Raw genomic sequence first — 45,138 nt, 5'->3', positions numbered from 1 at the left:
GCGGTCTGGGTGTTGTAGGCGGTGGATTTCGGGTCGAGGGTGTGCAGGAACCACAGGCGTTGTTGCGCGAACGACAACACCCGACCCGGCGACGAAGGGTCGCCGCCCGGCGCGACGGCCGGGTCGGGTCCGCTTGGGACGCCCTCCTCCCGGTCCGCCGGCGACGCCAGCTCGGCCCGTAGCCGGTCGGCCATCGCGGCCACGGTCTGCGCCTCGAACACGATCGCCGCCGACACCGGCAGCGCGAACCGGTCGCGCAGCCGGACGGCGACCATCGTGGCCCGCAGCGAGTGCCCGCCCAGGGAGAAGAAGTTGTCGTTCCGGCCCGGTGGCTGGCCGAGCACCTCCGCCCAGACCTGCGCCACCTGCCGTTCCAAGTCGTCGCGGGGCGGCTCGCCGACCTGCTCGGCCGGTGCGGGCAGCGCGGCCCGGTCCAGCTTGCCGTGCGGGGTGAGCGGCAGCTCGGCGAGCCGGACCCACACGGCGGGCACCATGGTCGCCGGCAGGTACCGGGCGGCGTGCGCGGCCAGCGTCGCGTCGTCCGGGCCGACCTCGGGCACGACGTATCCGACGAGCCGGGGGCCGGCCGTGCCCTGGTGCAGACCGACCGCGGCGGCCCGCACGCCCGGATGACGCAGCAGCACGCTCTCGATCTCGCCCAGCTCGATCCGGTGACCGTGCAGCTTCACCTGGTCGTCGACCCGGCCGGCGAAGTGGTAGGTGCCGTCCGGAAGCTGACGCGCCAGGTCGCCGGTGCGGTAGAGGCGGCTGCCGGGCGGCCCGTACGGGTCGGGCGGGAAACGCTCGGCGGTCAGGGCGGGACGGTCGTGGTACCCGCGGGCCACGCCCGGCCCGCCGATGAACACCTCGCCGAGGCTGCCGGTGGGCACCGGACGCAGGTCGTCGGTGAGCAGCCGGATGGCGGCGCCCGCGGCCGGATGCCCGAGCGCGGGCGGGCCGTCGCCCTCGACCGCCACCTCCCCGCTCATGGCCAGCACCGTGGCCTCGGTGGGTCCGTACAGGTTGACGGTGGTGAACGTGTGTTCGGGGCGAGGGCGGGCCAGCAACTGCTGGCCGCCCGCGCCCAGGATGCGCAGCGCCCAGTCGGGCGGCGCCGGCCGGGCCAGCACGGCCTCGGCGAGCGGGGTGGGCATGGTCGCCGAGGTGACCGCGTGCGCGGCGAGCCAGTCCACCAGCCGGTCGGGATCGACCCGGGTCTCGTCGTCGGGCAGCCAGAGGCTGGCGCCGGCCAGCAGCGGCGCCCAGATGTCCCACACCGACGCGTCGAAGCCGGGGGAGAACAGGTGCAGGCAGCGGTCGTCGGGCCCGAGACGCTCCGCGTCGGCCCGCCACCGGGCCAGCCCGCGCAGCGAGCCGTGCTCCACCATGACCCCCTTCGGGAGGCCGGTGGAGCCGGAGGTGTAGATCACGTAGGCGAGGTCGCCCGGGCCGATCGACACGGCGGGCGGGCTGTCGGGGTACGCGGCGAGCGTCGCCTGGTCCTCGTCGAGCAGGACGACCGGCGTGCCGGGCGCCACCAGGTCGGCCCGGACCAGCGACCGTACGGTGACGAGCACCCGCGCCCGGGAGTCGGCGAGCATGTGCCGGACCCGCTCGGCGGGGTAGCCGGCGTCGATGGGCAGGTACGCCGCGCCGGCGGTGAGCGCCGCCAGCACGCTGACGATCCCGTCGACGCCGCGGGGCAGCAGGACGGCGACCAGGTCGCCCCGGCGTACCCCGGTGGCCCGCAGGTGCCGGGCGAGCCGGTTGCTGCGGGCGCGCAGCTCCCCGTAGGTGACCCGGGCGTCGTCCGTGCCCAGCGCCAGGGCGTCGCCGGGATGCCGGGCGATCGCCTCATGGACGAGGTCCGCGTGGCGTGGCTCGACCTCGACGGACGGCCGGGCCGGGACGGGGTACGCTGACCAACCGCTTTCCTTGATCATGATGCGCCGGATGCTGCCAGCGCGGCAGGCCGCCGTCAATGGAAACGGGCCGGGCTAGGGGCCGCCCGGGCCGTTGTTTGGGGCTCTCCGGCCTGCCGCCGGGCGGGCCCCGGAGCGGCCGTTCGGGGCCGTCGCCGGGCGACGGGTCGACGGCCCCCGGCTCACCTCGACAGGCGGTCGACGACCTCGGCGGCGGTCATCACCTCGCCGAGCTGACCCAGCGTCTCCAGGCTCGCCCGGTGCGTCTCGTCGGTCGCGGCGGTGCAGGCGTCGGAGACGACCACCGGTCGGTAGCCGTGGTTGACCGCCTCGAACAGGGTGCCGGTGACGGAGAGGTTGGTGGCCACGCCGGTGAACAGGACGGTGTCCACGCCCCTGCCCCGCAGCACCGTGTCGAGCTCGCTGCCGAAGAAGCCGGTGAGCCGGACGTGGGTGATGACGACGTCGCCGCCCTCGGGCGCGAGCTCGTCGATGATCCGGGACTTCGGCGCGCCTTCGAGGAGGGCCTGCCGCTCCCGGACCATGGCGAAGCTGGGCGTGTTGGGGATGAGGTCCGGGTAGCCGGGCCGGTGGGCGACCCGCGTGTAGACGACGAGGCCGCCACTGGCGCGCACCGCCGTGGCGACCTGCGCCGCGTACGAGGCGACGCGGTGTCGGGAGACCTGCTCGGCGAAGAACGGGCCGAACACCCCGTCGGGGCTGACGATGTCGTGCTGCCAGTGGACGCCGATGACGGCGGTGCGCACCGGGTCGAGTTCTCGCATCGTCCCTCCCGTCACGGGGCGGAGAGTTGCTGCGGCGCCGGCTGGTGGCCGCGCCCGCCCGCGCCGGCCGGCCCTCGGCCGTACGCGTCGAGGCGCCCCCACCGCCCGGGAATGTCGAGCAGCGCCACGAAGTCGAGACTAGCGGGCAGAGCGGGCCTGATCACGAGATCCTCGCCGACCGGGTTGAGTCCGAGCATCGTGCGCAACAGCAGCAGGGTGGCGCCGGCGGACCACGCCTGCGGGCTGCACGCGGTGGGATAGTTGACCGGGTACTTGGTCTCGGCCCGGCTGTAGCCGGCGAACGCCTCGGGCAGCCGGCCGTCGTAGAAGACCGCCGCGTCCAGGATCCCGGCGGCGATCCGGGCCGCCTCGTCGGCGTACCCGTAACGGCGCAGCCCCCAGGCGATGAACGAGTTGTCGAACGGCCAGATCGTCCCCACATGGTACCCGATCGGGTTGTAGCGGCCCGCGCCCTCGGCCAGCGTGCGCACCCCCCAGCCGCTGAACAGCGCGGGCGACATCAGGTGCCGCACCAGGGCGGGCGCCTTCGACTCGTCGACGATGCCGCTCCACAGCAGGTGGCCGATGTTGGACGACAGGGCGTCCACCTGGCGGCCGTCCCCGTCGAGCGCGAGGGCCATGTACTCCCCGTCGGCGACCCAGAAGTCGCGGTTGAAGCGCCGCTTGAGCTCGGCGGCCTCCCGCTCCAGCCGGTCCGCGTACTCCGGGTCGTGCCAGATTGTCCGGGCCAGCCGGGCCGTGCGCATCTTCGCGTCGTAGGCGTACCCCTGCAGCTCGCAGGTCGCCCGGGGGAAGCCGGGCAGCCGCCCGTCCTGGTACGAGATGCCGTCCCAGGAGTCCTTCCAACACTGGTTCTCCAGGCCGTTGCGGGTGTTGCGCCGCTCGTAGGAGATGTAGCCGCTGCCCGTCAGGTCGGCGTAGTCGTCGATCCAGTCGATCGCCGCCCGCGCCTCCTGCTCGACCGAGCGGACGAGCCCCACGTCGCCGGTCCAGCGCTCGTACTCGTCGAGCAGCACCAGGAACAGGGGAGTGGCGTCGGCGCTGCCGAAGTAGGGGGTGTGCGGCGTGTCCTCGAACACGCTCATCTCCCCGTACCGCATCTCGTGCAGGATCCGGCCCGGCTCCTCCTCCCGGAAGTCGTCGACCCGGCTGCCCTGCCGGAACGCCAGCACCTTGAGCGTGGTGGCGGCGAGGTCGGGCGCGAACGGCAGCGCCTGGAGGCTGGTGAGGATGCTGTCGCGGCCGAACAGGCTCATGAACCAGGGCAGGCCGGCGGCCGGCACGCTCCTGTCCTCGGCGAGGAAGGGGCTGAACCGCAGCGCGGCCAGGTCGATGAGGCTGCGCCGGTACGCGCCGCGCAGGGGCTCCCACCCGGTCTCCAGCCGGGGCGCCTCCGCCAGCCAGTTCCTGAGCCGGCGCTCCTTGTCCCGGGTGCCGCTGACCCGCCCCGGGATCGCGAGCCGCTCCAGCCCTCTCGGCATCGGCAGGTCCGGCTCGGCGGTCAGCCTGGTCCGCCACGTGCTGTGCGGTTCGAGGTGGACCGTGAGCGTCAGCCCGTCCTCGTCCAGCTCGGCCGGCGTCGTCGCGGAGACGATCGTCTCCCGCCTGAACCGCTCCCGCTCGTAGCCGAGGACGAGGCGTCCGTCCTCGACCCGCCGGTAGTGCCGGCCCTTCTTGCGCGCCGTCGCGTCCTTGACCTCGAAGACGTCCGCGAAGTCGGCGTCCACCTCGACCCTGATGGTCAGGTCGACCGGTCGGCCGTCGTGGTTGATGATGCTCAGTTCCTCGTGCAGGCCGGCGTTGAGCGTGTGCACCCGACGCACCGAGATCGTGCTGTTGACGTAGACGTCCTGGTGGCCGGGGACCAGGTAGAACCGGTTCTCGAAGTAGTGGATGTCGTCGATGGCGAGGGTGCTCAACCGCTCCCCGTCGATCGTCAGCACCCACTTCGACAGCAGGCGCGTGTCGTGGGCGAACAGGCCGAGCGGGGTGTCGGGTGACGGCAGGATGTCGCCGGCCCGGTCACAGACCATGAAGGTCGTGCCGTCCAGGATGCCCACCTGGTCGTCAGTCATGGCCGCCTCCCCGGCGTCGCGGCCCCCCGGACGAGGGCGGCGGCGGGAACAGCCTCCGGACCGTCGCGAAGAGCCGGGGGCTGCCCGCCACGGACGCCTCGCCGCGCAGCACGGTGGTCAGGAAGTACGCCTCCCCGCTGGCGATCCGGTCGAACACCGCCCGGTCCGCCTGGACGACCGCGTCCCCGCCGGTCGCCTCCTCGGTGACCCTGATGTCGCCCTTGTCGATGGAGACCAGCCAGTGGTCGGTCCGGCCTTCGCGGCTGATGTCGAAGCGCACGCTGCCCTCGTCGATCGCCCTCAGCCGGCGGTCGTGCCCACGGCGCGCGAGGCCGTGGAAGAAATCCTGGGTGGCATCCGCCATCGCGACCCCTCCTCACCGGCCACCATTCCCCCGAATGGCCGCGGTCGCCTCACCCGGAAGAGGTGAACTTCGCCGCCGCCGCCCGCCGGGGCCGCCGCCGCCGGCGGCCGTGGCCGCACCCGCTGTGGCCGGGCCGCACCCGCTGCCGGCCGGGGCCGGACCGGCCCCCGCCGTGCGGTCCCGGGCGGCCCGGCGGACACCGCCCGGCCACCCGGCATCGCCACTAGCCTGAGACTCGATGGATCCCATCCAGGCAACGCTGCTCGTCGCCGCCGGTGTCGCCACGGGCGCCTTCAACGCGGTCGCGGGCGGCGGTTCCCTGATCGCCTTCTCGGCGCTGATCGCTGCCGGGATACCGCCGCTCAACGCCAAGCTGACCAGCACCGTCGCCGTCTTCCCCGGCAACGTGGCGAGCGTCGCGGGAGGATACCGGGACCTGCCGCCCCGCAGGGAGATCCGGCGCATCCTGCCCGCGGCGGTCGTCGGCGGCGTCGTCGGGTCGGTGCTGCTGCTGGTGACGCCCAGCCACGTCTTCGACGCGATCGTGCCGTTCCTGGTGCTCGCCGCGTCGGCGGTCCTCGGTCTGCGGGACCGACTGGACGGGCTGGTCCGGCGCTCCGTCCTGCGGCACGGGCGGAAACACCCGGCGGCCCTGCAGGCGTCCGTCGCCCTGGGCGGCGTCTACGGCGGCTACATCGGCGCCGGCTTCGGCATCGTCCTGGTCGCCGGCCTGGCTCTCCTGCAGCGCGAACCGCTCACCCGGACGGTCGCCCTGAAGAACCTGCTGTCGGCCGTTATCTCGTTCACGGCGGTGGTGCTCTTCGTTCTCTTCGGGACCGTCAACTGGGCGGGCGTGGCGATCCTGGCCCCGGCGACCGTCGTCGGCGGCTATGTCGGGGCACGGCTGCTCCGCAGGCTCCCCGTCGGCCTGCTCAGGGCGGTGGTCGTCGCGTTCGGGGTGGCCTTCGGGCTGTTGCTGCTGGGGCGCAACGTCCTGTAGACGGCGCGCCGCCGCCACGGCGAGCGCCTGGGAGGATCGGCCCCGGCAACGGGACGGGCCCCCGCCATCCGGTCGGATGACAGGGGCCCGTGCCGTGCCGGTCAGGTCAGCGGGACCTGGCGGGCGAGCGCGGCACCGTCGGCCTCGAAGGCGGCCAGGACGGAGGTGGGCGTGCCACCGGCGACCGGCACCAGGACGGTCACCGGGTGGCCGGAGCGCACCTGCACCGAGCGCTCACCGAGCGACCGGTCGCCGTCGGCGGCGTACAGGTACACCGTGCCGGCGCGGTCGGCCCGGACGGTCACCTGCACGCCGCCGGTGACCTGCCGCTGGCCGGTCAGCCGCAGCGCCCCCTCGGGCAGCCGGGCGACGGCGGCCGGGGCCACCCCGTCCACCGCCGACTGCGCGATGGTCTGCGGGCTGTGCACGCTGCGGGCGGCGGTGTCCGGGAACACCGGGGCGCTGGGCTGCCGCGCCGCCGGGGTCAGGCCGGGCAGGGTGACCAGGCCGTACCGGTACGGGTCGGCCCGGACGCCGGTGAAGGTGGACCAGCCCAGCCGGGACTGGGAGCTGAGGTCCTGGGTGTCCGAGTCGTAGACCAGCACGTTGAAGCCCATCCGGGCCGGGTCGATCGCGTCGGGCAGCACCGCGAACGGGATGCGCGCCTCGATCGTGTAGCCGGTGTACGGCGCGGTCACCTTGCTGACCACGGTCATCCCCGGGGCGGTCGTGGCGCCCGGTCCCTGCCGGTTGTCGGCGTCGCGCTGCCAGCACGGCGGGTCGCCGTTGGCGGGGTCGTCGGTGACCGGGAAGATGCCCGCCTTGAACACGGTGGAGGTGTCCGTCGAGTTCCCCTTCGGGTCGACGATGATCTCCACGCTGTCGGTGCGCCGCTGCCGCTTGCAGTCCTGCGGCACCACCTTCTTGCCGAGCACGTCGTCGGTGACCTGCACGAACACGACGAGCGCGTCCTCGGTGAAGGCGATCCGGCCGGTGGCCGAGGCGTCCTGCGGCGTGGTGGCCTGCCCCTCCCAGATGCGGGACAGGTCCAGCTCCTCGCCGGGGTACTCGCCGGGGGAGGCCACCCCGTCGACGGCGTGGTCGTGCCCGGCGTGCGGCACCTCGCTGGTCGGCACGATCTCCAGGGCGCCGGTCTCCACGGTGCTGCCGGCGGCGCTGGTGGTGGTGATGGTGATGCCGTAGTCGCCGCCGTCGCCGCCCTCGTTGGCGGTCGGCAGGCTGGCATCGCTGGTGACCGTGAAGGTGACCGCCCCGGTCGCGCCCGGGGCCAGGTCGGCGTAGCTCTTCGTCGCCGCGTCGGCGGCGAAGCCGGCCGGCAGGCCGAGGGCGACCGTGCCGCTCTGGGCGGTCTCGCCGTGGTTGCGCAGGTCGACCCGGACCGTCCGGCTCTTGCCGGAGCCGATGGTCAGCACCGGCTTGATCAGGGTGTCCAGCTGCGGGTAGCCGCTGTCGCCGGCCCAGGTGCGGAACAGCCCCACCTCGGGCAGCGGCTCCAGGGTGCCGCGCACGTCGGCGACCACCCGGACCGCGCGGTCCGTGCGGCCGGCGCCCTGGCCGGTGGTCAGGGACGCGCCGACGAGGTGCTGGGCGTTGGTGTCGGCGCCGGCGGGGACGGTCACGGTGAAGGTGACGGTCCGCTCCTTGCCGGCCGGTACGGCGCCGCGCAGCTCGCCGGAACCGACGGCGGTCCAGCCCTGCGGCAGCCGCAGGGAGACCCGGGGCGCGGTGAGCGCCCGGTTGCCCGGCGCCCGCACGTGCGCGGTGACCTCGACGCTCTGCCCGGGGGCGAGGTCGAACCGGTCGGCGGTCAGGTAGAGCTCGGTGCCGCGGGGCAGCCCGCCGGCCGCCGGGGGCAGCACCGAGCCGCGCAGGATCGCCTCGGGGGAGGTGTCCGCCGGGTCGTACGGGACGCGGCTGTCGACCAGGGTGTAGAAGTCGCAGCGGATCTTCGCGGGGTCGGTGGGGGCGGCGGCGGTGTTGGCCCAGCCCTGGGTGACGTAGTCCCGGCGGGCGTCGACCTCGACCTCGGCCCAGGTCTTGCCGCCGGCGCTGCGGGCGCCCTCCCAGACGCCGAACACCTGGTCGGTCGGGACGGCCGACACGAAGCCGGTGGCGCACTGCGGCCCGGTCGACGAGCTGCCGGTGCCGCCGGTACGCAGGAACTTCGCCGCCCGGAACGGCGTGAGTCCCTCCTTGGTGAGCTGCTCCGGGAAGGCCTTGGGGTCGGCGGCGGCGTGGAACGCCTCGGCGGCGAACCGGGCGGCCTGCTGGTGGTTGCCGTGGTTGCCGGGCGTGGGCGACGGGTTCATCGTCATGACGATCTCGGGCCGGGTCTGCCGGATCACCCGGACGATCTGGGCGAGGGTGTCGTCGTGCCCCCAGATCTGCTCGGACAGGGGCGCGGACGCGGTGTACCAGAAGTCGACGCGGTCGAGGTTGTACAGGTTCTCCACCCCGGCGCGGCCGATCGCGGTGCGCTCCTCGCGCTCCCGGATGATGCCCAGCGGCGGGCCCTCCTCCAGGCCGACGGCGTTGCCGCCGCCCTCGCCACGGGTGATGGTGACGACGCCGGCCTTGGCGCCGTGCTTCTCCTTCCACTGGCCGAGGGTGGCGAGGCTGCCGGCCTCGTCGTCGGGGTGGGCGCTGACGAAGAGGACGTCCAGGTCGACGGCGTCGGTCGGCCGGGCGTCGGTGGGGGCGGCGAGGGCCACGGCCGGTGTCCCGGACAGGGCCAGGGCGAGCGCCGTGGGTAGCAGGAACGCCTTGAGACGCATGCAGATCCTTTCGCGTGACGCGATGTCCGCGCAGCGGCCGGCGACGTCGGACGCGCGGGCGTCGACGTGGGGTCGCGGTCGGACGGTGAGGGGACGGGCGGGGGCGCCGGGCACGAGGGAGCACCGGCGTCACCGGGGTGCGCAGCGGTACGGAGATCCGTACACACTGGAAGGCCTTCGCCCGGTGACGCTAGGGACCGGCGCGGCGGCCCGTCAATGCTTTGCAAGGTCTTTCTTCATTTGCGAAAGAAACTAACTCCCCGCCAGGCGTGGTGTTGCCGGCGGTGAACTCACCCGTCCGCAAGCTCCGCGAGGGCGCGCAGGAAGGGCGTTTCTGCTGCTCACGGAGGGGTCTGCAAGGTAACGAGACGGTTTCGTTACTTGACTCGATAGTTCGTTCGCCGTAGGAAGGAAGTGTGACAGACGTGGTGACGCCACCAACGAGCCCCGTGAGCCGGGAGCGGTCGAAGGAGATCAAGCGGTTGTCCGTGATCTCCACCGCCCGCCAGGTGCGGGTGCTCTCCCGCGCTGAGCTGACCGAGCTCACCGGGCTGAGCCCCGCCACGCTCACCCCGCTCGTGCGCGAGCTGATCGCCGAGGGGTACCTCATCGAGCGCGGCCCCGGGACCTCCCGCACCGGCCGGCCACGGGCGATGCTGGAGTTCAACCCCCGGGCCGAACTGGTCGCCGCGGTCTCCCTGGAGCCGTCGCGGATCAGCTGCGAGATCGCCGACAGTGACGGCGCCGTCATCGCCCACCGCGCGGTCCGGCTCGCCGGCGACATCGTCGACACCATCTGCCGCTCGGTGCCCGAGCTCGCCGGCGACGGGCTGCCGGCGCTGCGCGGGGTCGCCATCGCCGCGCCCGGCGTCTCCACCGGCGGCGCCGTCCGCCTGGCTCCCTCGGTCGGCCTCGTCGAGGGCCGGCCGGTGGGGGAGTCGGTGCAGCGGCGGCTCGGGGTGCCCGTGGTGGTGGACAACGACGTGAACCTGATGGCGGCCGGCGAGCACGCCGTCGGCGCGGGCAGCGACGTCGCCGACCTGCTGCTGCTGCACGTGGCCGACGGCATCGGCGCCGGTCTGGTGCTCGACGGGCAGGTCCGCCGGGGCGCCGGCGGGGCCGCCGGCGAGGTCGGCTTCCTGCCGCTGGACCCGACCGACCGCGGCCACGACGGGATCGGCCCGTTCGAGGCCCGCTGGTCGGAGAACGCCATCGCCGAGCGGATGGTGGCGCTGGCCCCCGGGCGGCGGCCGGACTCGCCCGTGGCCGACCTGGTGGCGCTGGCCGCCATCGACGACCGGGCCGCCGCCTACCTCGACGACGTGCTCGCGGCCTGGTCGCGGCTGATCGTCTCCTGCGTCTGCGTCGTCGATCCCGGGCGGGTGCTGCTCAGCGGCGCGGCCGCCCACCTCGACGACGCCGCCGTCGACCGGCTCCAGGCGCTGGTCGCCGCCGCCGCGCCGAGCACCACCGAGGTGCGCCGGGCGGTGCTCGGCGACCGGGCGGTGCTGCACGGGGCGGTCAGCTACGCCCTCTCCGCGGCCGCCGCCGGAATGCCCACCCTGCTGCCGACTCCCTGACCACACACCACGCACACCGCAGTTCCCCCCACACCCCTCGGAGGTACCCCATGAGACGTCGACTTCTCCTCGCCGGTGCGCTCGCCACCGTGCTCGCCGCCGGCACCGCCTGTGGCGGCGGCGGTGGCGACGACGCGGCCGGCGGCGCGAGCGCCGAGAAGCTGACCATCTACACGGCCCGCGACAAGAAGGTCTCCACCTACGTCGTGGACCAGTTCACCGCCAAGTACCCCGAGTACAAGGGCAAGGTCGAGATCCTCAACCTGGGCGCCCAGGAGATCCTGGAGCGGGTCCGGGCCGAGAAGGCCAACCCGCAGGCCGACGTCTGGTGGGGCGGCACCCAGCAGGGGCTCTCCGCCGGCGCCGGCGAGGACCTGCTGACCTCCTGGCAGCCGGCGTTCGCCGGCAAGATGGACCCGAAGTACAAGGACGCCGAGGGCCGCTGGTTCGGGGAGATCCTGCTCCCCGAGGTCATCATGTACAACAACAAGGCGCTCACCCCGGAGCAGGCCCCGAAGGACTGGGACGACCTGCTGAAGCCGGAGTGGAAGGACAAGATCATCATCCGGGACGTGGCCGCGTCCGGCACGATGCGGTCGATCTACGCGTCGATGATCATGCGGCAGTCCCCGGACGGCAGCAACCCGCAGCCCGGCTACGACTGGCTGAAGAAGCTCGACGCCAACACCGGCGCGTACGCGGCCAACCCGACCGACCTCTACCTGAAGCTCTCCCGCCAGCAGGGCGTGCTCAGCGCCTGGAACCTGCAGGACATCCTGCTGCAGGCCAACCAGTCGAACATGCCGTTCGGCTACGTGATGCCGGCCTCCGGCGCCCCGGTGCTGGTCGACGGCATCGCCGCGGTCAAGGGCGGCAACACCACCGGCGCGCAGAAGTTCATGGAGTTCCTCTTCGACGACAAGCTCCGCGGCGACCTGGCCAAGGACTACTACCAGATCCCGGCCGTGGACATCGCCGAGAAGCCGGAGTGGCTGGCCCAGCTCGACCTCAAGCCGCTGGACGTCAACTGGGACGTGATCGGCAAGAACGAGACCGAGTGGATTAACCACTGGAACGGCCAGATCAAGAACAAGGGCTGACGCCCGGGCGTCTCGGGGGCGGGCCCGTCCCGCCCCCGCGCCCCCATCTGACGACCGACCAGGTCCGGTACCGCACGAAGGAGAGGACCTCATGATCGATGTCACGCTGGAGTCGGTGAGCAAGCGCTTCGCGCGCGGCGGCGACACCGCGGCCGTGGACGACGTCGACATCACCATCGCCGCCGGGGAGTTCTTCACGCTGCTCGGCCCGAGCGGCTGCGGCAAGACCACCACCCTGCGCATGGTGGCGGGGTTCTACTTTCCCACCTCCGGCCGGATCCGGTTCGGCACCGAGGACGTCACCCGCCGGCCGCCGAACAAGCGCGACACCGGCATGGTGTTCCAGAACTACGCGCTCTTCCCACACATGAGCGTCGCGCAGAACGTCGCGTACGGCCTGAAGATCCGCAAGGTCGGACGGGCCGATTCGCGGCGGCGGGTCGAGGAGGCGCTCGGCCAGGTGCACCTCGCCGGCTACGGCGACCGGCGCATCGACGAGCTCTCCGGCGGCCAGCAGCAGCGTGTCGCCCTGGCCCGGGCGCTGGTGATCCGGCCCCGCACCCTGCTGCTCGACGAACCGTTGTCGAACCTCGACGCCAAGCTGCGCGAGGAGACCCGGGTCGAGATCCGCCGCATCCAGCGCGAGGCCGGCACGACCTCCATCTACGTCACCCACGACCAGGCCGAGGCGATGGCCATGTCGGACCGCATCGCGGTGATGCAGTCCGGGCGGGTGCAGCAGATCGGCGCCCCGCAGGAGATCTACCACCGCCCGGCGACCAGCTTCGTGGCCCGCTTCATCGGCCGCAGCAACGTGCTCAGCCTCCCGGTGGTCGCCGCCGCCGAGCAGACCGTCACCGTGGGGCTGCCCGCCGGCGGCGAGGTCACCGCGCTCGCCCCGACGGGCCACGGCCTGCGCCAGGGCGACACCGCGCTGGTGTCGGTCCGTCCCGAGCACCTCGGGCTGACCTCGGCCACCGAGGCGGGCGCGCTGCCCGGCCGGGTCACCGAGGTGGAGTTCACCGGCATGGCCACCAACCTCGTGGTCGACGTGGCCGGCGAGCCGGTGCAGGTGGCCGCGATCGACGTGCCGGCCGGGATCGCCGCCGGCGACCAGGTCGGCCTGCGGCTGAACCGGGAGCGGATGTGGGTGGTGCGGCCGTGAGCACCATCCCCGCCACCCCCAGCCCGGCCACCGTCGCCCCGATCACCCAGGAGCCGCCGCAGCGCGGCCCGCGCCGCCGCCTCGCCGACCGGTTCGCCGGCGGCACCGGCTCCCGCTGGTTCCCGTACGTCCTGGTCTTCCCGCTCGCCCTGATCCTCTTCGGGTACGTGGTGCAGCCGATGTTCGCCACCTTCGCCGAGAGCGTCGGCGTGGACGGGGTGGAGAACTACGGCAGCTTCGTCACCGGCGGCGGGGTCGCCCGCTCCTCCCTGGTCACCTCGCTGATCATCTCCGCGGCCAGCGTGCTGCTCTGCGGCGTCGTCGGCGTGGCGATGGCCTTCCTGCTCAAGCGCTTCTCGTTCCCCGGCCGCAAGCTGATCGAGGCGATCATCCTGGTGCCGGCGGCGCTGCCGCCGCTGATCGGGGCGATCTCGTTCCAGCTGCTCTACAGCGAGACCGGCATCCTGCCGCGCGGCCTCCAGCAGCTCCTCGGCGCCGAGAACCCGGTGCTGCCGTTCAGCGGCATCGCCGGCGTGCTGGTCGTGCACACCTTCACCATGTACCCGTACTTCTACCTGTCCGCCTCGGCCGCGCTGTCGGGGATGGACCCGTCGGTGGAGGAGGCGGCGTACAACCTGGGCGCCGGCCGGGTCCGGGTGTGGCGCACGGTGCTGCTGCCGATGCTCACCCCGGCGCTGGTCTCCGCCTCGCTGCTGGTGTTCATGACCTCGCTGGCGTCGTACACCGCCCCGCTGCTGTTCGGGGTGGACCAGACGATGACCATGCAGATCTACATCAACCGCACCAACGGCGACCTGCCGATGGCCTCCACGTACGCCTCGGTGCTCGGCGTGGTCTCCGTGCTGTTCCTGCTCGGCATGCGCTGGTACGAGGGGCGGCGCAGCTACCGCTCCCAGTCCAAGGGCGTCGCCGCGCACCGGCGCGAGATCACCAACCCGCTCGGCAAGTGGCTCGCCCTGACCGCCTCGGTCCTGGCCACCGCGGTCCTGCTCGCGCCGGTGGCGACCATCGCCCTGGTCGCGTTCTCCCAGGACGGCTCCTGGACCACCGAGGTCATCCCGGCGTCGTACACCACGCAGAACTTCGTCACGATCTTCTCCGACCCGGCGGCGTTCCAGCCGATCCTCAACTCGCTGCAGATGAGCCTCATCGCGACCGTCGCCTGCGTCGTCGTCGGCGTGCTCATCGCGTACGCGGTGCGGCGGCTGGACTTCCGCGGCCGGGGCCTGCTGGACGTGGCGGTCATGCTGGCCTGGGCGCTGCCCGGCACGGTGGTGGCGATCAACCTGATCTCCGCGTTCAGCACGGGCAACGCGTTCAGCTTCGGACAGGTGCTGATCGGGACCTTCTGGATCATGCCGTTGGCGTACTTCGTGCGGTTCCTGCCGCTGGTCTTCCGCTCCAGCTCGGCGACCCTGGCGCAGATCGACCCGTCGCTGGAGGAGGCCGCGCGCAACCTGGGCGCGTCCTGGTGGCGGGCGTTCGGCACGGTCACCCTGCGGCTGATGCTGCCCGGTGTGGTGGCCGGCGCGCTGCTCGCCTTCGTGCACGGCGTCGGCGAGTTCGTCGCCTCGGTGCTCATCTACACCTCCGAGACCGCGCCCATCTCCGTGGAGATCAACAACCGGATGTACTCGTTCGAGGTCGGCACCGCCGCCGCGTACGGCATGCTCCAGGTGGTCCTGATCTTCGTGGTGATGGTGGTCTCCGGCCGGCTCGAAGGCGGCCGGCGCTCCAGTCGGGAGGCGGCCCGGTGGACGGCGTGAGCGCGGCCTGGCCGGCGGGCGGCGGGCTGGTCCCCGCCGCCCGGATCCCCGGCGGGGAACTCGCGGCGGTCGCCGCGGCGGCGGACTTCGCGGTGCTCCCGGTCGGCGCCGTCGAGTGGCACGGCCCGCACCTGCCGCTCGGCACCGACCTGATCCTCGCCGAGGGCTTCGCCGCCGAGAGCGCGATCCCCGGCGACGGCGCGGTGCCGTCCGGCGGCGGCACCCCGGACGGCACCGCGACCCCGGCCGGCGGGCGCGCGACGGCGGCGGGCCCGCGCGGGGTGCTCTTCCCCGCCGTGCCGTACGCCGCCTGCCCCGGCCAGACCCGGCCGTGGCCCGGCACCGTCGCGATCCGACCCGAGATCGCGGTCGGCTACCTCGCCGACGTGATCGAGGGGATCGTGGCCGCCGGGTTCACCCGGCTGCTGATCGTCAACGGACACGACGCCAACATGTCGACCGTCCGGGCCGCCATGGAGTGGGTCTCCGGGCGGCGCACGGCGAGCCTGCTGCTGGTCAACTGGTTCCAGCTGGTCACCCCGGCCGAGACCGCCGAGCTGTACGGGCCGCTGCCGGCGCGCGGGCACGGCGGCGCGTACGAGACCTCCGGGGTGCTCGGCTTCGACCCCGACGCGGTCCGCCTCGACGCCGTCGCCGACCTGCCGCCCCGGCCGAAGCTGCCGGTGACCCACCCGTACGTGCTGGTGGAGTCCCGGCCGGACCCGTGGCAGGGCTGGTCCGGGCACATCTCGCTGGCCGACGAGGCGGCCGGTCGGCGGGTCCGGCACCTGGCCGCCACCCGGCTGCGCGAGGTCGTGGCCGCCTGGGTGGCCGCCCCGCCGCCCGCCCCGCCCACCGACGCCCCGCTGACCACCGACGGGCCGGTCCGGGCGGCCGGCGGGCCCGATCCCGAGGAGGCGCCGTGACCGTCGACCGTGGACTGGACGTCGTCGACTTCCACCTGCACTTCCGCATCGGCGCCGACGAGACCATCCGGGCCTGCGAGCACGCCGCCGACATGCACCCCGGCGGCGAGCACGAACGCGCCGTCCGGGCCGCCGGCTCCGCCCCGTACGCGCGGCAGTGGCGGCAGGCGTGGGGCTTCCCGGAGCCGGAGTCGCCCGCCCCGCGCTGGCAGGACGAGGCGGACCGGTGGGCCGAGGAACTGCGCGCGGTCGACATCCGCCGGGCGGTCTTCGTCACCGGCGGCGGCAACGACACCGTCGCCGACGTGGTGGACCGCCACCCCGACCTGCTGCTCGGCTTCGCCCACCACGACCCGTACGGCGCGGACGCCGCCGCCGAGCTGGAACGCGCGGTGGTCGAGCGCGGCCTGCGCGGGCTGAAGCTTTTCGCCCCGCTGCTGCGCGGCCCGCTCGACGACGAGGCCCTCGACCCGCTCTGGGGCACCGCCCAGCGCCTCGGCGTGCCGGTGCTGATCCACATCGGTCACTACGGCAGCGCCGGCGGCCTGTCCCACGGCCGGTACGGCGGCCCGGACGAGCTGGCCCGGATGGCCCGCCGCTTCCCCGAGCTGGCCGTGGTGGTGCCGCACTTCGGCGTCCAGCACGTGCAGGACCTGCTCTTCGCCGCCTGGGGCTGCCCGAACATCCACGTCGACACCTCGGGGTCGAACCAGTGGGTGCGCTGGATGCCGTACAAGCTGACACTGGACGAGCTGTTCCGGCGGTGCTACGAGACCATCGGCCCGCACCGGATCGTGTTCGGCAGCGACTCGTCGTGGTTCCCGCGCGGTTACGTCACCCGCTACCTCGACGACCAGCTGCGGATCTGCCGCGAGCTGGGGCTGCCCGACGAGCACCTACGCGCGATCTTCGCCGGGAACGCCGAGCGCCTGCTCGGCCTGGACGCCTGACCGGCTGACGCCCGGGCGCGGCGCGCGACGCCGCGCCCGGCACGGAAGGAAGTAGAGACCGTCATGAGCACACCCGCGCTGACCACCTACCAGCGGCACCACCTGCGGCCGACCTACGACCACCACGTCGGGTACCTCTTCCCGGCCATGGTCCGGGCGAGCCAGGCCCACGTGGTGATGCTGACCGAGCAGGGGCTGGTCCCCGCCGAGCGGGGCGCCCGGCTGCTGCGCGGGCTGGCCGAACTGCGCGCCGACACCGCCGGTGCGCCGGAGTTCGACGGCACCTTCGAGGACACCTACTACCTGATGGAGAAGCGGCTGGCGCAGGCGTGCGGCATCCCCACCTCCGAGCTCGACGTGCAGATGGCCCGCAGCCGCAACGACCTCGACGCCGGGGTGTTCCGGATGCTGCTGCGCGACCAGCTGCTCGGGGTCCTCGACCGGGTGCTCGCGACCGGCGCGACCGCCCTGGACTCCGCGCACCGGTACGCCGACGTGGTGATCACCGGCTACACCCACCGCCGGCCGGCGCAGCCCACCACCATCGGGCACGCGCTCGCCGGCTACGCCGAGGCCCTCGCCGGGGAGGCCGTCGCCTACGCCGAGCTGATCGACCAGCTCAACACCTCGCCGCTGGGCTCCTGCGCCTTCGCGGGCACCGACCTGGACATCGCCCCCGCCCGGGTGGCCGAGCTGCTCGGCTTCGACGGCCTGGTCACCAACTCGTACGAGGCGGTGGCCGGCGCCGACCACCTCGTCCGGGTCGGCACCCTCAACGCCCAGGCCCTCGCGACCGGCGCCCGGCTGGCCCGCACCCTGATGGACTGGCTGAGCTGGCGCTGGGTGACCACGCCCGGGGACTTCACCCAGGGCAGCAGCATCATGCCGCAGAAGCGCAACCCGGTGGTGCTGGAGCACCTCGTCTCGATGGCCGGTGCCACCGCCGCCGACGCCGCCAGCGTGCTCAACAACGTCGGCGCCGCCTGGTGGGAGGACTCCAACAACGCCACCACCGACGTGCAGGTGCGGCTCTGGGAGAGCAACGACCGCACCGACCGGTTCTTCGCGCTGCTCGGCGGCTTCCTCGCCGAGATCGAGCCGCTGGAGCCGCCGTCGGCCGAGGAGATCGTCGCCTCCGGCGCCACCACCACCGCCGCGGCCGACGCGCTGACCCGGCACGGGGTGCCGTTCCGGGCCGCCCACTCGGTGGTCGGCCGGCTGGTCCGCGGCGGGTCCCCGGGCACCTGGACCGCGCAGACCGTCCGGGCGGCGGCCGAGGGGATCGCCGGCGGGCTCGACGACGCCGCCGTCGCCGACCTGATCGCCGCCGCCGTACGCCCGGAGCTGGTGCTCGACCGCGCCCAGGTCGACGGCCCCGGCGCGGACGCGGTGCGCGCCCAGGTGGCGGTGCTGCGCGGCACCTTCGACACCGTCGCCGGCCGGCTGGCCGCCGTCCGCGCCCGACTCGCCGCCGCCGACGAGGCGCTGGACGCGGTCGCCGCGCAGAGGGCGGCCGAATGAGCGCGCGGAACGCGCCGGTCGGGGGCCAGGAGGTGGCCCGGTGAGCATGCGACTGGCCGGCCGGGCCGCGCAGCCCGCGCCGCCGGCCGGCGACGTGGGCGTGCTGCTCGGCATCGACTTCGGCGGCACCAAGATGGCGGTCGGGGTGGCCGACGCGCAGGGCCGGCTGCTGGCCCGCGAGCGGGTCCCGACGTACGCCGAGCGGGGCGCCCCGCAGGCCCTGGACCGCGCCCTGGAGCTGGCCGCGAAGCTGGTGGGGGAGGTCGGCGCGCCGGTCGCGGCGGCCGGGATCGCCTCGCCCGGCGTGGTCCGCTCCGACGGCATCGACCTGGCCCCGAACGTGCCCGGCTGGGACGGGCTGCGCCTCGCCGACGCGGTCCGGGACCGGCTGGCGGTGCCGGCGGTGGCGGTCGACAACGACCTCAACGCCGCCGCCCTGGCCGAGCTGCGCCTCGGCGCGCTCCGCGACGCCGACCCCGGCCTGGTGGTGGGCCTGGGCACCGGCGTGGCGGCGGCGGTCACGGTCCGCGGGTCGGTGCTGGCCGGGCACCACGGGGCGGCCGGCGAGATCGGGTACGCGGTCGCCGGCGGCCCGTGGCCGGGCACCATGCTGGAGCTGGGCTTCTCCGGCCGGGCGCTGGACCGGCTCGCCGACTCGCTCGGCGTGCCGGGCGGGGCGCGGGGGCTGGCCGCCGCCGCCGAGCGGCCCGGCCCGGCCCGCGACGCGCTGTCCGCCCGGGCGGACGAGCTGGCCCGGCACCTGGTCACCTGCTGCCTGCTGCTCGACCCGCAGCGGGTGGTGCTGGTCGGCGGGGTGGCCGGCAACGCGCTGATCCGCGGCCTGCTGGGGGAGCGGATGGCGGCGGTCCTGCCGTACCCGCCGGAGGTGGTGCTGTCGCGGTTCGCCGACGACGCCGCGCTGCTCGGCGCGGTCATCCTCGCCCGCGAGGCGGTCCCGACCCCCCGCTGACCGGGCCGCCCGGTCCTTGCAAGTGTTTGCAGTCCGCGAAGCCGACGGTCCATCACGGACCGCCGGCTTCGCGGCTTTTGAGGGCTATGGCCAGGCCTTACCCGGGGTGGCCGGCATTGTTGCCATGAAATTTCGAGAAGTTTGCTGCAAGGCATTGCAGAGACTGCCAGCAATCGAGCATTGTCGTTGCTACGCGGACGGCCGTCCCCTTCTCGCCAGTGCCTCTTCGTCCCCGGAAGAAGGTCTCCCTGTCATGGCACGATCGAAACCGCCCCTGCGCGTCCGCATCCCCCGCCTGCTCCTCGCCGCCCTCGTCGTCGCGTCCGGCGCCACCCCGGCCGTGCTGACCGCCCCCGCGCCCGCCCACGCCGCCGTCGCGCTCAACGACAGCGAGGTGACGGCCAACCTGTGGGAGTGGAACTGGAACTCGGTCGCCGCGGCCTGCACCGACCACCTCGGCCCGGCGGGCTACGGCGCGGTCCAGGTCGCGCCGCCCCAGGAGTCGGTCAGCCTGCCCGCCAGCGCCGACGGCGTGCACCCCTGGTACGAGGTGTACCAGCCGGTGTCCTACAAGCTGGAGAGCCGGTTCGGCAGCCGCCAGCAGTTCGCCGCCATGGTCACCGCGTGCCACGCCGCCGGCGTACGCGTCTACGTCGACGCGGTCGTCAACCACATGGCCGGCGTCAACAACCCCGCCGGCACGGTCGGCTACGCCGGCACCACCTTCACCGGCTACGACTACCCGGCGGTGCCGTACGGCCACGGCGACTTCCACCACCCGGGCGACAACTGCCCGACCTCGGGCGGCATCACCGACTGGAACAACGAGTCCCAGGTGACCAGCTGCGAGCTGCTCTCCCTGTCGGACCTCTACACCGAGAAGGAACAGGTCCGCGACAAGATCGCCGCCTACCTCAACGACCTGATCGGGCTGGGCGTGGACGGGTTCCGCGTCGACGCGGTCAAGCACGTCAAGAAGGCGGACTTCGCGGCCATCCTCGGCAAGCTGCACGACACGGTCGCGGAGAACAGGCGTCCGTACGTCGCCCAGGAGATCTTCGACGGCGCCTCGAACGACGCGCTCAAGGCCCGCGCCTTCATCGGCAACGGCGACGTGCTCGACTTCGCCTACGCCAAGGGGCTGCGCTCCAGCTTCCAGGGCTCGATCGCGAACCTCGCGAACATTGCGAACTGGAACCTCGACGCGCCCGGCGCCAACGTCTTCGCCATGGTCACCAACCACGACCTGGAGCGCGACGGGGTGGTGCTGTCCTACAAGAACGGCAGCGACTACACCCTGGCCAACTACTTCGCGCTGGCCTACCCGCACGGCAAGCCCTCGGTCTACGACAGCTTCACCTGGTCCAACCGCAACCAGTCGCCGCCGGCCACCGGCAGCGGCCACGTGACCGACGCCGTCTGCGGCGGCGCCTGGACCTGCCTGACCCGGTCCACCGGGATCAAGGGCATGGTCGGCTGGGCCAACACCGCCCGGGCCGTCAAGACCGTCTCGGACTTCACGGTCGTCAACAGCAACGTCATCGGCTTCCACCGGGGCGACCGCGGGTGGATCGGCATCAACGACTCCGGCGCCGCCAGCACCGCCCAGTTCGTCACCGGCCTCGCCGACGGCGCGTACTGCGACGTCATCTCGGGCGCCGCCACCGCCGCCGGCTGCACCGGCGCCACGGTCACCGTGACCGGCGGCCGGGCCACCGTGACCATCCCCGCCAACGGCGCGGTCGCCATCCACGCCGACGCCCGCGGCGGCCCCGCCGCCAAGGTCGCCACCACGTTCACCGCCACCGCCCCGCTGCCCGCCGACCAGACGCTGCACCTCGTGGGCGACACCCCCGCGCTCGGCAACGGCGACCCGGCCGCCGCCGTGCCGCTCACCCGCACCGGCGACGGCACCTGGACCGCGACCGTGGACCTGCCGGCCGCCACCGTCGTCTCCTACCGCTACCTGGTCAGGAGCGGCACGACGGTGGTCGAGCAGGAGGCGGCCAGCCGCACCTTCACCACCCCGGCCGGCGGGACGACGACCCGGACCGACACCTACCTGCCGGGGCCGGTCGGCGACACCGTCGCCACGACCTTCACCGTCACCGCCGCCGTGACCGCCGGCCAGGAGGTCTACGTCGTCGGCGGCGTCCCGGCGCTGGGCAACTGGGCCCCGGCGAACGCGGTACGGCTGCCCGCCGCCGGCGGGGTGTTCCGCGGCGTGGTCGACCTGCCCCGCTCCACCACGGTGGAGTACAAGTTCATCAAGCGGACCGCGGCCGGGGCCGTCACCTGGGAGTCCGGCGCGAATCGGAGCCTCACCACCCCGGCGGGCGGCAGCCACAGCGTCACCGAGACCTTCCGCGGCGACACCGCCGGGCCGGTCGCCACCGCCTTCCACGCCACCGCCACCACCTCCTTCGGCCAGAACGTGTACGTGGTCGGCAACCTGCCCGCCCTCGGCGGCTGGAACCCCGCGAACGCCGTCGCGCTCTCCCCGGCCGACTACCCGGTCTGGCGGGCCACCGTCAGCCTGCCGCCGAACACCGCCGTCGAGTACAAGTACCTCAAGAAGAACCCCGACGGCTCCGTCACCTGGGAGTCCGGCGCCAACCGGACCTTCACCACCCCGGCGGGCGGCACCGACACCCGCACCGACACCTGGCGCTGACCGACGGCGCCCGACCGGGCGGCCGGCCCCGCACCCCGGGGACCGGCCGTCCGACGGCGTCGGGGATGTCGGCGCCCGCCGGTAGGGTGCCGGCCGTGACGCACACCGACTGGTCCGACGTACCCGGGCGGCTCGCGCGGCTGGCCGCCGAGCCCGGCGCCGAGGGGATCTTCGGCGCCCGCGCCCACCGGTGGAGCCTGGAGCCGGCGCTGCGCGCCGGGGAACTGGCCGAGCTGGAGGGGCAGCTGCGGGTCGAGTTGCCCGAGGAGTACCGGTCGTTCCTGCTCGCGGCGGGCCGGGGCGGGGCCGGGCCCGCGTACGGGCTCTTCCCGCCGCGACGGACCGACGGCCGCTGGGCCTGGGCGGGCGACGGCGCCGAGCTCACCGACCGCGACAGCCTGGCCCGGCCCTTCCCGCACACCGAGGCGTTCAACCCGGCCGACGCCCTGCCCGAGCCGCCCGACGAGGAGGACTTCGACACGGTCGAGGCCTTCAACGACGCCGAGGACGCCTACTGGGAGCGGTACGACGAGGTGGTCTACGCCCCCGGGCACGCGATCGGGCTGCTCTACCTGTGCCACCTCGGCTGCGCGCTGCGGGAGGCGCTGGTGGTCAGCGGTCCGGCGCGGGGCCGGATGTGGGCCGACGACACCGCCGAGGGCGGCGGGTTCCGGCCGCTGCGCGACGACGACGGCACGCCGCTCGGCTTCGCCCGCTGGTACCGGCGCTGGCTGGAGGCGTCGGAGATGTCGGCGCGGGCGGCCACCGTGCGGGGATGACCGCCCCGCAGCTGGCCGCCCGGGTGCCCGGGCCGGCGGAGGGGGACGGGCCGGCCGAGGGGGACGGGCCGGCCGCCGTCCGACGAGATCCCCGCTCGCCACGCTGACGCAGGGCGGCCGCCGGTTCGGACACGGTCCGTAATCTATGGTCAGTGGGGAGTGCCGGTGCGGTGTCCCGGCCTGCGGCATGGGCGGGGCACGGCGCTGCGCGCTTCGAGACCGGTCGCCACGTCCGGTCCGGGAGGTCGGACGCGTGGGCCTGGGCCGAAGCGCACGGCATGTCTGGCGGGCGCCGCTGCCGGGCGCCGCAGGGACGCTGACCGCGGGACGGAGTGGTGACCGATGCGCCGGGCGAGGCGGTGGACAGGTGCGACGCCGGGAGCCGTCGCGGCGACGAGTCCGCCGGCGCCCACAGGCCCATCTCCCGACCGAGACGACCAACTCATCGGGAGTAGGGCATGGGCCTGATCCACATCGAACTGTTCGCCACCCTCGACCTCGTCGGGCAGGCGCCCGGCGGCCCCGACGAGGACCCGGTGGGGTTCCCGTTCGGCGGCTGGCAGGCGCCCCTGCTGGACGAGGTCACCGGGGCGCAGGTCGCCGCCGCGTACGAGGGCACGGACGCCCTCCTGCTCGGCCGGCGGACGTACGACATCTTCGCCGCCCACTGGCCGCACCAGGAGGGTGGCCAGGACGACGAGATCGCCAGGCTCTTCAACAGCGTCCCGAAGTACGTGGCATCCCGCGGCAGGCCCGACCTCTCGTGGGCCGGGTCCACCCAGCTTGGCCCGGACCTGGCCGGCGCGGTGCGCGAGATCCGTGACCGGCACGAGCACGTCAAGGTCGTCGGGAGCCTGAACCTGGTGCAGGCCCTCCTGCGCGAGAAGCTCTTCGACCGGCTCGACCTCTGGGTCCACCCGATCGTGCTCGGCGTCGGGAAGAAGGTGTTCGACGGTGGCGAGGTGCCCACGAACGTCACGCTCCTCGAACCGCCGGTGGCAAATCCGAGGGGCACCGTGTACCTGCGCTACGGGCTCGCCGACGGCACCCCCGCGACGGGGGACATGGGCGCACCCGATCGCGGTGCCGGAGTCGACGACTGAACTCACCCCACGCCGGTGGGTCCCTGTCACCGGCGGGTGAATCCGTCGGGCACGGCCTCGCCGGCGCTTGCTCTCAAGTCCACTTCAACTCCTACCGTCGACACGTCAGACCTGATCGAGCGGACAGGACGTGGTCGGTATGAGCGTGCAGCGGACGGTACTGGTGACCGGGGGGACCGGGCGAGTGGGTGGGCAGGTCGTCGCCCGGCTCGTCGGGGCCGGGGACGTGCGGGTGCGCGTGTTGTCCCGCGATCCGGCGAGCGCCTCGGTGGTCCTGGGGCCGCAGGTGGAGGTGGTCGGCGGTGATCTCGCCGTGCCCGACGGCCTGGGCGCCGCGCTGGACGGTGTGGATGCGCTGTTCCTCGTCTTTCCGTCGGTCACCGCCGACCGGGCGGCCGGTCGGTTGGTGGCGACGCTGGCCAAGCGGGTCGGGCGCATCGTCTATCTGTCCGCCCACGGCGTACCGGACGACCCGGACGGTGCCGCTGAGCCGGACGGGACCATCATGGGCTCCCACGCCCACGTGGAGGCGCTGATCGCAGGGTCGGCCGCCGAGTACGCCTTCCTGCGCTCCAGCGGTTTCGCCGCGAACACCCTGGCGTGGGCGCCGCAGATCCGGCGGTCGGACGTACTGCGGTGGTTCGTGCCCCAGGCCAGCCGGGCCCTGGTGCACGAGGCGGACCTCGGGGCGGTGGCAGCGCAATTGCTGACGGACGACAAGCAACACCGCATCGCCTACCACCTGACCGGCCCCGAGCAGCTCACGCAGGTCGAGCAGCTCGCGGCGATCGGTACCGCGCTCGGCCGGACGCTGCGTTACGAGGAGATGGACTCCGCACAGGCCGCCGCCGAGCTCTTCCCTTCGATGCCGGAGGGCGTGGCCGCTGGCATCATCGCCGGCCACACGGCGATGGTCACGCGACCCGAGCCGGTCACCGACACCGTCCGCCATCTGCTGGGCCGGCCCGCCCTGACGTACGCGCAGTGGGCCCGCGACCACGCCGAGGACTTCACCGGTCGCCGGTAGGGGCCTGTCCGGTCGCCCGGCGCGGCCACCCCACGTCCAGCGTCGCCGCAGGCTACTGTCCCGATCTACGGCTGGAGTGCTACGCCGCCGACGCGGCCCGCGGGCCGTTAGGCCGGGTGCGCTGCGCCAACCCGGCGGTGGAGAGGTCCGAGCGGCCCTGGCCGCCGGCCGGCCGCACCGCGTGCGGCGACGACTGCCCGGAGTCGGACCGGGCCATGCGCAGTGCGCGCTGGGCGTTGTTCCAGGCCGGGCAGGGCCAGGCCTGGTCCGCGCAGAGCAGGTTGCGGCACCCGCCGTCCCCGTCCGGCTCGTGGGCGTCGGCCACGTCCAGGGCGAGCTTCCACAGCAACGGGTCGGTCACCTCGGCGGGACGGTCTGCCTGACGGTCGGACCGGTCGGTGGTGTCGGACACGAGTTTGATCCCCCTTGAGCGCAGGTGCGATCTTCACCTTCTCCAGTTTCCACGCCGGCGAAACATCCACGCCCCTTCCAGGCTGCGGAGTAGGTCACCGGAGGGCTCGCGGCCCGGCCAGGCGACGGCTCGGCCAGGTGGGTCCCGTCGGATCCGGACCACGGCCGGGAGGTCTGGGGCGCGCAGGCCGGGCGAGGGCAGCGGGCCCGGTCGTCACTCGGAGTCGTGCGGGCCTCGCCGCGGCCGGCTCCGGCGCATCCGCAGCGCCGCGACGGCGGCAACTGTCAGCAGGACCGCCAGGGTGGGCCCACCCGCGATGACCACGAGCCCCGCGCCGATGTTGGCGCCGATCCCTCCGGCGGTCAGCACCCGCCAGGCGAGGCCGAGGAGGACGCCGGCCCCGACGAGCGGCACCAGCACCCACCACCACCGGGCATCGAGCCGGCGGCGTGCCGTGGCCCGGAGCAGCCAGGCGAGCGCGAGGACGACGCCGACGCAGGCCAGGACGCCGACGACGCGGTCGCCCGCCGTGCCGAGACTCACGGGCCGGACCGCGTAGTCCAGTTCGACCCCCTCGGCGGCGAGTTGCCGGGCCTCGTCGCCGGTCAGGTCGCCGATGAGCCACCAGGCAGCCACCGGAGCGCACAGGACCAGGGTGAGCGCGGTGATCCGAAACGTCGGTCGGTGCTGCTTCGTCATGCCTGTTGCCTTCTCCCGGCGATCTTGTCCAAGCTGCTCGGCCAAGTATGTGGGTGGCCCTCGGGCGGGGCGTGAGCACACCTACTCAGCACAGGTCCGCACCAGGGCTACCGGTCGGCCCGGCGGCACGGGTATCACCCGTCGTGCGTTCAGTCCGGCAGCAGCGGCATCTCCAGGCCGGGGTCCCGACCGAGCAGCACCGCCCGGGTGAGCGCCCCCGACCCGAACCGGTCGCGCACCGCGTCCACCGCCGCGTCCAGGTCCGCCCCCGGATCGCGGTCGAACGGCAGCGGCGGCTGGACGGGGGAGTCGTCCAGGTTCCCGACCGACACGCCGAGCAGGGTCACGCCCCGCCGCGCGATCTCGGGCAGCGCGGCCCGCAGCAGCGCCCGCGCCGCGGCGAGCAGCGGGGCCGTGTCGGCGGTCGCCTTGGCCACCGTGCGGGAGCGCGTCGCGCGGGTGTAGTCGCCGAAGCGCAGGCGCAGCGTCACCGTCCGGCCGGCCCGCGTCGCCGCCCGCATCCGCCGGGTCACCCGGTCGACCAGGCCGGCGAGGATCGCCTCCAGCTCGGCGGGGGAGTGTCCGACGGCGGCGAGGGCGTGCTGCGCGCCCATCGACCCGCGCCGGCGGCCGACCTGCACCGGCCGGGGGTCGCGGTTGTGCGCCAGGGCGTGCAGGTGCCGACCGGCGCCCGCGCCGAGCAGCGAGACCAGCGTCGCCTCGCCGAGGCGGGCGACCTGCCCGACCGTACGGATGCCCCGCTCGCGCAGCTTCGCCGCGGTCACCGGCCCGACGCCCCACAGCCGCTCCACCGGCAGCGGGTGCAGGAACGCCAGCTCCCCGTCGGGCGGGACGACCAGCAGTCCGTCGGGCTTGGCGACGCCGCTGGCCACCTTGGCGAGGAACTTCGTGCGGGCCACGCCCACGGTGATCGGCAGGCCGACCCGCTCGCTTACTTCCCGACGCAGCCGCGCGGCGATGTCGGCGGGCGGGCCGGCCAGCCGGCGCAGGCCGCCCACGTCGAGGAACGCCTCGTCGATGGAGAGCCCTTCGACGATCGGGGTGGTCCGCCGGAAGATCTCGAACACGGCGCGGCTCGCCGCCGTGTAGGCCGCCATCCTCGGCGCCACGACGATCGCCTCGGGGCAGAGCCGCCGGGCCTGCCGGCCGCCCATCGCGCTGCGGACGCCCCGGGCCTTCGCCTCGTAGCTGCACGCGAGCACCACGCCGCCGCCGACGACCACGGGCCGGCCGCGCAGGCGCGGATCGTCCCGCTGCTCGACCGACGCGTAGAACGCGTCCAGGTCGGCGTGCAGGATGTTGGCCTCGGGCGACACGAACACATGTTCGCACGAAAGCCCGCGACGACGGCACTGACCTGCCCGAACATCGCCGCGGCGATGGCCGCGAACGCGTCCGGGCCGCCGGCACGTGCCCGGCGGAGCATGGCCGGGGCGCGTGGCGGCACCGGTGCCGGACGCCCGCCGGGCCCCGCCGCGGGTTACAGCTCGTCGAACGGGCGGGCGTAGGTGAACCCGCCCCGGAGCGACGGGCGCCAGGCGCTCAGCGGGCGGGCCATGAAGTAGCGCGGCCCCCACGGCTGCGGCGGGGTGACGCCGAGGTCGACCGCCGGGCGGAACCCGAAGCGCGGGTAGTAGTCCGGATGCCCGAGCAGCACCACCAGGGCCTCCTCGCGCGCGTCGGCCGCGCCGAGCACCGCGTGCATCAGCGCGGAGCCGACCCCGCGCCGCTGCCAGTCCGGCAGCACGCCGAGCGGGCCCAACCCCAGCGCGACCGGCTCGCCGGCCACCCGGCCCCGGGTACAGACCACATGGCCGACCACCCCGGCGGTGTCGTCGACCGCGACGAGGGAGAGGGCCGGCAGCCACCCGTCGTCCGCCCGCAGCGCGTCCACCAGCCCCGCCTCGACGGGTACGGCGTCGGGCTTCTCCGGGTCGGCGAAGGCGGTGAGGTGCACCGCCCGGATCGCGTCGACGTCGGCCGGGGTCTCACGTCTGATCAGCACGGGGCCACGATAGGTAGCGCGGTGCACCCGATGCGCGCCATTTATCGGCGCGGCCCGCTCACCCTGTCGGCCCCGACGGCGACGGCGTCGGGCTTACGGAGGGCTTCGTGGGCCGGCGGCGGCGGGCGCGGGCGTCGACGATCCGGTGCACCGCCACCAGCGGCAGCACCCCGACCGGGTACCAGGCGAGGTCGACCGGGTCGAACTGCACCCCGAGCGCGAGCCGCGCCAGCAGGCTGCGCGCCGACAGGGCCGCCGGTACCCCGGTCAGCTGCGACGCCTCGACCGCCCAGCAGAAGGCGATCGCGATCGCGCCGGCCGCCGGCGGCGACAGGCGCGGCCGGAGGAACAGCACGCCGGCCCAGACCATGGACGCGTACAGCGCGGTGCCGGAGTGCTGTTCGAGGCCGCCGTCGGCCGCGGCGCGGACGGCGAGGGCGACGACCAGGAAGAGGGCGGCCGCGGCGAGCAGCAGGATCCGGCACCGCCGAGAGGTGATCGACATTCCGACGATGCTAGGCGCGCCGACCCGGCGTCAGGCCGTGCGGCAGCAGCGTGGCGTCGCGGGACCCGGGCGGGAACCGAGCGGGAAGCGAGGTCAGGACATCGCGGTCGGCGACGGTGGGGCGGTGCCGCCCTGCGGGGCCTCCGCCGTCATCAGCCGGACGATCCGCGCCCGGTCGGCGGCGGAGGGCAGTCCCCACTCGGGGCGGTAGCCGTACACCTCGTGCAGGGGGTGGGAGGCCGTCCGGCCGTCGAGGACCTCGATCGAGTCGGTGTCGATGAGGCCCGGGTGTTCCACGCCGCACGCCTCGGCGACCTTGACCAGGTCCCGGCGCAGCGTCCGGATGTAGTTGGCGGCGCGCACCGACTTCGACCCCGGGTCCACGCCCCGGGCGAGCCACGGGTTCTGGGTGGCGACGCCGGTGGGGCAGGTGTCGGTGTGGCACTTCTGCGCCTGGATGCAGCCGATCGCCAGCATCGCCTCCCGGCCGACGTTGACCATGTCGCAGCCGAGCGCGAACGCCACCACCGCGTTGTCGGGCAGGCCGAGCTTGCCGGCGCCGACGAACACCACCTGCTCGTGCAGCTCGCGCTCGGCGAAGACCTTGTAGACCCGGGCGAAGCCCTGCTGGAACGGCAGCGACACCGAGTCCGTGAAGATCAGCGGCGCGGCGCCGGTGCCGCCCTCGCCGCCGTCGACGGTGACGAAGTCGACCCCGCGCCCGGTCTCGCGCATCAGGGTGGTCAGATCCTCCCAGAAGCCGAGGTCGCCCACCGCGGACTTGATGCCGACCGGCAGGCCGGTCTCGGCGGCGAGCAGCTCCACCCAGTCGAGCAGGCTGTCGCAGTCGGAGAACTCGGCGTGCCGGGACGGGCTGACGCAGTCACGCCCCTGCGGGATGCCCCGGGTCGCGGCGATCTCCGCGGAGACCTTGGCCGCCGGCAGCAGGCCGCCGAGGCTGGGTTTCGCGCCCTGGCTGAGCTTGATCTCCAGCGCCCGCACCGGCGCGCCGGCGACCAGGTCCTTGAGCCGGTCGAGGCTGAACCGGCCGCGTTCGTCGCGGCAGCCAAAGTACGCGGTGCCGATCTGGAAGACCAGGTCACCGCCCTTGCGGTGGTACGGCGACAGCCCGCCCTCGCCGGTGTTCTGCAGGCAGCCGGCCAGGGCCGCGCCCCGGTTGAGCGCCTCGACGGCGTTGCCGGACAGGGACCCGAAGCTCATCCCGGAGATGTTGACCACCGACTCGGGCCGGAACGCGTGGGCGCGGCCCCGCGCGGCACCGAGCACCTTGGCGCACGGCAGCCGCACGTCGTGCCCGGCCCCCGGCGTCGACGGCGGGACGGCCCGACCGAAGGTGCGGTGCTTGATGATCGGATATCCGGGGGTGAACTCGATGTCGTTGTCCGTGCCGAAGCCGAAGTAGTTGTTCTGCTGCTTCGCCGACGCGTACACCCAGCGGCGCTGGTCGCGGGTGAACGGCCGCTCCTCGTTGTTGCCCGCGACGATGTACTGGCGCAACTCCGGCCCGATGGACTCCAGCAGGTATCGGGCCCGGCCGAGGACCGGGAAGGTACGCAGCAACGCGTGGTCGCGCTGGATCAGGTCACGCGCGGCGAGGGCCGCGACGGCGGCGACGGCGGCGGGTACGGCTCGGCTTGCCCACTTCATGCCCGCCACTCTTTCCGCGATCGCCTCCCGCCAAACGGGCCGGCGACCACCGGTCGGCGTCGACGACCCCGGCCGGCGTGCGGCTCAGTGCGGCGCCGGGAGGCGGTGCACGACCAGCATGGCGATGTCGTCGGTCGGCTGCTCGGTGCCGAGGACGCCCATGACCGTGGCGCAGACCTGCTCGGCCGGTGCCGGCCGGACCACGTCGGCGAGCTGGTCGAGGCCGACGTCGATGACCTCGTGGCGGCGTTCGACGAGGCCGTCGGTGAAGCAGACGAGCACCGCGCCCGGCGGGAAGGCCACCTCCGCGCGTTGCCGGGGCGGTGGCCGGCGACCCGTGCCGAGCGGGGGATCGACGTGGACCGCCACGGGTGCGCCCGGCCGGCCCGGCACGGCGAGGACGGGGCGCAGGTGCCCGGCGGCGGAGAGCCGGATGCGGGTCCGGTCGGGGGAGACCATGGCGTAGAGCGCCGTGGTGAGGTTGCCGGCCTCGAAGTGGCCGACCTTGCGGTCGAGGAGGGTCAACGCCTCCGCCGGGTCGTCGCAGACCAGCGCGTAGGCGCGCAGCGCGCTGCGGACGCGTCCCATGATCACGGCGGACTGCAGGCCGTGGCCCGACACGTCGCCGATCACCAGGCCCAGCCAGCCCGAGGGCAGGGGGAACACGTCGTACCAGTCGCCGCCGATCCCGGCGACGTGCCCGGGCACGTACCGGGCGGCCAGGTCCAGGCCCGCCACGCTGGGCAGCTGGGTGGGCAGCAGGCTGCGCTGCAGGGCGAGGGCGGCGTTGTGGTCGAGGTTGTGGGACCGGGTGAGGCTGGCCAGGCTGGCCCGGTCGGCGACCAGCTCCAGCAGGCGGACGTCGTCGGTGGTGAACCGGCGTCGGCCCAGCGTGCCGACGTGCAGCACGCCGATCAGCTCGCCCCGGGCGAACATCGGCACGCCGAGCAGCGACCGCAGCCCCATCGCCAGCAGGATCGGGTTGACCACGGAGTCGGGGGTGACCTCGTCGACGACCACCGGCTGCCGGGTCAGGGCGATCCGGCCGGCGAACCCGCGGCCGACGGAGACGCGGAAACCCCGCCGGACCTCCTCCTCCAGCCCCTTGGCCGCGGTGGCCACGAGCTGCTGCGCGTGCGTGTCCAGCATGAGGATCGCCGCCGTGTCGACGTCGAGCAGGTCCCGGACGCGGTCGAGGAGCTCGTCGAAGAGATCGGCCGCGTCGAGGCGGGACAGCGTCGCGTCGGTCACCGCCTCGATGCGGCGCAACCGTTCGTCGTCCCGGATGAGCCCCTGCTCGGCCACGACAGGATCCTAGCCCTGTCGGCCGCGTGCGCCGCCTTCCGCGCTGCGCCACCGCCCGCCGCCCGTGGGGTCCCGACGATCCGGGCCAGCTGGTCAGGACCGGCGGCGGGTGGCCCGGGCCTGGAGCGTGGGCCGGCGGAGCACCGCGATCCGGTCGCCGCGGGCGCGCAGCGACGTGCGCCCGCCGCGCCCACGTCGTACGGTCAGGTCGATGGTGTGACCGCCGACCCGCACGCCCTCGAGCACGAGGTCCGGCAGCCACTCCGGCAGGTGCGGGTCGACGAAGATCGTCCGCAACGGCGCGGCCGGGCGCAGTGCCAGCAGCGCCTGGATCAGCGCGACGACCGCGCTGGCGGACCAGGCCTGCGGGGAACAGGAGTCCGGGTAGACGCCGGGGTGCGGGTGGGTGTCGTCGCGGGGCAGCCCGCTGAGCACCTCCGGCAGGCGGTGTTCCGTGAAGAGCGCCGCCGCCGAGAACATCCCCTCCGCGAGCCGGTGCAGGTGCTCCCAGCAGCCGTACCGGGCCAGCCCCAGGCCGATGGTGCCCGCCTCGACCGGCCACACGCTGCCCCGGTGGTAGCTGAACGGGTTGTACGCCGGGTGCGCCGAGGACAGGGTGCGTACGCCCCAGCCGCTGAACATGTCGGGGGCGAGCAGCCGGTCGGCGACCAGCGGCGCGAGCCGGGCGGGCACGATCCCGGTGGCCAGCAGGTGACCGTCGTTGGAGTTGACCGAACGCACCTGCCGCTTGTCCGGCCCCAGCGCCAGGGCGTGGCAGCCGTGGTCGGGCATCCAGTAGGCGCGGTGGAAGCGGCGCCGCAGGGCGGCGGCCCGGCGGACCAGCCCGGCGCCGAAGGCGGGGTGACCGGCCGCGGCGAAGACCACCGCGGCGTGCCGCAGCGCCGCGTACCAGTACGCCTGCAACTCGCTGGTCGCGATCGGGTTCGGCACCACCTCGCCGTGCTCGTCGACGATGGCGGTGTCCGAGTCCTTCCACCCCTGGTTCTTCAGGCCGGCGGGGGACCGGCGGTGGTACTCCAGGAAGCCGTCCCGGTCGAGGTCGCCGTACCGGTCGATCCAGCCCAGCACGCGCCGCGCGGTCGGCAGCAGGTCCCGCACCGTGTCGAGGTCACCGGTCCAGGCCAGGTACTGGCCGAGGAAGACCAGGAAGTCCGGGGCGGTCGACCAGTCGCCGTAGTAGCCGTCGAACGGGTCGATCCCGAGCGTGGACACCGGGCCCCGGCGGGCCTCGTGCAGCGGCTTGCCGGGTTCCTCGTCGCGCCAGTCGTCGATGCGCCGCCCGAGGTGGCGGGCGTTGAGCCGCAGGCTGTCCGCCAGCATCGTCGGCCCGGCGAGCAGCGCCTGCCAGGAGGCGGTCATCGTGTCGCGACCGAAGATCTCCTGGTAGATCGGCAGGCCGGCCATGGGTGCCGTCGGCCCGTCCGGTTCGCCCAGCGGCAGCACGGAGAGGTCGTCGACGGCGCACCGCCAGGCGGCGGTGACGTCGAAGTTGCTGCTGCCCAGGCGCGCGAACTCGCGGGCCAGGGTGCCGCGGGCGCGCGCGGCGGCGTCGCCCGGCTCGGCGAAGGTCGGCGGCGGCGCGGCGAGGCGTCGCCCGTCGAAGACGGGTTCGACGAGGAGCTCCACCCGGCGGGACTCCCCGGGCGGCACCGCGACGTCGACCGCCAGGGCGGCGTCGGCGTACCGGACGGGCATGTCGGCCCGTACGCCGATCGCCACCGCCCGGTCGAGGCCGTCGCACCGGTAGGTGAGGCGCAGCTCCCGCTGCCGGTCGTCCCAGCTCGCGTCGACGGCGCCGGACTGCACCCGGCGGCCGGTCTCGGCCTCGCTGGTGTCGGCGAAGTCGGCGGCGAGGTGGATCCGCAGCCGCAGCTCCAGCGGCACGGCCGCGTAGCTGACCACGGTCAGCCGGGTGCGCAGCCCCTCGCCGACGAAGCGCTCCACCAGCAGGTAGGCCGCGCGGGAGGGCAGCGTCTCGCCGTCGCCGAGGGCGGCGTACGACAGCTGGGCGTGTCCCGCCACGTTGGCCGTGCTGAACGGGACCGGCTCGCGGCCGTCCACGCTGAGCCGTTCCGTGCTGAGCACCCGGGTGTTGCGGGCGAAGAAGCCCTGCGGGTCGGCGCCGGTGATCCGGCCGCGGACGTCGGTGACCAGGGTGCTCCAGCCGCTCGCCACGTAGAGCAGGTCGGGGCGGACGCGCAGGTTCCGGACCCGGGTCATCGCGGCCGGGGCGTGCCCGGAGCACGGCGGGCGCGCCGGGCGGGGCGGCCGGGCCGGGGGTGCGCGGGCGTCGACTGCATCGGGTGCACCCCCTGGCCGGCGGCTGCGGGCCGGGGCGCACCGTGGGGTGCCGCCCGGGCCCGTGGACAGCGGTCCCTACCCGCTGCCGCCACCCCTACACCTGTCAGCCCTGCGGCTGGCCGATGTTCACCATCCAGCCGATGCCGTAGCGGTCGACGCACATGCCGAACTCGTCGCCCCACACCTGCTTCTCCAGCGGCATCGTCACGGTGCCACCCTCGGCGAGCCTGCCCCAGTGTCCGCGCAGCTCGTCGGCGTCGTCGCCGCTGAGGCTCACGGAGACGTTGTTGCCGGGGTCGTGCTCCATGCCCGGCGCGGTGTCCGAGGCCATCAGCGTGAAGCCCTGGTCGGTCTCCAGCATGGCGTGCATGATCTTGTCGGTGAGCGCGGGGTCGTCGGTGCCGAACGTGCCGAAGGTGTCCATCGACAGCGAACCGCCGAACACACGCTGGTAGAACTCCATCGCCTCCCGCGCGTTGCCCGGAAAGCTGAAGTACGGGTTGAGTCGAGACGCCACAGCACCCTCCTCCGGTCGTGACTGCCTCATCGTCGCAGATCAGGGGCCTGGCGGGGGCGAGGTACGACCGCGTTTCGCCGGCCCGTCGGGCTCTGCGCCCCGACGGGCCGGCGGCGGCGGTCAGTGGCGGAACGACCGGCGTACGACGCCGCCGACGAGCGCGCACCAGGTGTCGACGTCCAGCTTGCCGTGGGCCGGCAGGCCGTGGGTCCGCTGCACGTCCTTGACGGCCGTCCTGGTCGGGTGGTCGTACTCGCCGGTCACGGTGACCCCGGGGTTGCCCCGGAAGTTCAGCAGGAACTGCACGGCGGTGACCGGCAGGCCGGTGGCGTCCCCGCCCAGCTCCGGCACCAGGGTCTCCCAGGTGGGGGCGGTGAGGGTGGCGTCCACGTCGACTGCGATGCCGTTGCGGTGCTGCCAGTCCTGCACCGCGGCGACGGTGGCGGCGTCGAAGACGCTGTTGACCGGCACGGCGTAGCCGCGGTGGGCCAGCAGGTACTGCACCACCCGGACGGAGGGGGAGCCGACGAAGCGCCACAGGTCCGGCCAGCGGCGGGCCGGCACGTCGCCGAGGTCGGTGCCGAGCGCCTCGAAGACCCGGCGGCGCAGGGCGGGGAACTGCCCGTAGAAGGCCGCTCCGGGGCACTGCGTGGTGCGGAAGTCCCAGTGGCCGAAGATGTCGTGGGCGTGCAGCCCGTACCGCCGGCAGATGGTCGCGCAGAGCGTGACCAGCGAGTCCAGCAGGGCCTCCGGTGGCGTCTCGGTGACGTAGGTGCCCTCGTTCTCGATGCCGATGGCCCGGCCGTTCTCGCCGGGGCAGTGCGCCGAGATCATCTGCCGGTCGCCGGCGCGCAACCGCTCCAGGCTGCCCCGGCGGCCCTCCATCACGTAGCCGCCCCGGCTGATGGTGAAGTGCTGGCCGGTGTCGGACCAGCCGTTGCCGTCCATGTGCAGGTTCTGGCAGTCGCGGGCCAGCTTGACCGCCTGCGCCTCGGAGTAGTCGGTGACGTTCGGGAACGCCATGTGGTGCACGATGATCTTGTTGGTGGGGATGGCGCTGACCGACAGCGGGTCCGCCGGCGGGCGCGCGCCCCACTCGTCGCAGCTGTAGATCCAGTCCAGGTCGGCGGCGGGGTCCGCGTGCGCGGCGCCCGGGAGGGCGAGTTGGCTGCCGACGACCGCGACCGTGGCGGCGCCGAGGCCGGCCCGCAGCAGGGTTCGACGGTCCACTGCGGAATTCTCGACGTGCATGGCATCTCCTCTGCGGCCGGAGGTGGGGGCGGGGCGGCCCCGTGAAAAGGAACTCCAGGCGTCGCGTGTGAAGTGGAGGATATTGCCAAGACTCGACAGTGCGCCAGAGCCGGTGCCGCCCAGTTGCGGGTTTGGGGCGCCTGCTCAGCGGCACAGCGATGTCACCCGTGCGCCTGGCAGGATGGCGGGATGCGGCAGGGAGCGGTCGGGCACGTGCGGCTGGTGGAGCACCAGGGGCGCCAGCTGGTCGAGAAGCGGATGACGGAACCGTCGCGGCACGACACGGAGGTGCTCGCCCTGCGGGCACTCGCTGACACGGGCCTGCCGGTGCCCGAGCTCGTCGAGGTCGGGCCGGGCTCGATCCTCATGACGCTCATGCCGGGCGAGCGCCTGGACAGCGGTGACGCCGAGGTGCGACTCGACGGGCTCCGTGCCTCGGCGACCCTGCTGCGTCGGCTCCACGAGCTGCGGCCGCCCGACGGGCTGCCGGCCGCGCCGGACGATGCGCTGATCATTCGCCGCTACCGCGACGCCGGCGGCCCCCCGCTTCCACTCGCCGTTCCACCGGGCGGCCGCACGGTGTTCTGCCACGGCGACTGGACCGACGGAAACCTCCTCGCCGCGAACGGCGCCGTCACGGCGGTCCTCGACTGGGAAGCGGCCCATCTGGGCGACCCGCTCCGGGAACTGTCGCGGGCAGCCTGGGGCGCGGCGCGCAAGGACCCGCGGTCGTTCGACGCCCTGGTCGAAGGGTACGGAGCCGACCCCGCCATGGTCCGGGCCTGGTTTCCGATCCACGCCGCCGAACTCTGGCTGTGGTTCGCCGAAGCCGGGCCGCCCGAGTACCTCGAACAGCTCACCGGGGAACTGCGGAACCTGTCCCACGCGTGAGGACGAGACGTGCCCCGCTCTGGTCGCCAGGATCTGAGCGTGCGCCCGACCGGACGGCGTCGGCGCTAGAGCACCTGGGAGAGGAAGCGACGCAACCGGGGGTGCTCCGCCCGCTCGAAGATCGCGGCCGGCTCGCCGGCCTCCAGCACCACGCCGCGATCCATGAACGCGACGGTGTCGGCGACCTCGCGGGCGAAACCCATCTCGTGGGTCACCACGACCATCGTCATGCCGCCGGCGGACAGCTCGGCCATCAGCCCGAGCACGCCCTTGACCAGCTCCGGGTCCAGGGCGGAGGTCGCCTCGTCGAAGAGCATCACCTGCGGGCGCAACGCCAGCGCGCGGGCGATCGCGACCCGCTGCTGCTGCCCGCCGGACAGGTGCGCCGGGCGGGCGTCGGCCTTGGCCGCCAGCCCCACCAGTTCCAGGTGCTCGCGGGCGAGGGCCACCGCCTCGTCCTCGCCGAGCTTGCGGATGCGGCGCAGCGCGAGGGTGACGTTGCGCAGCACGCTCATGTGCGGAAAGAGGTTGAACTGCTGGAAGACCATGCCGATCCGCTGCCGCAGGGCGTCCGGGTCGTCGCCCCGCACACTGCGCCCGTCCAGCAGCACGTCGCCGCGGTCGGGCTCGACCAGCCGGTTGATCGTGCGCAGCAGGGTGGACTTGCCCGACCCGGACGGCCCGATCACGCAGGCCGTCGCCCCGCGCGCCACGTCCAGGTCGACCCCGCGCAGCACCCGGTGCGACCCGAAGGCCAGGTGCACGTCGCGGACGCGCAGGCTCACCGAGGTCGTCGTGTCGATGCTCATCGCTGATTCCCTCCCGCCGCACCCGGCAGGGCCAGGTCGAGGTCGTCGTCACCGGGCGCGGTGGCCTGCCGGCCGTGCCGCAGCCGTCGGTCGATCCAGTTGACGGCGTGCGTCAGCGGGACCGTCAGGGTCAGGTAGAACAGCCCGGCCAGCAGCAGCGCGGACTGGTTGCCGGTGTTCGCCGCGTAGTCCTGCCCGATCCGGAACAGCTCGCGCTGGCTGGCCAGCAGGCCGAGGAAGTAGACCAGGCTGGAGTCCTTGATCAGCGCGATCAGCTGGTTCACCCAGGCCGGCAGCACCCGCCGGATCCCCTGCGGGACGATCACCAGGCGCATCGCCTCGCCCCAGGACAGGCCCAGCGCCCGGGCCCCCTCCAGCTGCGCGGCCTCCACCGACTGGATGCCGGAGCGGAAGATCTCGCCGATGTAGGCCGCCGCGATCAGCGACAGCGCCAGGATGCCCAGGGGGTACGGGTTGGGTCCCCACACCCGCATGCCCAGCGGCGCCAGGCCGACCCCGATGAGCAGGATCGTCGCCGCGGCGGGCAGGCCACGGAACACGTCGGTGTAGACCCGCGCCGGCCACCGCAACCATCGGGTACGCGAGATGCCCGCGACGGCCAGCGCCATGCCCAGCACCGAGCCGAGCAGGGCGGCGGAGATCGCCAGGATCAGCGTGTTGGGCAGCCCCACCGTCAACATCTCGGGCAGCGCCTCGCGCATGGAGTCCGCGTCGAAGAAGGTCTCCCACAGGGTGCTCAACGGATCCATCGTTCCTCCTACCGCCCCGCTCGCTCGTCGTCCGTACGTCTCAGGAGGTGGCCGACGCCGACGGCACCGCAACCGTGCCGCTGCCGGGCTTGAAGTCGGCCGGGATCGGGCGGCCCGGGTAGTACTGGGCCTGCAGGCGGCTCCACGTGCCGTCCGCGATCACCTCGTCGAGACCCTTGTCCAGCGCCTCGCGCAGCTTGTCGTTGCCCTTGGCGAACGCGTACGCCGTGGGGGCCGGGCTGAGCAGCTTGGCCGACACGGTGATCCTGCCGCCGCTGTCCGCGGCCGACTTGTCGCCGATCTCGGCGGGGGCGATCCAGGCGTCGGCCGTGCCGGCCTTGAGCTGGTTGATCGCGCCGTTGTAGTCGGGCACCCGCACCGGGTCGAGCCCCTCGCCGGTGGCGTAGTCGTCCTGGACGGTGCCCTGCACGACCACGACCCGCTTGCCGGCGAGCTGGTCGAAGCCGGTGATCGACGAGCCGGCCGGCACGTCGAGTCCGAAGTGGCCGAAGTCGTAGCCGTTGCCGAAGTCGACGGTCTTCTTGCGCGCCTCGGTGATCGTGATCGAGGAGCTGCCGACGTCGAACTTGCGGTTGTTGACCTGGGAGAGCAGGGCGGAGAAGTCCGTGCCGACGAACTCCACCTTCAGGCCGACCTTCGCGGCGACCGCGGTGAGCAGGTCGTTGTCGAAACCGGTGAACCTGCCGTCCTTGAGGTAGACGTTCGGCGGGGCGTCGGTGAGCGTGCCGGCGCGTAGCACGCCCGGCTGGAGCAGGCCGTACGGGTTGTCGGCCGCGCCGGCCGCGTCGTCGCCGCAGGCGGTCAGGGTGGTGGCGGCGAGGACGGCGGCCACGCCGAGGGCGGCGGCCCGGGTGAGGGAGGAAAGGAATCGCACAGGTGTCTCCGAACGAGGTGTTCCGGCGGCGGGCACGGGCGTGCGGCGCCGACGGTGCGCCCGGTGGGCGTACCGCTGGGATGGGTCCTTGAAAAGAGGGGTGGCGCGCCTAGCGCGCGTCGCCGGGGCGACAGGAGGTGGCGCAGACCCGCATCGTGTCGATGTGGCGGCGCCGGGTCAGCGCCGGCGACGGCGGTGCCCCGGCGGGAACCGCCGGTGGGACGCAGATGGGGAAGGACATGGCTCTCCTCGGTCGGTGACGACCTGGGAACCAGGCCGCGCTTGCACCGGAGCCGCTCCGGTGCCTGGTCCTCACCCGGGGCACCCCTGCGCGGACGAGGGTTGCCGGCCAGCGAGCCGGGGCTTGACGCTGGCGCTCATGACCTGCCGACGAGGCTAGCAGCCCGCCACGGTGGGCCGTCCAGCCGTTATGACCACCCTCACGCGCCCTCCGACCGGTCCCCGCTCACTCCTCGATCGCCCCGCCGACCTGCCGCAGGTGCTGCCGGAAGGTGTGGGCGGGGTCGACGGCGCGGCGGGCCAGGTAGTCGGCGAAGCCGGTCTGCTCCCGCAGCGTCTCCCCGGCGCGGATCCGCCGCGCCTGGACCCGCTCGACGGTCCCGATCCGCTCCGCCGCCGCGAACAGCTCGGGGGCGCGGCCGGCGGGCAGGAACAGCACCCCGTCGTCGTCGGCGACGACGAGGTCGTCGGCGGTCACCAGGTGCGGCCCGACCCGGGCGCTGGTGAGCGTCTCCGGCTCCCGCGGGTCCAGGCGGGCCGGACCCGCCGGGAGGCTGCCGTAGCTGAAGACGGGCAGGCCGATCTCCACCAGCTCGGGGGTGTCGCGGTGCAGCCCCCAGACGACGAGGCCGGCGATCCCGGCCGCGACGCCCTCCAGCACCGCCAGGTCCCCGACGCACGCCTCGTCGCTCCGGCCGCCGTTGTCGATGACGAGGACGTCGCCGGCGGCGGCGTTCCCGTACGCCTCCAGGAACACGTCCACGCTGCCGTGGTGACGCACCGGCAGCACCCGGCCCACGAGGCGGTGGCCGGGCACGACCGCCCGGATCCCGGCCGGCGCCACGCGCGGGGGCACGCCGAGGCGTACGCAGGCGTCGGCGATCAGCGGCGTGGACAGGTCGGCGAAGCGCTCCCGCATGACGTCCTCCCGGCGGCGCGGCGAGTCGTGGGCCGCCATCGTAGGGAGCACGGGTGGTGGCGCGGCGAGGTCCAATCCGGTCCCGCTGGCTCGGCCTAGACTGTCCACGTGATCCCGCTCGACGCCGTCGCCGCCGCCTACGGCCGCTGGATCACCCCGGACCTGCCGTTGTACGGCAACGACCACGAACGCTCCGACTTCGCTCCCTGACCGGCCCGGCGCCGCGCCGTCCTCCGGTCCACCTCCGCCACGATCCGGGAGCGATCCGTCATGCCCGTGCCCGACGACACCGAACTCGTACCGCCCGCCGAGCGGCCACCCGCCGGCGGACGACCCACCGACCCCGATCCCACCGACACCTCCGCTCTCGCCGTGCTCCGGGCGCCGCAGACCGCCCGGGTCCTGGCGGCCAGCCTGCTCGGCCGGATTCCGCTGGGCGCGGCCCCGCTGGCCCTGCTGGTGTTCGCCCGCGAGACGATGACGCTGACCGTCGCGGGCCTGCTGGTCGGCGCGTTCACCGCCGGCACCGCGGTGGGCCAGCCGATGCTCGCCCGGATGGCGGAGCGCTGGCGGCAGCCGCCGGTGCTGTGGCTGGCCGTGGCGGCCTCGACGCTCGGCTTCGCGCTCACCGCCGCGCACGTGAACCTGCCGGTGACCGTGCTCGCCGCCGCCCTGGCCGGGGCGGGGGCGCCGCCCTTCGAGTCGTGCCTGCGGGTGCTCTGGCGCGACCTCCTCCCCGCGCACCGGGTGCAGACCGCGTACACCCTGGACATCGCCGTGCAGGAGGCGATCTTCATCCTCGGCCCGGTGGTCACGCTCGCCGCCGTGGGCCTGGCCGGCCCGGCCGGCGGTCTGGCCGCCGCCGCGCTCTTCCAGGCCGCCGGTACCGCGTGGTTCGCCACGACCGACGCGGTCCGACGCTGGCGCGGCGGGCCGGCGGTACGGCACTGGGCCGGGCCGCTGCGGGCCGGCCGGCTCCGGTTGGTCCTGGCCGCGCTGCTGCTGGTCGGCGCGGCGGTGGGCAGCGTGACCGTCGCCGCGACCGGGTACGCCGAGTCGGCCGGGGCCCGTTCCTGGGCGGGCTGGCTGCTCGCCGCGCAGGCCACCGGGGCGCTGGTCGGCGGCCTGCTCTACGTGCGCTTCGGCGGTCTGCGCCGCTACGCCACCCTGCCGCGCGCCGTCGGGGTCTTCGCCGTTGGCTACCTGCCGCTGCTGCTCACCCCGGCCCCGGCGGTGATGCTGGCGCTGATGGCGGTCAGCGGACTCGCGCTTCCGGCGCTGCTCACCATCGCCTTCGTGGCGATCGACGACGTGGCGCCCGCCGGCACGGTGGCCGAGGCGTTCGCCTGGGCGGCGACGGCGTTCTCGGTCGGCAGCGCGGGTGGCGCGGCGGCGGCCGGGGCGCTGCTGGACGCGGCGGGGCAGGTGACCGTCGGCTTCCTGATCGCCCCGCTGGCCGCCGCCGCGGCGTGCGGGATCGCGCTGGTGGCCGCCCGCACGCACGACCGCGGCGGGGCGGCGGGCTGATCGAAGGGCCGGGCACCGGCGACGCCGGGGACTACTTCCCGGCGCAGCGGGAAAGGGGCGGCGGCGGGGAGCCGAACGGATCGGGGGTGCCGTGGAAGCGGTCGTGGTCGGCGTGGTGATCGTGGTCGCGCTCCTGGCGCTCGTCGGCGCGCTGAGCGTCCGGCTGGTGCAGCAGTACCAGCGCGGCGTCGTGTTCCGCTTCGGCCGGGTGCTGACGCCGGTGCGGGAGCCCGGCCTGCGGCTGATCGTCCCCGTCGCCGACCGGATGGTCCGGGTCAGCATGCAGACGACCGTGATCGGGGTGCCCCCGCAGGGGGCGATCACCCGGGACAACGTCACCCTCACCGTCGACGCGGTGGTCTACTATCGGGTCGTCGACCCGGTGAAGGCGCTGGTCAACGTCCGGGACTACCCCTCGGCCGTGCTCCAGGTGGCGCAGACCGCCCTGCGTTCGGTGATCGGCAAGGCCGACCTGGACACCGTGCTGGGTGACCGGGACCGGGTCAACGCCGAGCTGAAGGCGGTCATCGACGCGCCCACGGAGGAGCCGTGGGGGCTGCTGATCGAGCGGGTCGAGGTCAAGGACGTCGCGCTGCCCGAGGGGATGAAACGGTCGATGTCCCGCCAGGCCGAGGCGGAACGCGAACGCCGCGCCCGGGTGATCGCCGCCGACGGCGAGTACCAGGCGTCCCGCCGCCTCGCCGACGCGTCCCGGGCGATGGCGAGCACGCCGGGGGCCTACCAGCTGCGGCTGCTCCAGACGGTGGTGGACGTGGCGGCGGAGAAGAACAGCACCCTGGTGATGCCGTTCCCGGTGGAGCTGCTGCGCTTCTTCGACAAGTTCACCCGCGACGCGGAGCCGCCGGCCGAGCGCCCGCCCGCCGGGCCGCCGGAACCCGCCGCGCCGGTGACCGGCGACGGCCACCGGCAGCCGCAGGCCTGAGTCGGGGCGGCGGGGAGGCTCAGGCCGTGGCCGCCGACTCCGCCGCGGGCTCGCCGGGCTGCCCGGGTACGACCGCCGTCGACACCCGCGGCATCGTGAACACGAAGCGCGTCCCGTCGCGGTACGCCTCGTCCAGGCCCAGCGTCCCGCCGTGGAACTCGACGACCTTCTTGCACACCGCGAGCCCGATGCCGGTGCCCGGGTACGCGCCCCGGGGGTGCAGGCGCTGGAAGATGACGAAGATCTTCTCGGCGTACCGCGGGTCGATGCCGATGCCGTTGTCCTCGACGGCGAAGGACCAGGCATCCCCGGTGTCCGTCACCGTCACCCGGATCAGCGGCGCCCGGTCGGGGCTGCGGAACTTGACCGCGTTGCCGAGCAGGTTCTGCCAGAGCATGGTCAGCAGGGTCGGCTCGCCCCGTACGGTGGGCAGCGGGTCGCGGGTGATCGTCGCGCCGGACTCCTCCACCGCCCGGGACAGGTTCGCCTCGGCCTGCGCGAACACCTCGGCCAGGTCGACCTCCCGCAGGTCGCCGTAGACCCGGCCGATCCGCGAGAAGGTGAGCAGGTCGCTGATCAGCTCCTGCATCCGGCTCGCCCCGTCGACGGCGAAGCCGATGTACTGCCGGGCCCGGTCGTCGAGCTGGTCGGCGTAGCGGCGCTCCAGCATCTGGCAGAACGACGCCACCTTGCGCAGCGGCTCCTGCAGGTCGTGCGACGCGACGTACGCGAACTGCTCCAGGTCCTCGTTGGAGCGGCGCAGCTCGGCCGCCTGCTGCTCCAGCGCGTCCCGGTCGTGCTGGCTGCGCTCCCACGCCTCCACCACCGCGCGGCGCATCGTCTCCACGTCGCTGGTCAGCCGGGCGATGTCGGCCGGGCCGTCGGGCCGCAGCCGGTGCCGGAAGTCGCCGCCGGCCACCTGCCGCACCGAGGCGCCCAGCCGGTCCAGGGGCCGCAGGATCCTCGTGCGCACCAGCACGGATCCGACGATCCCGCACAGCAGCAGGGCCGCCAGGATCGCCACGAACGTCAGGTCCCGCAGCGCCCGCGCGCCGTCGAGGTCGTCCCGGCCGGCGTCCCGGATCCCGTCCAGGCGGCCGACCAGCCCGGTCAGCTCGGCGCGGACCGCCGTGAAGGTCTCCGCGTCCCCGGTCACCAGCGGCGCCAGCTGCTCCGGCGTCGCGCCGGCCTGCCGGGAGGCGACCAGGCGCTCGGCGAACTCCGTGCGCCAGCGGTCGGCCAGCCGCTGCGCCCGGTCCAGGTCGCCCAGCGCCTCCGGCTCGTCGGCGAGCAGGCCGCGCAGCCGGGACATGGTGGCGCGTTCGCTCTCGACGCCCTGCCGGTACGAGTCGAGGAACCGCGGGTCGCCGGTGACGACGTGGCCGCGTACGGCCGCCGCCTGGGCGAGTAGGCCGCTGTCGAGCTGGCCGACCGCCGTACGGGCCGGGGCGACCCGGTCGGCGAGGTCGTTGGAGACCGCGGCGGTGTGCCGCAGCGCGGCGGCGCCCGCGCCACCGCCGAGCAGGACCAGGGCGGTCATCGTCAGCAACAGGACAGTGAGCCACCGACGGGTCGTCATCGGCCGACGGGTCGCTGCCTCGGGAGTCGCCTCGCTGCCCACGGCCTGCACCCTAGTGCAGTCGGCGGGGCGGGAGCGCGGCGCGCGGCGTGCTTGCCGGCGGGTGCTACCAGTGGCGTGTGTCCGTAACCGACCATGCCGCCACCCGCCGGGACGTCCCGGACGTCCGGGGGCCGGAAGCAGCCGTTGCGCCGATGGCCGCGCCGGCTCCCGCGACCACAATGACCCCCGGAGGCGGCCCCACCGCCTCCGCAGCCGGGGAGGTGAACGCGTGACGGGCTGGCAGGTCTCCGGCTACCGGCCGGTGCGGCAGCTCGGCGCGGGCGCGTCCGGCCGGGTGGACCTCGCCGTGCACGACGCGACGGGCACACCGGTCGCGATCAAGTACCTCACCGGCGGCATCGGCGACGATCCGGCGTTCCGCACCGCGTTCCGCGCCGAGGCCCGGCTGCTCGCCGGGATCGACGACCCGCACGTCTCCCGCCTCTACGAGTACGTCGAGTCGCCCGGCGGCGCGGCGATCGTCATGGAGCTGGTCAACGGCGTGTCCCTGCGGCAGATGCTGCGCGCGCACGGAGCGACGACCCCGGAGTCGGCGCTCTGCGTCCTCAAGGGCTCGCTGGCCGGGCTCGGCGCGGCACACGCCCGGGGCGTGGTGCACCGCGACTACAAGCCGGAGAACGTCCTGGTCACCGCCGAGGGCACCAGCAAGCTGGCGGACTTCGGGATCGCCATGCCGGTGGGCGAGAGCTCGGGCGTCAGCGTCACCGGCACCCCCCGCTACATGGCGCCCGAGCAGTGGACGGGCGCGCCGGCGAGCCCGGCCTGCGACATCTACGCGGCCACCGCCACCTTCTACGAGTGCCTCACCGGCCGGCCGCCCTTCGACGGGCGGGACCTGCTCACCCTGCGCCAGCAGCACGCCCGCGCGCCGGTCCCCACCGACCCGGCCCCCGAGCCGGTGCACGACCTGCTGCGGCACGGCATGGCCAAGCAACCGGCCGAGCGGCCGCAGCCCGCCCAGGTCTTCCTCGCCGTGCTGGAGCGGGTGGCCGCCGAGGCGTACGGGCCGCGGTGGGAGGAGCGCGGCCTGCGCGAGCTGGCCCGGCGGGCGGCCCTGCTCGCCGCCCTCTTCCCGTTCCCGGACGGCACCGGCGGGGCCACCAGCCTCGCCAGCACCGCGTTCGGCGAGGAGCCGGGCCGGTGGACGTGGCTGCGGTCCGGCCGCGCCCGGGCGGCGCTGGTCGGCGGCGGGCTGGCGGCGGCGCTGCTGCTCGGTGGCGCCGGGCTCAGCTACGTCGGCCGCGACGAGCCGC

Annotated in this window: 37 protein-coding genes and 1 riboswitch; of the genes, 17 read left to right on the top strand and 20 right to left on the bottom strand. The window is 74.2% G+C overall.

What is annotated here, in order from left to right; translation table 11 throughout:
• The 4 genes from AB0G08_RS24745 to AB0G08_RS24730 form a co-directional block, all read right to left on the bottom strand.
• A partial coding sequence (locus tag AB0G08_RS24745) for an amino acid adenylation domain-containing protein (RefSeq protein WP_358091927.1) occupies positions 1-1,943 on the bottom strand: 1,943 nt, incomplete at its 3' end.
• Positions 1,944-2,104: 161 nt separating this feature from the next.
• Positions 2,105-2,707 (bottom strand): cysteine hydrolase, encoded by a 603-nt coding sequence (locus tag AB0G08_RS24740; RefSeq protein ID WP_358091925.1) that lies wholly within the window; start codon positions 2,705-2,707, stop codon positions 2,105-2,107.
• Positions 2,708-2,718: 11 nt separating this feature from the next.
• A complete protein-coding gene (locus AB0G08_RS24735; protein ID WP_358091923.1) occupies positions 2,719-4,803 on the bottom strand; it encodes a glycogen debranching N-terminal domain-containing protein in 2,085 nt (694 codons plus the stop codon).
• Positions 4,796-5,167, bottom strand: a complete 372-nt coding sequence (locus tag AB0G08_RS24730) for an SCP2 sterol-binding domain-containing protein (protein WP_358091921.1) — start codon at positions 5,165-5,167, stop codon at positions 4,796-4,798. The genes AB0G08_RS24735 and AB0G08_RS24730 overlap by 8 nt, the downstream gene beginning before the upstream one ends.
• Before the next feature lie 238 nt (positions 5,168-5,405).
• Between AB0G08_RS24730 and AB0G08_RS24725 the strand changes: the two genes are divergently transcribed.
• A complete protein-coding gene (locus AB0G08_RS24725) occupies positions 5,406-6,167 on the top strand; it encodes a sulfite exporter TauE/SafE family protein (protein ID WP_358091919.1) in 762 nt (253 codons plus the stop codon).
• A gap of 101 nt (positions 6,168-6,268) precedes the next feature.
• Here the strand turns inward: AB0G08_RS24725 and AB0G08_RS24720 are convergent, their stop codons facing one another.
• Positions 6,269-8,962 (bottom strand): sugar-binding protein, encoded by a 2,694-nt coding sequence (locus AB0G08_RS24720; RefSeq protein ID WP_358091917.1) that lies wholly within the window; start codon positions 8,960-8,962, stop codon positions 6,269-6,271.
• A 416-nt stretch (positions 8,963-9,378) separates the two neighbouring features.
• Between AB0G08_RS24720 and AB0G08_RS24715 the strand changes: the two genes are divergently transcribed.
• The 12 genes from AB0G08_RS24715 (at position 9,379) to AB0G08_RS24660 (ending at position 24,544) form a co-directional block, all read left to right on the top strand.
• Positions 9,379-10,542 carry an ROK family protein gene (locus tag AB0G08_RS24715; RefSeq protein WP_358091915.1) on the top strand — a complete coding sequence of 388 codons (1,164 nt, stop codon included), beginning with the start codon at positions 9,379-9,381 and terminating at the stop codon, positions 10,540-10,542.
• Positions 10,543-10,592: 50 nt separating this feature from the next.
• Positions 10,593-11,642: an extracellular solute-binding protein gene (locus AB0G08_RS24710; protein WP_358091913.1), complete on the top strand. Its 1,050-nt coding sequence runs from the start codon at positions 10,593-10,595 to the stop codon at positions 11,640-11,642.
• A 91-nt stretch (positions 11,643-11,733) separates the two neighbouring features.
• Entirely contained in the window at positions 11,734-12,807 is a 1,074-nt protein-coding gene (locus tag AB0G08_RS24705) for an ABC transporter ATP-binding protein (RefSeq protein ID WP_358091911.1), read from the top strand.
• Positions 12,804-14,594 (top strand): iron ABC transporter permease, encoded by a 1,791-nt coding sequence (locus AB0G08_RS24700; RefSeq protein WP_358091909.1) that lies wholly within the window; start codon positions 12,804-12,806, stop codon positions 14,592-14,594. The genes AB0G08_RS24705 and AB0G08_RS24700 overlap by 4 nt, the downstream gene beginning before the upstream one ends.
• Positions 14,582-15,520 carry a creatininase family protein gene (locus tag AB0G08_RS24695; protein ID WP_358091907.1) on the top strand — a complete coding sequence of 313 codons (939 nt, stop codon included), beginning with the start codon at positions 14,582-14,584 and terminating at the stop codon, positions 15,518-15,520. The genes AB0G08_RS24700 and AB0G08_RS24695 overlap by 13 nt, the downstream gene beginning before the upstream one ends.
• On the top strand, positions 15,517-16,470 hold the full coding sequence (locus tag AB0G08_RS24690) for an amidohydrolase family protein (RefSeq protein ID WP_358091905.1): 954 nt from the start codon (positions 15,517-15,519) through the stop codon (positions 16,468-16,470). Before AB0G08_RS24695 ends, AB0G08_RS24690 begins: the two co-directional genes overlap by 4 nt.
• 63 nt (positions 16,471-16,533) lie before the next feature.
• On the top strand, positions 16,534-17,991 hold the full coding sequence (locus AB0G08_RS24685; protein ID WP_358091903.1) for a lyase family protein: 1,458 nt from the start codon (positions 16,534-16,536) through the stop codon (positions 17,989-17,991).
• 46 nt (positions 17,992-18,037) lie between these two features.
• Positions 18,038-18,961 (top strand): ROK family protein, encoded by a 924-nt coding sequence (locus AB0G08_RS24680; protein ID WP_358091931.1) that lies wholly within the window; start codon positions 18,038-18,040, stop codon positions 18,959-18,961.
• Positions 18,962-19,214: 253 nt separating this feature from the next.
• On the top strand, positions 19,215-21,635 hold the full coding sequence (locus AB0G08_RS24675; RefSeq protein WP_358091901.1) for a carbohydrate-binding module family 20 domain-containing protein: 2,421 nt from the start codon (positions 19,215-19,217) through the stop codon (positions 21,633-21,635).
• A gap of 95 nt (positions 21,636-21,730) precedes the next feature.
• Entirely contained in the window at positions 21,731-22,414 is a 684-nt protein-coding gene (locus AB0G08_RS24670; RefSeq protein ID WP_358091899.1) for an SMI1/KNR4 family protein, read from the top strand.
• A 458-nt stretch (positions 22,415-22,872) separates the two neighbouring features.
• Complete coding sequence (locus AB0G08_RS24665) at positions 22,873-23,517, top strand: dihydrofolate reductase family protein (protein WP_358091897.1); 645 nt, start codon at positions 22,873-22,875, stop codon at positions 23,515-23,517.
• Between the two features lie 139 nt (positions 23,518-23,656).
• A complete protein-coding gene (locus AB0G08_RS24660; RefSeq protein WP_358091895.1) occupies positions 23,657-24,544 on the top strand; it encodes an NmrA family NAD(P)-binding protein in 888 nt (295 codons plus the stop codon).
• A gap of 79 nt (positions 24,545-24,623) precedes the next feature.
• Here the strand turns inward: AB0G08_RS24660 and AB0G08_RS24655 are convergent, their stop codons facing one another.
• From AB0G08_RS24655 to AB0G08_RS24610, 10 genes are all read right to left on the bottom strand, one after another.
• A complete protein-coding gene (locus AB0G08_RS24655; RefSeq protein WP_358091893.1) occupies positions 24,624-24,956 on the bottom strand; it encodes a hypothetical protein in 333 nt (110 codons plus the stop codon).
• Between the two features lie 213 nt (positions 24,957-25,169).
• Positions 25,170-25,655 carry a hypothetical protein gene (locus tag AB0G08_RS24650; RefSeq protein WP_358091891.1) on the bottom strand — a complete coding sequence of 162 codons (486 nt, stop codon included), beginning with the start codon at positions 25,653-25,655 and terminating at the stop codon, positions 25,170-25,172.
• A 149-nt stretch (positions 25,656-25,804) separates the two neighbouring features.
• Positions 25,805-26,992, bottom strand: coding sequence for a DNA polymerase IV (gene dinB, locus AB0G08_RS24645; protein WP_358091889.1), 1,188 nt, complete (start codon positions 26,990-26,992; stop codon positions 25,805-25,807).
• Positions 26,993-27,156: 164 nt separating this feature from the next.
• Positions 27,157-27,681, bottom strand: a complete 525-nt coding sequence (locus tag AB0G08_RS24640) for an N-acetyltransferase (RefSeq protein ID WP_358091887.1) — start codon at positions 27,679-27,681, stop codon at positions 27,157-27,159.
• Between the two features lie 58 nt (positions 27,682-27,739).
• Positions 27,740-28,186, bottom strand: coding sequence for a DUF2809 domain-containing protein (locus AB0G08_RS24635; RefSeq protein ID WP_358091885.1), 447 nt, complete (start codon positions 28,184-28,186; stop codon positions 27,740-27,742).
• A gap of 93 nt (positions 28,187-28,279) precedes the next feature.
• On the bottom strand, positions 28,280-29,854 hold the full coding sequence (locus AB0G08_RS24630; RefSeq protein WP_358091883.1) for an FMN-binding glutamate synthase family protein: 1,575 nt from the start codon (positions 29,852-29,854) through the stop codon (positions 28,280-28,282).
• Between the two features lie 84 nt (positions 29,855-29,938).
• Positions 29,939-31,159: a GAF domain-containing SpoIIE family protein phosphatase gene (locus AB0G08_RS24625; RefSeq protein WP_358091881.1), complete on the bottom strand. Its 1,221-nt coding sequence runs from the start codon at positions 31,157-31,159 to the stop codon at positions 29,939-29,941.
• Positions 31,160-31,252: 93 nt separating this feature from the next.
• A complete protein-coding gene (locus AB0G08_RS24620; RefSeq protein WP_358091879.1) occupies positions 31,253-33,400 on the bottom strand; it encodes a glycogen debranching N-terminal domain-containing protein in 2,148 nt (715 codons plus the stop codon).
• Positions 33,401-33,584: 184 nt separating this feature from the next.
• Entirely contained in the window at positions 33,585-33,998 is a 414-nt protein-coding gene (locus tag AB0G08_RS24615; protein WP_358091878.1) for a VOC family protein, read from the bottom strand.
• A gap of 120 nt (positions 33,999-34,118) precedes the next feature.
• Positions 34,119-35,228 (bottom strand): N-acetylmuramoyl-L-alanine amidase, encoded by a 1,110-nt coding sequence (locus AB0G08_RS24610; protein ID WP_358091877.1) that lies wholly within the window; start codon positions 35,226-35,228, stop codon positions 34,119-34,121.
• Positions 35,229-35,438: 210 nt separating this feature from the next.
• On the opposite strand from AB0G08_RS24610, the gene AB0G08_RS24605 reads away from it, so the two are divergent.
• Positions 35,439-36,140 (top strand): phosphotransferase, encoded by a 702-nt coding sequence (locus tag AB0G08_RS24605; protein WP_358091875.1) that lies wholly within the window; start codon positions 35,439-35,441, stop codon positions 36,138-36,140.
• 65 nt (positions 36,141-36,205) lie between these two features.
• Here AB0G08_RS24605 and AB0G08_RS24600 read toward each other — a convergent pair whose 3' ends face one another.
• The 4 genes from AB0G08_RS24600 to AB0G08_RS24585 all read right to left on the bottom strand — a co-directional run bounded on the left by AB0G08_RS24600 (position 36,206) and on the right by AB0G08_RS24585 (position 39,773).
• Entirely contained in the window at positions 36,206-36,943 is a 738-nt protein-coding gene (locus AB0G08_RS24600; RefSeq protein WP_358091929.1) for an amino acid ABC transporter ATP-binding protein, read from the bottom strand.
• Between the two features lie 2 nt (positions 36,944-36,945).
• Positions 36,946-37,719, bottom strand: coding sequence for an amino acid ABC transporter permease (locus AB0G08_RS24595; protein WP_358091873.1), 774 nt, complete (start codon positions 37,717-37,719; stop codon positions 36,946-36,948).
• Between the two features lie 40 nt (positions 37,720-37,759).
• Positions 37,760-38,614: an ABC transporter substrate-binding protein gene (locus tag AB0G08_RS24590; protein WP_358091871.1), complete on the bottom strand. Its 855-nt coding sequence runs from the start codon at positions 38,612-38,614 to the stop codon at positions 37,760-37,762.
• A 273-nt stretch (positions 38,615-38,887) separates the two neighbouring features.
• Positions 38,888-38,999: riboswitch (SAM riboswitch) on the bottom strand.
• Between the two features lie 81 nt (positions 39,000-39,080).
• The gene (locus AB0G08_RS24585; protein WP_358091869.1) at positions 39,081-39,773 is read right to left on the bottom strand and encodes an RraA family protein; all 693 of its coding nucleotides are present in this window, start codon (positions 39,771-39,773) and stop codon (positions 39,081-39,083) included.
• Positions 39,774-40,043: 270 nt separating this feature from the next.
• Between AB0G08_RS24585 and AB0G08_RS24580 the strand changes: the two genes are divergently transcribed.
• Positions 40,044-41,300, top strand: a complete 1,257-nt coding sequence (locus AB0G08_RS24580) for an MFS transporter (protein ID WP_358091867.1) — start codon at positions 40,044-40,046, stop codon at positions 41,298-41,300.
• 91 nt (positions 41,301-41,391) lie between these two features.
• Positions 41,392-42,243: an SPFH domain-containing protein gene (locus tag AB0G08_RS24575; protein ID WP_358091865.1), complete on the top strand. Its 852-nt coding sequence runs from the start codon at positions 41,392-41,394 to the stop codon at positions 42,241-42,243.
• Positions 42,244-42,262: 19 nt separating this feature from the next.
• Here AB0G08_RS24575 and AB0G08_RS24570 read toward each other — a convergent pair whose 3' ends face one another.
• Positions 42,263-43,822: an ATP-binding protein gene (locus AB0G08_RS24570; protein ID WP_358091863.1), complete on the bottom strand. Its 1,560-nt coding sequence runs from the start codon at positions 43,820-43,822 to the stop codon at positions 42,263-42,265.
• Between the two features lie 271 nt (positions 43,823-44,093).
• Here AB0G08_RS24570 and AB0G08_RS24565 point away from each other — a divergent pair.
• Positions 44,094-45,138 (top strand): serine/threonine-protein kinase (locus AB0G08_RS24565; protein WP_358091861.1); only part of this gene is annotated, 1,045 nt, incomplete at its 3' end.

It is taken from the genome of Micromonospora sp. NPDC023644 (assembly GCF_040640115.1).
Classification (GTDB): Bacteria; Actinomycetota; Actinomycetes; order Mycobacteriales; family Micromonosporaceae; genus Micromonospora.
The sequence above is the reverse complement of the archived record's forward strand: the minus strand, read 5'-3'. Positions and strand labels throughout refer to the sequence as shown.

Bases quoted from the DNA above. Each gene is read 5' to 3' on its own strand.
- AB0G08_RS24740 (WP_358091925.1), bottom strand. From the start codon at position 2,707: ATGCGAGAACTCGACCCGGTGCGCACCGCCGTCATCGGCGTCCACTGG.
- AB0G08_RS24735 (WP_358091923.1), bottom strand. From the start codon at position 4,803: ATGACTGACGACCAGGTGGGCATCCTGGACGGCACGACCTTCATGGTC.
- AB0G08_RS24730 (WP_358091921.1), bottom strand. From the start codon at position 5,167: ATGGCGGATGCCACCCAGGATTTCTTCCACGGCCTCGCGCGCCGTGGG.
- AB0G08_RS24725 (WP_358091919.1), top strand. From the start codon at position 5,406: ATGGATCCCATCCAGGCAACGCTGCTCGTCGCCGCCGGTGTCGCCACG.
- AB0G08_RS24720 (WP_358091917.1), bottom strand. From the start codon at position 8,962: ATGCGTCTCAAGGCGTTCCTGCTACCCACGGCGCTCGCCCTGGCCCTG.
- AB0G08_RS24710 (WP_358091913.1), top strand. From the start codon at position 10,593: ATGAGACGTCGACTTCTCCTCGCCGGTGCGCTCGCCACCGTGCTCGCC.
- AB0G08_RS24705 (WP_358091911.1), top strand. From the start codon at position 11,734: ATGATCGATGTCACGCTGGAGTCGGTGAGCAAGCGCTTCGCGCGCGGC.
- AB0G08_RS24685 (WP_358091903.1), top strand. From the start codon at position 16,534: ATGAGCACACCCGCGCTGACCACCTACCAGCGGCACCACCTGCGGCCG.
- AB0G08_RS24680 (WP_358091931.1), top strand. From the start codon at position 18,038: ATGCGACTGGCCGGCCGGGCCGCGCAGCCCGCGCCGCCGGCCGGCGAC.
- AB0G08_RS24675 (WP_358091901.1), top strand. From the start codon at position 19,215: ATGGCACGATCGAAACCGCCCCTGCGCGTCCGCATCCCCCGCCTGCTC.
- AB0G08_RS24665 (WP_358091897.1), top strand. From the start codon at position 22,873: ATGGGCCTGATCCACATCGAACTGTTCGCCACCCTCGACCTCGTCGGG.
- AB0G08_RS24660 (WP_358091895.1), top strand. From the start codon at position 23,657: ATGAGCGTGCAGCGGACGGTACTGGTGACCGGGGGGACCGGGCGAGTG.
- AB0G08_RS24650 (WP_358091891.1), bottom strand. From the start codon at position 25,655: ATGACGAAGCAGCACCGACCGACGTTTCGGATCACCGCGCTCACCCTG.
- AB0G08_RS24635 (WP_358091885.1), bottom strand. From the start codon at position 28,186: ATGTCGATCACCTCTCGGCGGTGCCGGATCCTGCTGCTCGCCGCGGCC.
- AB0G08_RS24630 (WP_358091883.1), bottom strand. From the start codon at position 29,854: ATGAAGTGGGCAAGCCGAGCCGTACCCGCCGCCGTCGCCGCCGTCGCG.
- AB0G08_RS24620 (WP_358091879.1), bottom strand. From the start codon at position 33,400: ATGACCCGGGTCCGGAACCTGCGCGTCCGCCCCGACCTGCTCTACGTG.
- AB0G08_RS24605 (WP_358091875.1), top strand. From the start codon at position 35,439: ATGCGGCAGGGAGCGGTCGGGCACGTGCGGCTGGTGGAGCACCAGGGG.
- AB0G08_RS24595 (WP_358091873.1), bottom strand. From the start codon at position 37,719: ATGGATCCGTTGAGCACCCTGTGGGAGACCTTCTTCGACGCGGACTCC.
- AB0G08_RS24585 (WP_358091869.1), bottom strand. From the start codon at position 39,773: ATGCGGGAGCGCTTCGCCGACCTGTCCACGCCGCTGATCGCCGACGCC.
- AB0G08_RS24580 (WP_358091867.1), top strand. From the start codon at position 40,044: ATGCCCGTGCCCGACGACACCGAACTCGTACCGCCCGCCGAGCGGCCA.
- AB0G08_RS24570 (WP_358091863.1), bottom strand. From the start codon at position 43,822: ATGACGACCCGTCGGTGGCTCACTGTCCTGTTGCTGACGATGACCGCC.